Raw genomic sequence first — 57671 nt, 5'->3', positions numbered from 1 at the left:
CTAGCGTCCCGCATCAGTGCGTATGAAAAAACTGCGCCCCCCAGGCTAGAACCAGGGGGGCGCAGCTTCCATTCCGGGCCTGCTGAGGCGCTCGGGGTCAGCTCTCGGGGCGGTCTTCCTTGGTCACGTCGACCGGCGTCTCCGTCGGTCCCGCGGTGACCGCGGGGGTGGCGCCGTTCGCACCGTTCGTCAGCGACAGCTCCCGGGGGGAGAGCACCGGCGGGCGGGTCGAGGGCGTGCGCCGCGCGGAACCGGTCCACGCCGGGCGGGCCGGACGCTTCACGATGCCGGCGAAGACCTCGGCGATCTGCTCCTTGTTGAGCGTCTCCTTCTCGAGGAGCTGGAGGACCAGGTTGTCGAGAACGTCGCGGTTCTCGACGAGGATCTCCCAGGCCTCGTTGTGCGCGGTCTCGATGAGCTTCTTGACCTCTTCGTCGACCAGCGCGGCGACCTCTTCGGAGTAGTCACGCGGGTGACCCATCTCGCGTCCGAGGAACGGCTCGGTGTTGTCGCCACCGAACTTGATCGCGCCGAGCCGCTCGGTCATGCCGTACTGCGTGACCATGGCGCGTGCCGTCGCGGTGGCCTTCTCGATGTCGTTCGCCGCGCCCGTCGTCGGGTCGTGGAAGACGAGCTCCTCGGCCGCGCGCCCGCCCAGCATGTACGCCAGCTGGTCGAGCATTTCGTTGCGCGTGGTGGAGTACTTGTCCTCGTCCGGCAGGACCATCGTGTAACCGAGGGCCCGGCCGCGCGACAGGATCGTGATCTTGTGCACCGGGTCCGAGTTCGGAGACGCCGCCGCGACCAGGGCGTGTCCGCCCTCGTGGTACGCGGTGATCTTCTTCTCCTTGTCGGACATGATCCGCGTCCGCTTCTGCGGACCGGCCACGACACGGTCGATCGCCTCGTCGAGCGAGTGGTTGTCGATCAGCTTCTTGTCGCCGCGCGCCGTGAGGAGCGCCGCTTCGTTCAGCACGTTCGACAGGTCGGCGCCGGTGAAGCCCGGCGTACGCCGCGCGACCGCGCCCAGGTCGACGTCCGGGGCGACCGGCTTGCCCTTCTGGTGAACCTTGAGGATCTCCAGACGGCCCAGCATGTCCGGGCGGTCGACCGCGATCTGACGGTCGAAACGGCCGGGGCGAAGCAGCGCCGGGTCGAGGATGTCGGGGCGGTTCGTGGCGGCGATCAGGATGACGCCGCCCTTCACGTCGAAGCCGTCCATCTCGACGAGGAGCTGGTTCAGCGTCTGCTCGCGCTCGTCGTGACCGCCGCCCATACCGGCACCGCGGTGCCGGCCGACGGCGTCGATCTCGTCGACGAAGACGATCGCCGGGGCGTTCGCCTTGGCCTGCTCGAAGAGGTCGCGCACACGCGAGGCACCGACACCGACGAACATCTCGACGAAGTCGGAACCGGAGATCGAGTAGAAGGGGACGCCGGCCTCACCCGCGACAGCACGCGCGAGGAGCGTCTTACCCGTTCCGGGCGGGCCGTACAGGAGTACGCCCTTGGGGATCTTGGCCCCGACGGCCTGGAACTTCGCCGGCTCCTGGAGGAATTCCTTGATCTCGTGGAGTTCCTCGACGGCCTCGTCCGAACCGGCCACGTCCGAGAACGTCGTCTTCGGGGTGTCCTTGGTGATGAGCTTGGCCTTGGACTTCCCGAACTGCATGACCCGGGAGCCGCCGCCCTGCATCTGATTCATCAGGAACAGGAAGACAACGATGATGAGTACGAAGGGGAGCAGGGTCAGCAGGAGGCCGACGAACGGGTTCTGCTTCGACGGCGAGACGGTGTAACCGTCCGGGATCTGCTTGTCCTGGTACTTGTCCTGCAAGGTCTTGGCGAGGGCGACGCCTTGGTCGCCGATGTAACTCGCCTGGATCTTGCTGCTGTCCTTGACCTTCTGGCCATCCTTGAGCTCGACCTTGATGATCTGCTCGTCACCGGTGGTGATCTTGGCGGACTCGACCTTGTTGTCGTTGATCGCCTGAACGACCTGGCCGGTGTCCACCGTCTTGTAGCCGCCGGACGAACCGACGACCTGCATCAACACGACCACGGCAAGGACGGCCAGCACGATCCACATGACTGGCCCACGGAAGTATCGCTTCACGTCCATCCATACGGAGCGATGACGCCCCGTCCCTCCTGCCATAGTGAGTTTGATAAAGACTGTTCTTCGGACGGTACCCCAGCATTGTCACCCGAAGCCGCACGGGACGGCTGACAAACCCGTCTTCGCATGCTTCAACGCGGGGAAACGGGTGAGGGTTCCCGGCCGCCTCCGTGGAGTTGGCCGGGAGGCCGGTGATCAGCCGCCGTAGACGTGCGGGGCGAGGGTGCCGACGAACGGCAGATTGCGGTACTTCTCCGCGTAGTCCAGGCCGTACCCGATGACGAACTCGTTCGGGATGTCGAAGCCGACCCACTCCACGTCGATCGCGACCTTGGCCGCCTCGGGCTTGCGCAGCAGCGTGCACACCTTCAGCGACGCGGGCTCGCGCGAGCCGAGGTTGGAGAGCAGCCAGGACAGCGTCAGACCGGAGTCGATGATGTCCTCGACGATCAGGACGTGCTTGCCCTTGATGTCGGTGTCCAGGTCCTTGAGGATCCGCACGACACCGGAGGACTGGGTGCCCGCGCCGTACGACGACACGGCCATCCAGTCCATGGTGAGCGGGGTGGACAGCGCACGCGCCAGGTCCGCCATGACCATCACCGCGCCCTTGAGCACACCGACGATCAGCAGGTCCTTGCCCGCGTACTCCGCGTCGATCTTCGCGGCCAGCTCGGCCAGCTTCGCGTCGATCTCTTCCTTGGTGATGAGCACCGACTGAAGGTCGGTGCCCATGTCTTTCGCGTCCACCCGCATCACTTTCGGTCGTCCGTCACACCGGCTGTGCGAGGCCCGCGGGCCCCTCGGTCAACAGCCTTGCCGGATCACCAGTCTGCCACCCTGGCGCTGGGCGACGACTTTGCCCGGGAGATTGATGGCTCCCTGGCCGCGCCAGCCCGTGATCAGCCGGTCCACCTCTTCGATGTGCCGGGCGAACAGGGCACCGGCGGGGGCGCCCGCCTCGATGGCGGCACGGCGCACGATGCGGCGGCGGACGGCGGGCGGCAGGGCGTAGAGCTTGGCGCATTCCAGGAGGCCCGCGGCGTCCCGTACGGACGCTTCGGCCTGTGCGGCCCAGTGGTCCAGGGCGTCGGCGTCGTCCCGGGACAGCTGGGCCGTACGGGCGAGTGCTTCCACGACGCCCTTGCCGAGCGCCTTCTCCAGGGCGGGCAGGCCCTCGTGCCGCAGCCGGGAGCGGGTGTACGCGGGGTCGGTGTTGTGCGGGTCGTCCCAGACGGGCAGCGACTGGACCATGCAGGCCTTGCGGGCGGTCTGCCGGTCGATGTGCAGGAAGGGGCGGCGGTAGCGGCGGTCGGCCCCCGGGCCGCCGGACACGGCCGCCATCCCGGACAGGGAGCGGATGCCGGAGCCGCGGGCGAGACCGAGCAGGACGGTCTCCGCCTGGTCGTCGCGGGTGTGGCCGAGCAGGATCGCGGCGGCGCCGTGGCGCTCGGCGGCGGCGTCGAGCGCGCCGTATCTCGCGTCGCGGGCCGCGGCTTCGGGGCCGCCGTCCCTGCCGACGTCGACGGCGACGGACTCGATGGGGTCGAGGCCGAGGGCGGTGAGCCGCGAGACGACCTCGGCGGCGCGCAGGTCGGATCCGTCCTGGAGCCCGTGGTCGACGGTGACGCCGCCGGCGCGGATGCCGAGCTTCGGGGCCTCGAAGGCGAGAGCGGAGGCGAGCGCCATGGAGTCGGCGCCGCCGGAGCACGCGACCAGCACGAGTGGCGCCGGGGCCTGCTCGCGTGGAGGGTGGGGGTGGGCGGGGCGTGCGGGGACGTGCTCGGGGGTGCGCTGTGCCTCGGGGCGCCGCTGATCGGCGCGCTGGGTGTCGGTGCGCTGTACGTCGGTCAGTACGTCGTGGAGTACGCGGCGGACCGCCAGGCGTATCGCCGCGACCGCAGGATGGGGACCCATGTCCGGTTCCCTTCATGAAGTTCGGGGGTGAGCCTCGGACCTGTCACTCAGGACCGCTCTCGGGAGATCGGGCCTGAGGCAGATCCCACGAGGTTAGTCACTCAGAGTGTGTCGATGGTGACAGAGCCGAGCCGTTCCCCGAGCATTGCACGCCTACCCATGGCTCACGGTCCCTCGGACGGGTGATTGCGGGGGCGTTCTCCTGCCATCGGCCGCAACTCGCTCCCCTGCCGGCCTCACTCTCCCTTACGGTGCACCCGCGCGACCCAGTCCGCCGGTTTGGCGATCTCCGACTTGGTGGGCAGCGTGTTCGGCGAAGTCCACACCCGGTTGAAGCCGTCCATTCCGACCTCGCCGACGACCGCGCGCACGAAACGCTCGCCGTCGCGGTATTGGCGCAATTTCGCGTCGAGGCCGAGGAGCTTGCGCAGCGCCTGGTCGAGGCGGCTCGCGCCGCGGGCCCTGCGCTGCTGGAACTTCTCTCGGATTTCGTTGACGGACGGCACCACGTCCGGGCCCACGCCGTCCATCACGAAGTCCGCGTGGCCCTCCAGGAGCGACATGACCGCCGTGAGCCGGCCGAGGATCTCGCGCTGGGCCGGGGTCTGGACGAGCTCCACGATGGAGCGGCCGCCGTCGTCCTCCTCGCCCTCGGGGCGGCCGCCCGCGAGGGACTGGGCCGCTTCCCTGATCCGTTCGAGGACGGTCATCGGGTCGACCTCGGTCTCCGAGAGGAATGACTGGATCTCACCTTCGAGGTGGTCCCGCAGCCAGGGCACCGCCGAGAACTGGGTGCGGTGCGTCTCCTCGTGCAGGCACACCCAGAGCCTGAAGTCGTGGGGGTCCACGTCGAGTTCGCGCTCGACGTGCACGATGTTCGGCGCCACCAGGAGGAGCCTGCCGCCGCCGTGCTCGCCCGCCGGGAGGTCGCGGGTGGCGGGGGCGAAGGTCTCGTACTGCCCGAGGACGCGGGAGGCGAGGAAGGAGAGCAGCATGCCCAGCTCCACGCCGGTCACCTTGCCGCCGACCGCGCCGAGCACGGCTCCGCCGGTGCCGCTGCGCCGGTCCTGCATCTTGTCCAGGAGGGGCTTGAGGATCTCCCGGAACCCGGCGACGTTCGCCCGGATCCATCCGGCCCGGTCGACGACGAGCACCGGGGTGTCGTGGGTGTCCTCCGTGCCCATCCCCGTGAAGGAACGGACATGTTCCTCCGAGGACTTCGCATGCTTCCGGAGCTCGGCGACGATGGCCCGTGCCTCGTCCCTGCTCACTTCTGGACCCGGCCGAACGAGCCGGGTCGCGGTCGCCACCGCGAGATTCCAGTCGACCATCTCCGCACCACCGATGCTCGTCATGCGTCAACGGTACGTGCTCGGCCCCTCCCACGGAGAGGGTTGAACCCCGACTTTGCCCCACTCCGGCCCGTAGGGGCCCCCAAAAACCACCCGCCCCACCGGCCGGGGGTACGAGGGCTGAGCAGCTCCCGCCCTCAGCGGCAGCCGCACTTGGCCACGGTTGAGGCCATCTGGTCCAGGGCCGCCTGTGCCGCCTTGGGGTCCGTCGTGCCCGTGGTCATGAAGGCGAAGACCAGGAGGCGGCCCTCGGCGTCGACGACCGTGCCCGCGAGGGTGTTCACGCCGGTCAGGGTGCCGGTCTTGGCGCGGACGACGCCCGTGCCGGGGGAATCCTTGGGGTAGCGGTCGACCAAGGTGCCCGTGAAGCCCGCCACCGGGAGCCCCGTCACCACGGAGCGCAGCTCGGGGTGGGCGGGGTCGGCGGCGCGGGCCAGGAGCGCCGCGAGCAGCTCGGCGGAGCTGCGGTCGGCCCGGTCCAGGCCGCTGCCGTCGGCGAACTCGGTCCCGGCCAGCGGCAGCTTCGCCTTCTTGAGCTGGGCGTCGATCGCCTTCCCCGCACCGTCGAAGCTCACCGGCTCCTTCGCCGCGAGCGCCGTCTGGCGGGCCAGCGCCTCGGCGATGTCGTTGTCGCTGTGGGTCAGCATCCGCTCGACGAGCGCCGAGAGCGGCGGGGACTCGACCTTGGCGAGGGGCTCGGCCCGGTCGCTCGCCTTGGAGGGACCGGGGTCCTCCTTGTCCTTGGTGCCGGTCTTGATGCCCTCCTTCTCCAGGAGCTCCGCGAACTTCTTCGCCGCGTCACCCGCCGGATCGCCCGACCGCGGCGCGGGCCCGCTGGAGGAGTCGTCCAGACGGCCCTCGTCGGCCATCAGGGCGCTGACCAGGGTGAGGTTCTCGTTCGGCCCGATGGGGTGCTGCTGCTCCCCCGTGTAGAGCGAGGTGTCGTACGTCAGGGTCACCTTGTCGGCCCCTCGGTCCTTCAGGGCGCGCGCGGTGTCCTCGGCCAGTTCGCGCAGGCTCGCGGAGCTGTCCGCGTAGGGGCCGTCCTTGCGGGCGGTGAGCGTGGGGTCGCCGCCGCCGACCAGGACGACCTCCTTGGAGTCCGGTTCGACGACCGCCTTGGTGGTGATGCGGTGGTCCGCCCCCGCCGCGGTCAGCGCCGCCACCGCCGTGGCGATCTTGGTGGTGGACGCGGGCGTGAGGCCGTCGTCGCCGCCCTTGCCGTAGACCTGCCGCCCGGTGACCGCGTCGATGACGACCGCCGAGCGCTCGGGCCCCAGCGCCTTCGCCTTCAGGAGAGGGTCGAGGACCCCGGCGAGCGCCTTGCCGTCCACGGCGGGCGCGGAGCCGCCGTGCGCGGAAGCGGCCGGCACGCCGAGCCCCCGGAGCACGGAAGGAGCACTCGGAGCCGCCGAGGGGGCCCGTCCGGACGTACGCCCGCCGTGATCTGTGCCACCCCCGGCGTCCTGGGAGGCCGCCCAGTCCCGCTCGGCCGTACGCTGACCCGAGGAGTCCCAGGGGCCGGCCGCGGCCACCGCACCGGCCGCGACCGCGATTCCGACGGTGGCGGCACCCGCCGTGACCTGCCAGGTCTTGAGCTTCGCCGGAGTTCTGAGAGCGGCGGGGAGCGTGGGAGCCGAAGGCTTGGGAAGCCGCCGCAGCAGTTTCCCGACGTGCCGCCGGGTCTGCTGCCAAGGCTTGAGCTCAGGCACGACGACCAGCCCCTTTCGCGATCACACATCTGCGTGAGGGACACTTAACCACCCGAAGTATGTGCTGATCATGGAGGAGCCACCCGTGGAGTTCGACGTCACCATCGAGATTCCGAAGGGTTCGCGGAACAAGTACGAGGTGGACCACGAGACCGGCCGGATCCGCTTGGACCGTCGCCTCTTCACGTCGACCAGCTACCCCGCGGACTACGGCTTCGTCGAGAACACCCTCGGCGAGGACGGTGACCCGCTGGACGCCCTCGTCATCCTGGACGAGCCGACCTTCCCGGGCTGCCTCATCAAGTGCCGCGCGATCGGCATGTTCCGGATGACCGACGAGGCGGGCGGCGACGACAAGCTGCTCTGCGTCCCGGCGTCGGACCCGCGCGTCGAGCACCTGCGCGACATCCACCACGTCTCCGAGTTCGACCGCCTGGAGATCCAGCACTTCTTCGAGGTCTACAAGGACCTGGAGCCCGGCAAGTCCGTCGAGGGCGCCGACTGGGTCGGCCGCGCGGACGCCGAGGCCGAGATCGAGAAGTCCTACAAGCGCGCAGAGGCCCAGGGTCACTGATTGCAGTTGCACCGCCTCCGAACGGGCCCCGTGATCTTCACCGAGACCACGCGGCCCGTTCGCGTATCTGTGCGCATACTGTTCGTACTGGAGGTGCACAAGGTTCGTATGTGGGAGCGAGGCAGTGAAAGTGGCTGACCAGGAGGCCGAAGACCGCAAGCCACAGTCGGACGAGGCTCGGAGTGCGTTCACTCAGCCCGTCGGCGTGATGCAGCAGCCACCGGCACCCGAGGACGAGTCGCAGACGACTTCGGAATTCGCGATCCCGACCGGTCTGGCCGGTCTGGCGACTCCCGCGTCCACGACGCAGGAGACGGAGAAGTCGGCGTTCACCACGCCGCACACCTACAGCTCGCGCAACGCCCCGCCGGCCTTCACGCCGCCGCAGGGCATACCTCTGGTGAAGCTCACCAAGGAGACGCCCTGGCAGGACCAGATGCGCACGATGCTGCGCATGCCGGTCGCCGAGCGGCCCACCCCGGAGCCCACGCAGAGGCACGAGGACGAGGCCGGCCCCGCCGTGCCGCGCGTGCTGGACCTGACGCTGCGTATCGGCGAGCTGCTGCTCGCGGGCGGCGAGGGCGCCGAGGACGTGGAGGCGGCGATGTTCGCCGTCTGCCGCAGCTACGGCCTCGACCGCTGCGAGCCGACCGTCACGTTCACGCTGCTGTCGATCTCCTACCAGCCCTCGCTGGTGGACGACCCCGTCACGGCCTCCCGTACGGTGCGCCGCCGGGGCACCGACTACACCCGTCTCGCGGCGGTCTTCCAGCTGGTGGACGACATCAGCGACACGGACACCGACGTCTCCCTGGAGGAGGCCTACCGCCGTCTGGCGGCCATCCGGCGTAACCGTCACCCCTACCCCGGCTGGGCGCTCACGGCGGCGAGCGGGCTCCTCGCGGGCTCGGCCTCCGTGCTCGTCGGCGGTGGCGCCCTGGTCTTCCTGGTCGCGGCGGTCGGCGCGATGCTCGGCGACCGGCTCGCCTGGCTGTGCGCGGGGCGCGGGCTGCCGGAGTTCTACCAGTTCGTGGGCGCCGCGATGCCGCCCGCCGCGATGGGCGTGACGCTGAGCCTCGTGCACTCGCAGGAGGTCAACGCCTCCGCGGTGATCACCGGTGGGCTCTTCGCGCTGATCCCGGGGCGGGCCCTGGTGGCCGGTGTCCAGGACGGCCTGACCGGCTACTACATCACGGCGGCCGCACGCCTCCTTGAGGTCTGCTATCTCGTCGTGGGCATCGTCTGCGGTGTGCTGCTCGTGCTGTCGCTCGGCGTGATGCTCGACGCGACGAGCCTGCAACCGGAGACGGCGTTCGTGGCGACCGACTCGCGCCCGGTGATCCAGATCCTGGCGTCGATGGCGCTGAGCCTCGCCTTCGCGATACTGCTCCAGCAGGAACGTCACACCGTGCTCATCGTGACCCTGAACGGCGGTATCGCCTGGGTCATGTACGGGGCGCTCGCCCAGACCTCGATCGCCCTGTCGCCGGTGGCGGCGACGGCCGTCGCGGCCGGCCTCGTGGGCCTGTTCGGCCAGCTCTTCTCGCGCTACCGCTTCGCGTCCTCGCTGCCGTACGTGACGGCGGCCATCGGTCCGCTGCTGCCCGGTAGCGCGACGTACTTCGGACTGCTGGCCCTGGCCCAGAACGACATGAACACGGGCATCAACTCGCTCACCAAGGCGGCGGCGACCGCCCTGGCCATCGCGATCGGCGTGAACCTGGGCAGCGAGGTCTCGCGGCTGATCCTCAAGATCCCGGGCGCCACCACGGCGGCGAACCGCCGCGCGGCCAAGCGGACGCGCGGCTTCTAGCGGCTTCCGGGGATTCGCCCGGGGGTGTACGGAGATGCCCCCGGGCCCGGCGGCAGGCTCAGCGCTTGGCGTGCCGGCCGCGGGACGCCGGGGCCGCCCCCGGGCCCGCGCCCTCGGCCGCGGCGGCCTTCTTGTTCTTGCTGCGGGCCCGCAGGAACTCGATCACGATCGGCACCACCGAGATCAGGACGATCAGGATGAGGATCGCCTCGATGTTCTTGTGCACGAACTCGACCTTGCCGAGCCACGCGCCGAGCATCGTCACGCCGGCACCCCAGAGGATGCCGCCGATGATGTTGAACGTGATGAACGAGCGGTACCGCATGCCGCTGACGCCCGCGATGATCGGCGTGAACGTCCGCACGATGGGCACGAAGCGGGCCAGGACCAGGGACTTCGGGCCGTACTTCTCGAAGAACTCGTGCGCCTTGACCACGTTCTCCTGCTTGAACAGCTTGGAGTCCGGGCGGTTGAAGAGCGCGGGGCCGACCTTCTTGCCGAAGAGGTAGCCCGCCTGGTCGCCGAGGATCGCGGCGACGCAGATGAGGATGACGCAGAGCCAGAGCGGGAAGTCCAGCTGCTTCGTCGTGATCAGCAGACCCGTCGTGAACAGCAGCGAGTCACCCGGCAGGAAGAAGCCGATGAGGAGGCCGGACTCGGCGAAGACGATGGCGAGCAGTCCCCAGACCCCGAACGTGTTGAGGAGGTAGTCGGGGTCCAGCCACTGGGGGCCGAGCGCGAGAGTATTCACGGGGTGAGGGCTCCTGGGTCGGTGCGCCAGATCGTACGAGCGACGGAGTTGCAGGCGCGTGTGCAGCCCAAAACTATCAACGCCGGACGCCGGCCCTTGGTTCCAGGCGGGAATACGGACCCTCACCACCGCGTTCGGGCGCGCGGGACGCCTGCGCGCGACCCGACGCGACGTCTGGGCGCTCAGCCGTTCCGTGCCCCGTTCGCCGTGATCGCGTCCCGCATGTAGAGGGCGAGTCCGGGCCTGATGGCTTCGTAGGTCGCCGTGAACCGCTCGTCCGCCACGTACATCTCGCCGAGGCAGGTGTGCAGTTCGTGCGAGCAGGCGTAGTGGAAGCGCGTGATGAAGAGGCGGTGCTCCTCCGCGACGTCCATCGCCTCCGGGGAGTCCGCCGGCAGGCCCCGGGCGAGCAGGTCGCTCATGCGCCCGTGGACCGCGTCGAGCTCGTCGTTGATCCGCCGCCAGTCCTCCTTGGTGTACGAGGCGGCCTTCCGCTGCGCCTCCTTGTAGGCGTCGGTGCCGCCCCAGCGGCGCTCGACCTCCTGCGCGTACTGGTCGGGGTCGTGGTCCCCGAAGACCTCGAACTTCTCCTCGGGCGTGAGGTTGATGCCCATCTTCTTCGCCTCCATGGCTGTCTGTACGGCGTCCGCCATCTCCTGGAGCCTGGCGATCCTGGCGGTCAGCAGTTCGTGCTGCCGCCGCAGATGCGCCTGCGGGTCGGTGTCCGGGTCGTCCAGGAGGGCCGCCACCTCGTCCAGGGGGAAGCCCAGCTCCCGGTAGAACAGGATCTGCTGCAACCGGTCCAGGTCCGCGTCGCCGTAGCGCCGGTGACCGGCGTGGCTGCGCTCGCCGGGCACCAGCAGCCCGATCTCGTCGTAGTGGTGCAGCGTGCGCACCGTCACCCCGGCGAAACCGGCGACCTGCCCCACGGAATGGCCCGCGTCACGCGGACGACTCGGGTGGCCCATGGCTTTCGCCTCTCTCTCGGTACGTGTTCCAGCCTGGATCCTCACGCCGCGTGAGGTGCAAGTGCAGACCCGCGCGGGCGCCCATATCCTCGCCAGCAGGGACAGAAGACCTCAGTCCAGAGGAGACCGCCCATGCCGCTCCACCGCAGCGAGGACCCGAACGGCGCATCCGAGGGGCGCACCCTCGCCGTGAACCCCTTCCTCTTCGGAGAGGCCAACCCGGTCAGCGGCATGACCGAGGCCCCGCCCAAGCACCGCCTCCCGGACGGGCCCCTGCCGCCGGCGACGGCGTACCAGCTGGTGCACGACGAGCTGATGCTGGACGGCAACTCCCGCCTCAACCTCGCGACCTTCGTCACGACGTGGATGGAGCCGCAGGCCGGCGTCCTCATGGCGGAGTGCCGCGACAAGAACATGATCGACAAGGACGAGTACCCGCACACCGCCGAGCTGGAGCGGCGCTGTGTGGCCATGCTCGCCGACCTGTGGCACGCGCCGGACCCGGCAGGTGCCGTCGGCTGCTCGACGACCGGTTCGAGCGAGGCGTGCATGCTCGCGGGGATGGCGTTCAAGCGCCGCTGGGCCAAGGACAAGCGCAACCGCGACCGCTATCCCTCGCCCGCCGCGCGCCCGAACCTCGTGATGGGCGTCAACGTCCAGGTCTGCTGGGAGAAGTTCTGCACCTTCTGGGAGGTCGAGGCGCGCCAGGTCCCGATGGAGGGCGACCGCTACCACCTGGACCCGGTGGCCGCCGCCGAGCTCTGCGACGAGAACACCATCGGCGTCGTGGCCGTCCTCGGCTCCACCTTCGACGGGTCGTACGAGCCGGTGGCCGAGCTCTGCGCGGCCCTTGACGACCTCCAGGAGCGCACCGGCCTGGACATCCCGGTGCACGTGGACGGGGCGTCCGGCGCGATGGTGGCGCCCTTCCTCGACGAGGATCTGGAGTGGGACTTCCGGTTGCCGAGGGTGGCCTCGATCAACACCTCGGGGCACAAGTACGGCCTGGTCTATCCGGGCGTCGGCTGGGCGCTGTGGCGGGACGCGGACGCGCTGCCGGAGGAGCTGGTCTTCCGGGTGAACTACCTGGGCGGCGACATGCCGACGTTCGCGCTGAACTTCTCCCGGCCGGGTGCGCAGGTCGCCGCGCAGTACTACACGTTCCTGCGCCTGGGCCGCGAGGGCTACCGCGCCGTCCAGCAGGCGGCAAGGACCGTGGCCACGGGGCTCGCGGAACGCGTCGAGGCGCTCGGCGACTTCCGGCTGATCACGCGCGGGGACCAGCTGCCGGTGTTCGCCTTCACCACGCGGGACGAGGTGACGGCGTACGACGTCTTCGACGTGTCCCGGCGGCTGCGCGAGCGCGGCTGGCTGGTGCCCGCGTACACCTTCCCGGCCCACCGCGAGGATCTGGCGGTCCTCCGCGTGGTCTGCCGCAACGGCTTCACGGCCGACCTCGCGGAGCTCTTCCTGACGGATCTGAGCGGTCTGGTGCCCGAACTGCGCCGGCAGCCGCATCCGTTGACCCGCGACAAGGACGCGGCCACCGGGTTCCACCACTAGGTCCGGGGCCGCACACCGCTACTTGCTGAGCGCCCCGAACCTCCGTACGGCCAGCGGCATGAAGACGCCCACCAGGAGCACGGGCCAGGCCACGGCCAGCAGACCCGCGTGCTCGGCCGCCCAGGACGTGCCCACCACCCCGGGGTCGTTGCCGAACAGATCGCGGACCGCCGTGGCCGTCGCCGACATCGGGTTCCACTCGACCGTCGCGCCGAGCCAGCCCGGCATGTTCTGCGGGACCGTGAAGGCGTTGGAGAGGAAGCCGACCGGCCAGACGAGGACCTGCACGGCCACGACCAGCTCCGGCCTGCCCGCGACCATCGCCAGGTGGATGCCGATCCACAGCATCGCGAACCGCAGCAGGAGCAGCAGGCCCACCGCGCCGAGCGCCGCCCCGAACGAGCCGTGCCAGCGCCAGCCGATCGCGAGCCCGACGCCGATCATGACGAGCAGCGAGGCGAACGACTGGAGCATGTCCGCGACCGAACGGCCCACCAGGACCGCGCCGTTGGTCATCGGCATGGACCGGAAGCGGTCGATCACGCCCTTGTTGAGGTCCTGGGTGACCGCGACCATCGTGGCGTCCAGACCGAAGGCCATGGTCAGCGCGAACATGCCGGGCACCAGGAACTCGGCGTAGTCGCCCGCGATGCCCTTCCCGCCGCCGATCAGGTAGTTGAACATCAGCAGCAGCATGACCGGGAAGACCAGTCCCACGAGCACCTGCACGGGCTGGCGCGCCCAGTGCGCGAGCTCGCGCCGGGTCATGGTCCAGGAGTCGATCGCCGCCCATCGCAGGGGCGTACCGCTCGCCACCGGCACACGGCCGGCCGTCGTCGTCGCGCTCACACGGTCTCCTTCGTACGTCCCCGGCCGTCGGCCGTACCGTCATCGGCCCCCGCCGAGCGCTCCCGCTCGCCCGCGGGGCCCGTCAGGCGCAGGAACGCCTCGTCCAGGGTGGGCCTGCGCACCGCGATGTCCTCGGCCTCCACACCGGCCTCCCGCAGGGCCTGTACGACGCCGGTGAGCGCCTCCATGCGGTCGGCCACCGGCGCGCTGGCGAGGCGGCGGTCGGCGTCCAGCGTGGCTTCCCCGGGCAGCAGCCGGGCCGCGCGCTCCAGTTGGGCCGCGTCGCGCACCACCACGTCGATGCGGTCGCCGCCGGTCTTCGACTTCAGTTCGTCCGCCGTGCCGTCCGCGATGACCCGGCCCCGGTCGATCACCGAGATGCGATGGGCGAGCTGGTCCGCCTCTTCGAGGTACTGCGTGGTGAGCAGCACCGTGGTCCCGCCGTCCACCAGCGAGCGCACCGCTTCCCAGACCTCGGTGCGCCCCCGGGGGTCGAGCCCGGTCGTCGGCTCGTCCAGAAAGAGCACGTCGGGCTCCGTGACGAGGGAGGCCGCGAGGTCCAGGCGGCGCCGCATGCCGCCGCTGTACTGCTTGACCGCCTTGCGGCCGGTGTCCCCGAGCCCGAACCGCTCCAGGAGTTCACCGGCCCGCACGCGCGCGTGCCGTGCGCCCAGGTGGTGGAGCCGCCCGAACATGTCCAGGTTCTGGAGGCCGCTCAACTCCTCGTCCAGCGCGGCGTGCTGACCGAGCAGGCCGATGCGCCTGCGCACCTCGTCGGGCTGCTCGTGCACGTCGTACCCGGCGACCTCCGCCCGCCCCTCGTCCGCCCGCAGCAGCGTGGCGAGCATCCGCACCGCCGTGGTCTTGCCGGCCCCGTTCGGACCGAGCACGCCGTGCACCGTGCCGCGCCCGACCCTCAGGTCCAGGCCGTCGAGCGCCCACTTCTCCCCGTACCGCTTCCGTGCTCCCTCGACGACGATCGCGTCCGCCATCCGTCTCCTCCCCAGCACCCGATTCCCGTAGTCAAACTTGACTACAAGCTCAACGCGAAGGAAGGTATCCCCGAATCCAGGATTAGTCAAACTTGATCAGTGATCGTCCTCCGCGTGCCGCTCCCCGGTCGCGTACGGGTTCTCCTCGCCCTCGCCGAGGACGGCGACGAACGGCTCACCCTCACCCGCGAAGGTGTACGCCCCGTCCTCGATCCGCTTGATCAGCCCGCGCGTCCACTCGACTCCCCCGTCGGCCGTGTGGACCCAGAGGTTCATGATCTCGCCGATGTGCCCGAGCTGCTCCGGCCCCTCCTCGGGGGTGTAGTACTCCGTGACGGACCTGCGCCACTCCTCGATGCCCCGCACCCGCTGCCGCAGCAGGTCCACCGCCTCGCCGCGCGGCAGGTCGACGATGAAGCCGAGGGCCGCCGAGAGCATGTCCGGCCGCTGGTCGTACGAGACCAGGTTGGACCGGAGCAGGGTCAGGAACTCCTCGGTGCCCGCCTCCGTGATCTCGTACTCCGTGCGGGGCGGGCCGCCCGCCGTCGACGGGGCGATCTCGTGCGCGACCAGCAGGCCTTGCTTGGCCATCTGCTTCAGCGCGTGGTAGATCGAGCCGGGCTTGGCGTTGGACCACTCATGGGCGCCCCAGTACTCCAGGTCGTTGCGGACCTGATAGCCGTGGGCCCGTCCGTGCTGCCGGACGGCGCCGAGGACAAGGAGTCGGATCGCCGACATCAAAGCCACCTCCTTCTAATCAACTTTGATTAGAGTAGCGGTCATGGCCGAGACAATGATCCCCTTGTTCCCCTGCCACGAGCTCGACGAGACCCTCGACTTCTACAAAGCCATCGGCTTCGAGGTGACCTTCTACCAGAAGGCCCCCAACGCGTACGCCGTGATCCGGCACGGCGACGACATGGAGCTTCAGTTCTACCGGCTCAAGGGCTACGACCCGCTCACCTCCCACAGCACCTGCTACGTGGTGACCGACCGCGTGGACGCCCTCAACGAAGCCTTCCGCGCCGGCCTCAAGCAGACCCTGGGCCGGATACCGACCCGCGGCCTGCCCCGCATCGGGACCGTGAAGGACATGACCTACGGGGTACGGCAGTTCCTGATGACGGACCCGGCGGGCAACTGCGTCCGCGTGGGCCAGCCCATCGCCACCTCCTTCGAGCACGCGCCCGTCCCGAGGGAGCGGTACGCGCGCGCCCTGCACCAGGCCACCCTCCTCGGCGAGTCCAAGCAGGACCACGCGGCCGCCCTGCGCATCATCGACCGCGCCCTCGCCGCCGACGGCACCCCCACCCCCGCCCAGTTGGAGGAGCTGCACGCGCTGCGGGCGGAGATGGCGGAGCAGCTGGGCGTCGAGTAGGGCGCGCGGGCAGGAGCTGGGCCTTTGGGGGGATCAGTACTGCGACGGTCCTTGCCGCGACCGCCGCCGTCCTAGCCCTCCCAGGTCTCGCCCCTCTCCAGGGCCACCAGCTCGAACGCCGTCTTGCCGTCGAGCGTCTCGCGGATGATGTCGGCGTGGCCCGAGTGCCGGGACATCTCGGTGATCAGGCGGAGCAGCACCCAGCGCATCGAGACGTCCTCCTTCGGGAACCACGGCTGATCGGGGAGCGCGAAGGTCTCGTCGAGGGTCGGCAGGGAGCGGATGAACTCCTCGGTGCGGTCGGCGACCTGGCGCCAGTACGCGAGCGCGGACGCGACCGTCTCGCCGTCGACCAGGCGGAAGCACTCGTCCCAGTTCGCCTCGGTCCGCTCGACCGCCGGGGCGACACCCCGCGCCCGCGCGATCCAGCTCTCCTCGACCTCGGCGACGTGCTTGAGCAGTCCGGAGAGCGAGAGCTCGCTGGCGCTCGGGCGGGTGGCGGCCTGCTCGTCGGTCAGGCCGATCAGGGCCCGCCGGATGCCGCCGCGCTCGGCGTCGAGGAAGGCGAGCAGCGCGCCGCGCTCGTCGCCGGGGGCCTCTGCGTTGACGTGGGTGACCATGGGGTCCGCCTCTCGCGCCTGTGGAGCCTGCCGGGCTTTCCGACACCACGAACGTTACGGACCCTTGCGGTCAGGTTCTGTCCGCAAGGGTCGGGGAGAAGGCGAGCCGCCGGGCTCAGAAGGAATTGCGAGCGGCCGGGCACAGAACGGAACTGCGAGCGGCCGGGCACAGAAGGGAACTGCGAGCGGCCGTTGCTCAGAAGGGGAACTGCGAGCGGCCGTGCTGCACCGAGATCCACTTCTGGGTCGTGAACGCCTCGACCGTCGAGTCGCCGTTGAGGCGCCCGGTCCCCGACTGCTTCTCGCCGCCGAAGGGCACGATCGGCTCGTCGTGCACGGTGCCGTCGTTCACGTGGAACATGCCGCTGTTGATCTGCCGCGCGAACCGCACGCCACGCTCGACGTCGGCCGTGTGGACGGCGCCGCTGAGCCCGTACGGGGTGTCGTTGGTGATCCGTACGGCCTCTTCCTCGCCGTCGAAAGGCACGAGCAGCGCGACCGGGCCGAAGATCTCCTGCCGCAGGGCGGGCGAGTCGGCGGGCAGGTCCGTCAGGACGGTGGGCGCCACCAGGTTGCCGTCGGTGCTGCCGTGCAGGAGCGCCTTCGCGCCTCCGGCCAGGGCCTGGTCGACGATCTTCGTGACCGCGTCCGCCTGCGAGGAGCTGATCAGCGGGCCGATGTGGGTCGCCGGGTCCGCCGGGTCGCCGACCTTGAGGGAAGCGACCTTCGCGACGAACTTGTCGGTGAACTCCGCCTCCAGGGAGCGGTCCACCAGGATGCGGTTGGCGGCCATGCAGACCTGGCCCTGGTGCACGAAGCGGCTGAAGACCGCCGCGTCCACGGCGTAGTCGACGTCCGCGTCGTCCAGGACGACCAGCGCGCTGTTGCCGCCGAGCTCCAGGATCGAGCGCTTGAAGTGCGCGGAGCAGACGGTGGCGACATGGCGGCCGGTGCGGTCGGAGCCGGTGAAGGAGATGACGCTCGGCACCGGGTGCTCGATGAACGCGTCACCGATCTCGGCGATGTCGGTGACGACGACGTTCAGCACGCCGGCCGGCAGACCCGCGTCCTCCAGCACCTTCGCGAGGAGGGTGCCGCCGGTGATCGGGGCGTTCTGGTGAGGCTTGAGCACCACCGCGTTGCCGAGGGCGAGCGCCGGGGCGACCGTCTTGGTGGAGAGCAGCAGCGGGAAGTTGAAGGGACTGATGGCCCCGACCACGCCCACCGGCTCGCGGTAGAGGCGGTTCTCCTTGCCCGCGCCGGGCGACGGCAGGATGCGGCCCTCGGGCAGCAGCGCGAAGTGCACCGCCGCGCGCAGGAACTCCTTGGTGAGGTGGAGCTCGAAGCCGGCCTTGGTCCGGGTGCCGCCCAGCTCGGCGACGATCGCCGCGGATATCTCTTCCTCGCGGTCCTCGACGATGCGCAAGGCACGCTCGAAGACCTCGCGCCGGGCGTAGGGGCTGGTCGCGCCCCACTCCTTCTGCGCGCGCTCGGCAGCCCGGTAGGCCTGGTCGACCTCGTCGGCCGTCGCCACGGTGATCGAGGCAAGCTTCTCGCCGTCGTACGGGTTGAAGTCGATGATGTCCCAGGATCCGGAACCCGTCTTCCACTCACCGTCGATGTACTGGTGAGCCAGGTCAGTGAAGAAGGACATGAGACCCCTTGCCGCAGACGGTGCAGACATCTGATTTCACGTCATCCTACTGACCGGTCACGTCAGTTGGAGCAGACCTCGCAGAAGATCGCGGCTATCGGCCGGATTCGGGCTGTCGCTCTGCAACTCGCTCACCACGCGCTCGTACTGGCCGACCTCTTCTGGTTTGTCGAGGTACAGGGCTCCGGTCAGCTGCTCGACGTACACGACGTCCGAGAGGTCCGACTCCGGGAAGCGCAGCATGGTGAACGCTCCGCTCTCGCCCGAGTGCCCACCGAAGCTGAACGGCATGACCTGGAGGGTGACATTCGGCCGTTCGGAGATGTCGATGAGATGCTGGAGCTGACCCCTCATCACTTCCCGGTCTCCGTACGGGCGCCGCAGAGCCGCCTCGTCGAGCACGCAGTGGAAGCGGGGGGCCCGCTCGGAGACGAGCAGCTTCTGGCGTTCGAGGCGCAGGGCGACGCGGCGCTCGATGTCGGCCTTGCTCGCACCCTTCATGCCGCGCGCGACGACCGCGTGGGCGTACGCCTCGGTCTGCAACAGGCCGTTGACGAACTGCACTTCGTAGACGCGGATGAGCGAGGCGGCGCCTTCGAGGCCGACGTACGTCTGGAACCAGCCGGGCAGGACGTCCGAGTAACTGTGCCACCAGCCCGCGAGGTTGGCCTCCTTGGCGAGTGAGAGCAGCGCGACACGCTCGACCTCGTCGGTGACGCCGTACAGCGTCAACAGGTCCTCTACGTCCCTGGACTTGAAGCTCACCCGTCCCAACTCCATGCGGCTGATCTTCGATTCGGAGGCGCGGATCGAGTAGCCGGCCGCTTCACGGGTGATGCCGCGCGATTCCCTCAGGCGCCTGAGTTGCGAGCCAAGGAGCATGCGCCGTACGACCGAGCCGCTCGACTCCCCTGCGGTCACTTCGCTCAATCCTCCCCATCACTTGGAAGCCAGCAGTCTGCCATTAAACGCTTCAGGCCGTACTCGTTCGGTTACAGAAACGGAAAGCCTTCGGAAGTCCTCCACAAGAAGTCGTAGGAAGAAATGGGCAAGAAGTGGCACGGGAGCGACCAAGTCCGGCGCGTGCACGTGCATCTGCCCTTGCATCTGCTGTACGCATTCGGAACCATGGTCCGCGCGCCACTCCTGTAGGACGTCGCATCGAGCTGGACCGATGCGTCGCGGCGCCGCTGTACCGACCGCACGACCGCTCCATCGCTATGTACCGCGAAACCGGGGAGTGCCTCGCATGGGGACGAATGGATCGACCATGCTCGAGCCGTTACGGCAGGGGCTTCCCCCACTCGACCCCTCAGCCGTCTCCAGCGCCGCGTCCTGCTCGCTGCCGGCCCGCTACGAAGCGGTGGGCAGCGCACGGCAGTTCACCCGTAAGACGCTGTGCCAGTGGGAACTGGAAGAGCGCTTCGACGACATCGCGCTCGTCGTCTCGGAACTGGTCACCAACGCCCTCAGGCACGCCCTGCCGTCGGACACCCCGCGCGACCACGGCCCTCCGGTGCGGCTGCACCTGATGCGCTGGACCTCGCGCCTGGTGTGCGCGGTCCGCGACCCCAGCGACGACAGCCCGGTCGCGCGCGAGGCCGACGACGACTTCTCGGCCGAGTCGGGCCGCGGCCTGTTCCTGGTGGACTCGTTCAGCGACAGCTGGGGCTGGCACCCGCTCGCGGGCGCACTGCGCGGCAAGGTCGTGTGGGCGCTGTTCCAGCTGGCTTAGCCGCTCCGACCGGCATCGGTCGCGTATGGGTCGTGCGGGTGGCTTGGCTGTTCCGACTGGCTCGGCTGTTCCGACTGGCATAGGTCACGTGCGGGTGGCTGGGCGCGGCCCGCGATTCAGTAGCGTGAACGTCATTCACCGGCACGCACGTCGGCCCGCGACGCGCGGCGGCGTTCCGGCGACCGGGGCTACCCACCTATGAGGTGGTCGAACTCCCCGTCCTTCATCCCGAGCAGCATGGCCTCGATCTCGGCGCGCGTGTAGACGAGCGCCGGACCGTCGGGGAATCGCGAGTTCCGCACGGCGACGTCACCGCCCGGAAGCTTGGCGAACTCCACGCAGGCGCCCTGTGAGTTGCTGTGCCTGCTCTTCTCCCAGACCACCCCATGAAGCTCCGTGGCGGCCATGCCGTTAAACACGTGATGCACAGTCGCTCCCCGGTGATGCAGTGCCTGGTGTGGCTCTAGATCGCTCTAGATGCAGTGGTCAACTGTCCCGGATCATAGCTGTGTTCACATGCCGATGCATGGGCAGATGCACGTGCACGCGGGGTGCTCTCTTGGTTACAGCTGTGTCAGCACCTGCCCACGTCCCCGCATGCCATGCGAACCCCGTCCAGGTCGAAGCTCCGCGTGCTGGTTCGCCGCACCGGTACGGGTACGGGTTCGTGTACCGGTCCGTGTACCTCGTGTACTAGGTACAGACGCACGAGGCGCCCTTCCTGTTCCACCGTTCACGTACCGACCTGAAAGCGGGGTCGTTCAGCGTGCCGAACGGCAGGGGGGAGGACATTCAGACCTCCAGGAGGGTGTCGAAGGCAGGGGGCAGGTTCTTCCAGGCGTCGCGCCCGGCGGCGTACTCCTCGTCGGTGAGCAGGCAGGACTCCAGGACCTCGGCGAGCCCCTCGCGGTCCAGGCCCGGCGAGACGAAGACCAGGTGCTGGCAGCAGTCCCCGTGCTCGGGGTGCCAGTCGAGCGCGGCGGCGGCCCGCCGCACCGGCGGCACCATCTCCCAGGCGGCGTCCGGCAGCGAGGCCAGCCACGGCCCCGCGCTCTCCACGCACAGCGCGCCGCCGGCCGCGTCCCAGCCGAGCAGCGTGTCAGGGTGGTCGGCCAGCCAGAACCGGCCGCGGCTGCGGGTCGCCGCACAGGTCAGGTCCTCCAGCGCCTGGTACAGCCGCTCCGGGTGGAAGGGCCGGTCCCGGTGCCATACGAGGGTGGCGACCCCGGCCTCGTCGGCGTCGGTCGGCAGCAGCGCGCAGGACGGGTGCTGGGCCGCGGCCGCCGCCTCGACGTCGAATCCGGCGAGCGCGGCACCCGCCAGGTCCCCATGACCGCTGATCGGGACCTGGCGGGCGGTCGGGTGGAGCTGGGCGAGGAGGGCGCGGTCCTCGTCGTCCGCCTCCGGGGAGTCCGCGAGCGCGAGCACGGGGGCGTATTCGAGCTGGCGGGCCCAGGTGTCGGCGACCGTGCGCTGATCCGTGGCGGCCGCGGCGAGCCCGGCCTCCGTCAGGTCGTCGCCGCTGCCGAGGTAGGGCAGGAGGAGCGCGGGGTCGACGGCCGTGATGACGCCGCTCAGCCGCAGGCCCTCGCCCCCGTGGGCCGCGATCACCTCGGCCATCGCCTTGGGCTCGACGGAGTCCCACAGCTCGACGATCGCCAGCCGCGTGAGCCCGGAGTCCGCGAGCCGCCGCAGCTCGGGCACCAGGTCCTCGCGCAGGGCGCAGCACGCACAGTCGTCGACCAGCGGCGCGTCTCCGGTGGAGAGCACGCCGCCGGTGTCGCGCACGGTGCGGACGACGGTGCCGTGCACCGCCGTCGACAGGTCGTGGTGGAGCGCCACGCTTCCCGGCACGGCGGCCAGGAGGCGCTCGACGGTTTCCTTGCGGGCGTCGGAGTGGAGACCGGCGACGATGGCGACGTCCATCGGATTCGGGTCCATCGGGGTCACCGGGCGCCGTAGCGGCGCTCGAAGCGCTCGACTCGGCCCGCCGTGTCCAGGACCTTGGCGGTGCCCGTGTAGAAGGGGTGACTCGCGGAGGAGACCTCGACGTCGACGACGGGGTAGGTGCGCCCGTCCTCCCATTCGACCGTCTTCTCGCTGGTCGCGGTCGAGCGGGTGAGGAAGGCGAAGCCGGCGGACTTGTCGCGGAAGACGACGGGGCCGTACGGCGGGTGGATGTCCTTGCGCATGACGGTCAGCGCTCCTCTCGGAAATCGACGTGACGCCCGACGACCGGGTCGTACTTGCGCAGCGTCATGCGATCGGGGTCGTTACGGCGGTTCTTGCGGGTCACGTACGTGTAGCCGGTGCCGGCGGTGGACCGGAGCTTGATGACGGGGCGGAGTTCGTTGCGAGCCATGCCGCTAGTGTATGAAAATGAATCCCGTTTTCAAAACGGCTTCACGAGGGCCCGCCGGAGGGTCCTCGGCTCCACGGGGCCCGACGGAGGGTCCCTGCTCCACGAGGCCCGCCGGAGGGTCCCGTCACCACGACCGAGAGGTGCGTCACCATGTCCGCCCACTGCCAGCTGACCGGCGCCATGCCGGGCTTCGGCAACCAGATCTCCCACTCGCACCGGCGCACATCGCGCCGGTTCGACGTGAACGTCCAGCGCAAGCGGTACTGGCTGCCGAGCGAGGGCCGTCACGTACGGCTGCGGCTGAGCGCCAAGGGCATCAAGACCGTCGACTCCATCGGCGTCGAGGCCGCGGTCGCCAGGATCCGTGCGCGTGGGGTGAGGGTCTGATGGCCAAGAAGAGCAAGATCGCGAAGAACGAGAAGCGGCGCGAGATCGTCGCGCGGTACGCCGCGCGGCGGGCCGAGCTGAAGGAGATCCTGCGCAGGCCCTCGACGGACGAGCCCGAACGGCGCGCCGCGCAGGCGGAGTTGGCGCGGCAGCCGCGGGACGCGAGTGCGACGCGCGTACGCAACCGGGACAGCGTGGACGGTCGTCCGCGCGGCTACGTGGGGAAGTTCGGCCTTTCCAGGGTGAAGCTGCGTGACCAAGCGCACGCCGGATTCCTCCCCGGGGTGCGCAAGTCGTCCTGGTAGCTTGGCGCGCGATTCACCGGCCTGGTTCTAGGGGGATGTCAGTGCGCACGCACGTCCGGAACGTACGTATCGGTGCCGCGGCGGCGGGTCTTGTCGCCGCCCTGGTCCTGACCGGTTGCAGCAGTGACGGCGGCGACGGTGGGGACGGGGGCAAGGACAAGGGCTCGGCGGGTGCGTCCGCCGGGGCCGACGGCTCGGACGGTTCGGACGCGTCGGACGCGTCGGACGGATCCGGGAAGCCGGACGAGGGTGCGGATTCCGGGGCGGATTCCGGGGCGGAGGAGGGCGGCTCCGAGGGCAGCTGGGTCGCCACCGCCGGCGGGAATCCGCTGGCCCTGGTGATCGCCGGGAAGCAGGCGACGCTGCTCGGCGAGAACGTCCTGTGCAGCGGGACCGCCGGTGCCGACACGATTCGACTCAAGTGCGCCAAGGGCGACTCGGACCGTACCGAAGGCACGGTCGAGTCGGTCGACGGGACGTCGATGACGGTCTCGTGGAAGGGCGCGGGCAAGGACCAGTTCACCCGGACCAAGGGCGGAAAACTGCCGGAGGGCCTGCCTACGGCAGGAATTCCGGAGTCCTGAGGCTCAGGCCGCGACGACAGCGGCGCGGCTAGCGGGTCGTGGGACCCCGAGAGGGGCCCTGCGGCCCGCTTTCTGTTGGGCCTGGGGGGTCCGCTGCCCCTGGTGGGGTGGCGGTATCAGTTTGCGTGCTGGTGGTGTTTTTTGGCGTTCTTGTGGTGGCGGTGGTGGAGGAGGTCTCCGAGCCGTCCACCAGCATGGGGGGCGGTGCGGTGTCCAGGGCGTCCGACAGTTCCTCCAGGGTCTTGAGGAGGAGGCCCGCTCCCCTGCGTACGACCCGGTCGGGGACGCCCTCGCCGTCCCACGCGTCGAGCGCCTCGCGGACGGCGTTCCACTTCGGGACGCGGCGTTCGCGTACGGCTTTCGCGCCGTCCTCGGTCGCCTTGCGGAGGGCTTGGGCGAGGCGCTCGGCCGCGGGGACGGGGGTGGCGTCGCGGTCCGGGAGGTGGGCTTCCATCAGCATGGCCACGCGGCCGAGTTGGGCGAGGGCGTCCTCGGCGTCGGCGGCCGCGGCGCGGGAGAGGCCGCGGTGGCGTACCGGTTCGTGCTTGGCGCGGGCGGCGGCTTCCTGCCAGGCGATGCGTGCGTCACGGGCGGCGAGCAGGGCCTCGCGGACGTCGGGGCAGGACTTGCCGACGGGGTCGGCGTAGCGGCTGACGACGGCGGCGGCGTACCGGCCGTCCGCGGCCAGCCAGTCGGCGAGGCGGTTGCGCAGGCGGGGGGTTTCCCAGGCCGGATACACGGCGTACGCGATCATCGCGAGGACGCCGCCGAGGAGCGTGAGCACGACGCGTTCCGGCACGGTCTGCGTCCACTGCTCGCCGCCCATGCCGAGCAGGAACACGACGTACGCGGCGACGCAGGCCTGGGCGGCGACCTGGCCCGTGCGCATCAGGAGATACATCATCCCGGCGCAGAGGACGGCGAGGGCGGCGGAGAGGCCGGTGCCGGGGTCGGCCAGTTGCACCAGGCCGGTGGCCAGGGCGACGCCGACGAGTGTGCCGCCGAAACGGGCGACCGCGCGGGAGTACGTCTGCGAGAAGTCCGGCCGCATCACCATGACGGAGGCCATGGGGGCCCAGTACCCGTGTCCGAGGGGAAGCCAGGTCCCCAGCAGATACCCGGCGGCGGCCACCGCGGTGACCCGGATGGCGTGCCGGGTGACGGGAGATTCATGCCGCCGCCGCAACTCGCCCCGCATGGCCCGAAGAGCGGCGGGGAGCAGCGCGGGGAAGGTGGGGCGGAGGAGGGGGTTGGGGTTGGGGGTGGGGTTGGGTTTGGGGTTGGGGGAAGGGGCGGGGGCGGGAGTACTTGGCGTGGCGCCCGGAGGGGCTGGGTCTGGGGTTGAGGCTGGGTCTGGAGTTGGGGCTGGGGTTGGGGATGAGGTTGGGGATGGGGAGGCCTGTGGGGGTGGGGCGGGGGCCGTGCGGGGGCCTGGGTCCGTGGGGGTTGCCTCGGTCGCAGGGTGGGGGGTGTTCGCGGGGGGCTTGGCTTCTGGGGTGGGTTTTGTGGTGAGGCTTGCTGCCTTTTCGGGAGGCTTGCCTGCCGTTTCGAGTACGTCGCGCAACAGTGCCGCCAGGCGTTTCGCCGCTCTCTGGGCCGGGCCCGTGAGGATCGTCCCCGTGTCCGGGGTCCGGAGCGTCGCCACCGCCGCGGGCGGGATCTTCACCGGTTCACCCTTCCGGATCGCCCGGGCCGCCGCGTCCAGGATCGTGCCGGCCGCCGCGAGGATCTCCCGTACGCGATCGCGTTCGGCACCTTCCTCCGGTACGCCCACCGCCGGGTCGGCCAGGGAGGCGAGCACCGGGCGGATGCGTTCCGCCACGCCCCGGGCGCCGTGGAGTTCGGCGGGGCGGGTGCGGGCCTGGCGCGGGGTGACGGTCGCCGCGTCACGGGCCGCCATCAGGGGTTCCGGGTCGAAGTCGGCGTGAGGGTCGTGGCGCAGGCGGCGGGCGTAGTCGGCCTCGGCCGCGAGCGCGTCGGCGAGGGCATCCCGGTGGGCGCCCCATCTGCGTACGGGAAAAAGGACCACGAGGGCGGCCTGGACGGCACCGCCCACCACCATCATCGCCGCGTGCCCGGCCGCGGCGGCCAGGGAGCCGGGGAGGGTGACCGTGACCAGCATGATCGCCACGTTGGACGAGGCGATGATGCCGATGGTCGGCCCGGCGGCCCAGCTCAGACCCGAGAGGAAGGTCCAGAGGGAGAGGAGCGCGAGGAAGAGGAGGAGATGCGACCCGGTGAGGTAGCCGAGGAAGGTGGAGACGGCGAGGCTCGTGCCGGAGGCCAGGGCCAGTTCCGGGCGGGGGCGCCAGCTGCGCTGGAAGGTGGCGATGGCCGCCTGGAAAGCGCCGAAGGCCGAGCTGGCGGCCACGGCGGGCCCGAAGAGGGCGAGGCTCACGCCGATGATGACGGCGAGACCGGCCGCGCCGCGCAGCGCGATGAGGGGTTCGAGTCGCTTCCGCTCGACGGTCAGCCCCGAGCGGGTGGTCTCCTTCAGCGCTCGGAGCCAGGTCACTCTGTGATGATACGGGGCAAATGGGGCGAGCTGTCGTGCCTGGCCTGGCCAGTACCGGCTAGCGCTGGCCAGCACCCGTACTGCTCGCTCGGTGCCGGTCGGGGTCGGCAGGTGCCGGCCGGTGTCGGCCTGTGCCGGTCGGTGCCTGCGGGTCTCGGCCGGCGCATCCCCCGCACCAGGGGGCAGGACCCCTACGGGAGCCGGGGGCGGCCGGGGGCAGGGCCCCTACGGGAGCCGGGGGCGGCCGGGGGCCATGTGTGCCTCGTCGGCGGCGGCCGTACCGCGCGTCCAGCCTTCATGGTCCGTGGCACCCCGTACCCGGGTCGTGGTGGTCTGCGGGAACATGCGCTCGGTGTGCGACGTGACGGCCACGTCCCTGGCGGCCAGGACCGGCAGCAGCTCGCCCGCGTCCGGCGACTCCACGGTGACGTCCTGCGCCGCGGCGGCGAGACGCGCGCCGAGGCGGTTCGCGTACGCCAGCAGGAAGGCCTGACGGAACGTCTTCGTACGCTTCCGGCCGCCCGCCCGCGCCCCCGCCTCAGCCTTCGTCATCGCGGCGGTGCCCTGCACGAGGAGGGAGGTGTGGAGGAGCTCGACCACTTCGAGGTCGGGCTCGAAGCCGACGACGGTCGAGAAGCCGTACGCCTCGTTCCACACCGCGCGGCAACGGTTCGCGGTGGCCACCACGTCCAGAAGGATCGCCTTGGCGGTCTCGTACGGGGCGTCCACGCCGATGCGGCAGGCGCCGGGGGTGTCCTTGGCGTGCGTGCGGGACGCGAGCAGGGCCTCGTCGATGGTGTGCCGGGCCATCAGCTCCTGCGCCTTGGCGGTGAGCGCCTCCGCCTCCTCGGGGAACCCGGTGGCCTCGGCCTTGGCCAGGAGCGCACGGATCCGGCCGAGGATGCGGGGCTCCTCGTGGCCGGGGGGCGGGGGCGCGTGCAGCGGGGCGCCGGGGGCAGGGCCGACGGGCTCGATCGCGGGGAGGCGCAGGAGGAGGCGGTAGAGGGCGAGGGTGGTGGTGGCCTGGGAAAAACGGTCGGGCTTGGGACCGGCCCCCCGAGCCGGGCGCCCGGCATTCGAGCCGGCCGGGTCGGAGCGGCGGGGGCTCGGGCCGCCGGCCCGGGCGGAGCGGCGGGGGTTCGGGCCGGCCTTCTCGGAGCGACCGTGGGGTGCATCCGCTCGGCCTGGGTGGGCCTCGGGATGGGGGTGGGGGTAGGGGTGAGGGTGGAGGTCTGTCAGGGGGGCGAGCTCGGCCAGCTGTGCGTTCCAGCGGGGCGGAAGCGTGTCGCCGTACCGCCTGGTCTCCGTGGTGATCAGCTCGGCGGCGAGCTGTGTCTGGTGGGCGCGGTCGGTGCCGTGCGCGATCTCGTCCTGAGCGCGGCCGACCATGCGTATGACGTCCGCCGGCTGCCAGCCCCGCTCCCACGCCCGGCGGACCAGCTCCTCGCCCCTGCGCCACAGTTCCGCGTCGGCGTCGGCGTCGGGGGCGGCGGCGAGGAGGGACGCACCGGTGTCGAGACCCTCGTCGCCGTCCGCGTACAGCGCTGCCGCGAACGCCTTGTCGATCACCTCGGTCACCGGATCCATGGGTCAAGGGTATGGCTGGCCCTACCCCCGAGACGCCCCCCAGTGGTCGTGCCGGGCGGGGCCGGGGGCGGTTGGGTTGAGGCATGACCTCAACTGCCGTACGGCTCACCGCCGTCCGCCGCCAGTACCGTGACGTGACCGCTCTGGACGGCGTCGACCTCGCGATACGTGCCGGTACCTTCACCGCGATCATGGGGCCGTCAGGCTCCGGCAAGTCGACGCTGTTGCAGTGCGCCGCCGGGCTCGACCGGCCGACGTCCGGGACGGTCGAGGTGGGCGGCACGGAGCTGACGGGCCTGAGCGAGCGGCGGCTGACCCTGCTGCGCAGGGACCGCATCGGCTTCGTCTTCCAGTCCTTCAACCTCCTTCCGTCGCTGACCGCCGCCCAGAACGTCGCCCTGCCGCCACGGCTCGCGGGCCGCAGGCCCTCGCGTACGGAGGTACGGGACGCGCTGGGCCGGGTGGGGCTCGCCGACCGCGCCCGGCACCGGCCGGGAGAGCTCTCGGGCGGCCAGCAGCAGAGGGTCGCGCTGGCACGGGCGCTCGTCACGCGCCCGGCGGTGCTGTTCGGGGACGAACCGACGGGCGCGCTGGACACGACGACCAGCCGTGAAGTGCTGCTGCTGTTGCGGGAGTTGGTGGACGGGGAGGGTCAGACGACGGTGATGGTGACGCACGACCCGGTGGCGGCGTCACACGCGGACCGCGTGGTGTTCCTGGTGGACGGCAAGGTGACGGACGAACTCCAGGACCCGAGCGCGGGGAAGGTGGCCCACCACATGGCAGCACTCGAACCACGGGTGCGGGGGTCCGTTGCGCCAGGGGCGGGCCCGGGCGCTGGCGCTGAGGAAGGTGCGGGTGCTGGCGCAGGCGCGGGCGTTGGGGCAGGTGCTGGCGCGGGAGCGGGTGCGGGTGCTGGCGCAGGCGCTCGGGCGGGTGCGGGCGCAGGGGCGGGTGCAGGCGCAGGCGCTCGGGCGGGTGCAGAGGCAGGCGCTCGGGCGGGTGCAGGCGCTGGGGCAGGTGCAGGTGCTGGCGCAGGTGCAGGCGCTGGCACAGCAGCAGGCACAGGCGCGAGTGCTGATGCAGGCGCAGACGCAGACCTTGGCGCAAGCATCGCCGCAGGCACGGGCACAGCCGCAGCCGCAGGCACCGGCACCGGCACCGGCACACCCGCAGCCGGGGGCGCAGGCGCCAGTGCCCGGGGCGGCGTGGGGATCGTGGGTGCGGCATGATCTTTCTTGCCTCTCTCCGCTCCCGTTGGACCGGCCTGCTCGGAGCCTTCGTCGCTGTCGCGCTCGGCGTGGCACTCACCGCCGCCATGGGGCTCGGGCTCGCGTCGACGTTCAGCGCTCCGGAGCGGGACCCCGTGCGGTTCGCCGGGTCACCCGTGGTCGTCATGGGGCAGAACACCCTGACCGTCCCGGTACGGCGAGGCCCGGACACCGCCCACGTATCGAAGCCGCTCGCTCATCCACACCCTGTGGACATCGAACTTCTGCGCGACCTCCGCCGCCTCGGCGAGGTACGGCTGGACGGGGCGAAAAGAGATGCGGTGGGGGTGAATGCCCCGGTTGACGACGTACGGGACGTCGTCGCGCAGCGGGCCCGCGTCCTGACCGGAGGCGAACGCCGGCTCGCCGATCCGGAACCGGCGCGGGACGCGGAGGCCCTGGTGGCCGTGAACTCGTTCCTCGGCACGGCGGGCGGAGTGTCCGCGTTCGTGTCCGTCTTCGTCACCGCATCCACCTTCGCCTTCGTCGTGGCCCTGCGGCGGCGCGAGTTCGGGCTGCTGCGGATGGCCGGAGCGACTCCGGGGCAGGTCAGCAGGACACTGCTCGCCGAGGCCCTCGCCGTGGGCGTCCTGGCCTCCGCGACCGGCTGCGCGCTGGGGGCCTGGGGCGCACCCCTGCTCGCCGAAGCGCTGGTCGACGCGGAGATCGCTCCGGAGTGGTTCGGGATCGGCGGGGCGGTATGGCCGTACCACCTGGCCTTCTGGGTGGGCGTGACGGTGGCCTTCTCGGGGGCGTGGATCGCCTCGCGGCGGGCGGGGCGCGTGGGTCCCGTCGAGGCGCTGCGGGACGCGTCCGTCGACAGCGGGGTCATGCCGTGGAGCCGGCGGATCGTGGGCGGCGCGCTGCTGGCGGCAGGTCTCGGGCTGCTGGGCTGGACGCTGTGGAGCGATCCGTCCTCGCTGATGAAGCGGAAGACGTACACGACCCAGCCGATGATCCTCATCACCGCCCTCGCCGCCCTCACCCCGCTGCTCGTACGCCCGGTCCTGCGCGTCGTCCGCCTCCCGGGAGCGATCGGGCTCCTGGTCCGCGAGAACTCCGCCGCGTCCGTCCGCCGCACCGCGGCCGTGGCCGCACCGGTCCTGGTGACGGTGGCTCTGGCCGGCTCGCTGCTGGGCTCGGCACAGACGACGGGCAAGGCCAGGGCGGAGGAGGCGCGCCAGCGCACGGGGGCCGAGCTGGTGGTGACGGGTGACGGCGGCTTGGGGCCGTCGCCGGAGGAGCAGGTGCGGGGCGGGAGGAAGGTCGAGGGGGTGGCGGAGGTGGCCGCGTCCGCTTCCACCGCCGTGTTCGTACGGGAGGAAGGCACCGCGCTCATCCGGTCGGAGGCACGAGCCGTGAGCGATCCGGCCGCGTTCGCCTCGGTCTCACGGCTACCGGTGGTGGCGGGGGACGTACGCGATCTCGACGACCGGTCGATCGTCGTCAACGAGGAGTGGGAACGGCGACGGGTGGGCGAACGGGTCGACGTCTGGCTCGGGGACGGCAGGCCCGCACGGCTCCGGATCGTCGCGGTCCTCGCGCGGGGTACGGGCGACAACGGCGCCTACGTCACGTCGGCGAACGCGGGAGCCGGGGCGGCGGTGGACCGCGTCGACGTGGGGCTACAGGAGAGGGCGGACCGGGAGACGGTGGCGAGCGCCCTGCGGGAGCGGGTCAAGGGCGAGGCGGAGGGCAGGGGCAGGGACGGGACCGGGGCAGGGGCCGGGGCCGAAGTCCAGGTGCGGACCGCGGAGGAATGGCTGGCGGACACACACCCGCCGACCAAGCGGCAGACGCGGCTGGGGCTGCTGGTACTGCTGGGCATCGCCTTGGTCTACACGTCCATCTCCCTGGCGGGGACGCTGCTGATGGCGACCTCGGTACGGGGCCCTGAGCTGCGCGCGCTGCGGATGGCCGGGGCGACGCGGAGGCAGGTGCGGCTGGTGATCGCCGGGGAGTCGCTGCTGGCGGTGGCGGTGGGCACGGCTCTGGGCCTCGCGGTGACCCTGCTGAACCTCGGCACGCTGAGCGCGGGCCTGTCCCGCTTGTCGGCTCCCGCGGGGGTTGCGGTGCCGTGGGACATGGTGGGGCTGGCCGCGGGGGTCTGCGCGGCTGTGGGGGCCGGGGCCGGGGTCCTGGGGTTGCGCCACCGCTGAGGCCGACGTTCGGTCGGGGACGAGGGGTCGTGGGGAGGCAACTACGGGGCAATCGGGCGGGTGGGCGGGAAAGGCCTGTTCGGTACGAGGAAGTCTGCGGGGCAATCGGGCCCGCGGAGGGGGGCGGCACCGCCCAGCAGGGGAGAGCGAGGAACTGCCCCGCAGCGAAGGCCCGCCCCGCGGCAAGAGGAACCGTTCCGCCGGCCGCCAAGGCCTCAGCTGTCGCCGCCCTCGTCGATGAGCCTCCGTACCTCCCGATCCACCAGCCCCAACCGCGCCTCGGCGACCAACGGCACCGCCCGCCGCTGCCGCCGCGCCTCCTGGACGTCGATGTCGACCGTCACCAGCCCCGCCTCCCACTTCGGCGCCTGCGCGACGACCGTTCCCCGCGGGTCCACCACGCGCGAGCCGCCCCAGAACGTGGCCCCGTTCTCGTTCCCGACCCGGTTCACGAACACCACCCAGCACTGGAGCATGCGGGCCGTGTACGACAGCAGCGTGTCCCAGTACAGGCCCGTGTCCATCGCCTCGGGATCCAGGCCCGCCGCACTGTTCGTCGGCACGATGATGACCTCGGCACCGTCCTGCACGGCCAGCCACGGGAGCACCGGCTGCCAGGCGTCATTGCAGACGAGCGTCGCGGCACGCCCGTGCCCACCCGGCAGGTCGTACGCGCGCAGGTGCTGACCCGGGCTGACGTGCTTGCGCTCCTCCCAGGCCAGATAGTTCGGCAGGTACAACTTCCGGTGGGCATGGAGGAGTTGGCCCTCCGCGTAGTACGCGGACGTGTTGTACGCGCGCAGACTCGTGTGCTCGTGCAGGCCGACGACGACATCGGGCCCGGCGGTGGAGAGGTCCATCAGGCGCCGGTCCGTCGTCTCCAGCGACGTGTCCCGCTTCAGTCCGCCCAGGTGGTACCCGTGCAGGCTCAGCTCGGGGAAGACGACGAGGTCGGCGCCCTGCGCCGCCGCCCGGCCGATCTGGTCCCTGGCCTGCGCGAGGTTCTCGTCCACCTCGCCGAGGACGCAGTCGGTCTGCGCAAGGGCCACTCTCATGGCTCCGAGCCTCGCAGCGCCGCCCGTCCCCCGCACGTCGGGAAGCCCGTACGTGCCCCTCCCCTCCCACATGACCCAAGTGACCCACGCAACCCACGCAAGCCACGCACCCCAAGTGACCTAAGCGCCCCAACCGCCCCAAGTGACCCAAGCGCCGGGTCGCCCGTACGTGACTACGTGACGAGTCGGCCGGCCGCGACAGACCGCCGACCACGGCCAGACCTACGCCAGCCCCACCCCCTTAAGCCTCCTGCTCCCCCACCATCCCCCTCCGCCCCACGAACCGCCCTCCGCCGCATTGTCAGTACCTGCTGACACACTCAGACGCATGACCGAAAGGTGGGCCCTCGCCGCCACCGAGGCCGGTGGCGCCACCCTTGCCCCCCTCGGGGAAGACGGCCTGCCCTCGGGCCCGGTCCGGCACGAAGCGGACCTCGCGAGGGCCGTGCGCGACCGGCCCGACGCGAGCCGCTGGGTCTGGCGGTCCACCGCGGAGATCTATCCCGCCCTGCTCGCGTCGGGCGTCCGGGTGGACCGGTGTTACGACGTCGAGGACGCCGAGCTGCTCCTCCTCGGTCACGAGGGCCGCCTCGGCGAGCCCCGCTCGGCCGCGGCCGCCTGGGCCCGGCTGCACAACGCCCCGGTGCCGGCCGATCCACCCCCCAGAGCCGCCGCACCCGGCGCCCAGGACTCCCTCTTCGAGCCCTCCCCCGTGACGCCTCTGCCCTTCGACGCCCTCCTGGAGGTGTATGCCGCGCAGCAGCGAAGACACGAGGCCGCCGAGCACCCCGGCAGGATGCGGCTGCTCACGGCGGCCGAGTCGGCGGGCATGCTGGTGGCCGCCGAAATGAACGTCGCGGGCCTGCCCTGGCGCGCCGACGTCCACCACGCCCTGCTCACCGACCTCCTCGGCGAGCGGTACGCGGGCGGCGGCAGGAACGCGGGCGCGGCCGAGCCACGCCGCCTCGCCGAGCTGGCCGACGAGGTCTCCGCCGCCTTCGGCCGCCGCGTCCGCCCCGACCTGCCGAACGACGTCATCAAGGCCTTCGCGCAGGCCGGGATCCGGATCAAGTCAACCCGCCGCTGGGCGCTGGAGGAGATCGATCACCCGGCGGTGCGCCCCCTCATCGAGTACAAGAAGCTGTACCGGATCTGGACGGCTCACGGCTGGAGCTGGCTCCAGGACTGGGTGCGCGACGGCCGCTTCCGGCCGGAGTACACCCCGGGCGGCACGGTCAGCGGCCGCTGGACGACGAACGGCGGCGGCGCGCTCCAGATCCCCAAGATCATCCGCCGTGCGGTCGTCGCCGACCCCGGCTGGCGGCTCGTCGTCGCCGACGCCGACCAGATGGAGCCGCGGGTCCTCGCCGCGATCTCGCGCGACCGGGGCCTGATGGAGGTGGCCGGGAGCCATGAGGATCTGTACACGCGCCTCTCGGACCGCGCGTTCTCCGGCGACCGCGACCACGCCAAGATCGCCCTGCTCGGCGCGGTGTACGGACAGACGTCGGGCGACGGCCTGAAGAACCTCGCGGCACTGCGCCGCAGATTCCCTGCGGCGGTCGCGTACGTGGACGACGCGGCGAAGGCGGGCGAGGAGGGCCGTCTCGTACGGACGTGGCTGGGCCGGACGAGCCCGCCGGTGGCCGGAGCGGAGGACTTCGACGAGGCGGGCATCCCGCAGGAGGAGCCCGCGCCCTCGCCCGACCCGTCCTCGTCGTCCTCCTCGTCCGACGGTGAGTTCACTCCGGGGTACGCCTCCAGCAACACCCGGGCCCGCGGCCGTTTCACCCGTAACTTCGTCGTCCAGGGCAGCGCCGCCGACTGGGCCCTGCTGATGCTGGCCGCGCTGCGCCGGTCCATCGCCTCGGCCGGACTCCGCGCGGAGCTGGTCTTCTTCCAGCACGACGAAGTCATCGTGCACTGCCCGCAGGAGGAGGCCGAGGCGGTCACGGAGGCGATCCGCGCGGCCGGAGACCTGGCGGGCCGCATCACGTTCGGCGATACGCCGGTGCGGTTCCCGTTCACCGCGGCCGTGGTGGAGTGCTACGCGGAGGCGAAGTAACCCACCCCCCGGGGGTGCTCCCCGAGTGCGTCAGCTCGCCCGCGACGTCTCCGCCAGCAAGCTTTTCAGCTCGCCGACCACCTCGCTGCTGTCCGTGCCGTCCAGGGACTTGAGCGCCGACTCCCACTGCGCGTACGCCTCTTCGGCGCGTCCCTCCGCGTACAGCAGCAGCCCCCGCTGATGGCGGGCCAGGCCCGCCATGTGGGCGTCGGCCCGCTGCTCCGCGCGCTCCAGGAGGTCGGCGCACTCGCGCTCGGCGTCCTGCGTGCGGGACGTCTCGCGCAGGGCGCGGACCATGCCGAGGCGCACCTTGGACTCGTTGTGCCAGTCCTCGGCGACGCCGTGGATGCGCAGGCTCTCCTCGAAGTGCCGCAGCGCCACGTCCGGTTCGCCGAGCGCGAGATAGGCCTTGCCCATGTCGCAGTGCACCTCCTGGCGCAGGCCGTCGTGCCCGAGGGTCTCGCCGATCGCCAGGCTTCTCTCGTAGTAGGAGATCGCGGCGCGTGCGTCGGTGTGCTCGTAGACGTTGCCCAGGGTGCTCAGCGCGAACGCCTCGCTCAACGGGTCGTCCATGGCCGTGGCCAGATCCAGGCTCTGGCGCAACGCCTCGGCCGACTCCTCGTACCGGCCGAGCGCTTCCAGGAGGAGCCCGCGGTTGATGACGCCCCGGTGGACGCACGACATGCGGTCCAGCCGCCGCCACAGGTCGAGGGCCTCGTCGATCAGGTCGAGCGCCGTACCGCTGCGGCCCGACACGTAGTTGAGCCCCGCGAGATCGGTGAGGGCCTGGGCCTCCGCCGCGGTGTCCTCCCAGTGACGGGCCGCGGTCACGGCGAGGCGGTTCAGGAGGCCCGCCTCCGCCAGCCGGCCACGGCGTTTGAGGTACGAGAAGAAACAGCGGACCAGCACGGGGAGCAGGGCGGAGTCGCGGCCGTGGCGGTCGGCGAGGGCGATGACGTTGGCGAGCTCGGTGTCGCCCCAGGCGAAGGCGTCTTCGGTGGTCATCGGCAGTACGGCCGGGACGGGGCGGTCGTCGTGGGGATGGGCATCGCAGGAACGGGTGTCCTGGCGGCCCTCGGGGGTGGGGAGGGGGAGCAGTTGGTCGGGGAGGTCGCCGAGGCGGTCGTCCCGGTCGAGCCCCCCGGGCATGATCGCGAACAGGGTCTGGAGCGCCGACTCCGCGTACCAGCGCAGCGCCGACTCCACGACGTCCGCCGCTCCCGCCTCGTCCTGGTGAGCGGTCTCGCGCGCGAAGTCGCGTACGAGGTCGTGCGGGGCATAGCGGCCGTACGCCGTCTCGTCGAGGAGCGCGACGTCGACGAGCCGGTCGAGCGCGGCCCCCGCGCGCCATTCCTCGACGCCCAGCAGACGGGCGACGAGCTGGACTCCGTACGCCGGGAGGTCGAGGGCGCCGATCGCGGCGAGAGCGGCGGCCGCGTCCCGGTCGGACTCGCGCTCGGAGGTGCGCAGCGCGTCCAGGGCCACGGCCAGCGAGCGGCGGACGCTCAGGTCGTCGTGCTCCAGGTGGTGCAGGCGTCCGCCGCTGACGGTGAGGAGTTCGGCGAGCGCGTCCGGGGTGAGCGCGCGGCGGGCGGCGAGCCGGGCCGCGATGATGCGCAGGGCCAGCGGGAGGCGGCCGGCGAGTTCGACCAGGGGGTGCCCCGCGTCGAGGCCCGCGCGCCCGGAGACGGCACGCAGCAGGGCGACGCTGTCCCCTTCGGAGAGCGGCTCCAGCGGGAAGCGGCCGGCGCCGTCGAGCGCGGTGAGCGGAGACCGGCTGGTGACGATGACCGCGCAGCCGGGTCCCGCGGGCAGCAGCGGCCGTACCTGCGCGGCGGTCGCCGCGTCGTCCAGGACCAGGAGGGTACGGGTGGGCGCGAGCAGCGAACGGAGCAGCGCGGCTGCGGCGTCCGGGTGTTCGGGACTGTGCGCCGACTCGACCCCGAGATCCCGGAGCAGGGCCGCGAGGGCCTGGGCGGGGGTGAGGGGCGTCATGCCGGGGGTGGCCCCGCGCAGATTGACGTAGAGCTGCCCGTCGGGGAAGTGCTCGCGCAGACGGTGCGCCACGTGCAGGGCAAGGGCACTTTTCCCTACGCCCGCCATGCCGGAGAGGACGGCTACGGGGGGCGTGGTGGGGGTGGGAGCAGGGAGGGGGGCGGGGGTGGGCGTGCGGATGGAGGTGGGGGTGATGGTGGGGCTGGTGGCGCTGGGGGCGCTGGGGGGTGCGGGGGTGGGCTCGGCGGTGGCGGGCGTTGCGTCGGTGAGCGCGGCGGTGCCGAGCGCTGCGGTGCCGAGCGCCGCGGTGCCGAGCGCTGCGGTGCCGAGCGCCGCGGTGCCGAGCGCTGCGGTGCCGAGCGCTGCGGTGCCGAGCGCCGCGGTGGCGAGCGGGTCTACGCCGGAGCTGCTGCTCTGCCCCGCGAGAAGCTGCGCGAGGGACCGCACCACTTCTTCCCGGCCGGTGAAGTGGGGCGGGGAAGGCGGGAGTTGGGCGGGGCGAGTGGCCGCACGGGTGAGGAACGTGGCACCGGCCCCAGCGGGACCGGAGCCTGCGGGAGAGGGCATGGCGGGGCTTGGGGTATGGGCCGGCTGGGAGCCTGGGCCGCTGGACGGCTGCGAGCCCGAGCCGGCGGACGACTGCGAGCCCGAGCCGGCGGACGGCTGGGAGCCCGAGCCGGAAGCCGTCCGAGAATCAGGGCCGGAAGGCGCCTGAGAATCAGGGCCGGAAGGCGCCTGAGAATCAGGGCCGGAAGGCGCCTGAGATACCAGGCGGGAAGACGTCTCGGAGCCCAGGCCGAGAGGCACCGGCGAACCCGAGCCGGTGGACACCGGCGGTTCCAAGGCAAGGTTCGAGGCATCGGCACCTGGGCCCGAGACCGCCGCATCCCCCTCCGCGGAAGAACCGGCCGGCACACTCTCCGAAGCGGAGCCCGACGGGCCACCCCCGGGAGCAGAGACCGCCGGAGTATCCCTGGGAGCAGAGACCACCGGAGCACCCCCGGGAGCGGAGACCACCGGGCCACCCCCGGAAGCAGAGACCACCGGGCCACCCCCGGAAGCAGAGACCATCGGAGCACCCCCGGGAGCGGAGACCACCGGGCCACCCCCGGAAGCAGAGACCACCGGAGCACCCCCAGGGGCGGAGAGCACCGAAACCCCCTCACCAGCGGAGCCCACCGCAGCACCCACCGCAGCACCCCCCGCCCCACCCCCCGCAGGCTCCTGCAAGACCTCGCGATGGGCTTCCCGGATCGAGGCGCCCGGTTCCACGCCCAGTTCTTCGATCAGGCGGTGGCGCAGTTCGCGGTGGACGGCGAGGGCCTCCGCCTGGCGGCCCGTGCGGTGCAGGGCCAGCATCAGCTGCCGGTGGAAGTTCTCCCGCAAGGGATACTCGGCGACCAGTTCCGCCAGTTCCGGCACGAATCCCCCGCCACCGGCCCCGGACGCGAGTTCCGCGTCGTACCGGAATTCGAGGGCGAGGAGCCGCGCCTCCTCCAGGCGCGGTACGAGCGCGTGCCCCGTGGCATCCGCCGGCAGCCCGCCCAGCGGCGTGCCGCGCCACAGGCCGAGCGCGCCGGACGCGGCACGCGCACAGCCGTCCCAGTCACGCTCGGCGTGCGCGGCCCGCGCCTGCGCCACCAGCTGTTCGAAGACCCGTACGTCCAGCTCGCCGTCGGCCACCCGCAGCCGGTACCCCGGAGGCACCGCCCGCAGCCGCTCCGGGTCGTCCAGGAGCCGGCGCAGCCGCGTCACGTGGTTCTGCAGCGAGGCGCGCGCCGACGCGGGCGGTGTGCCGCCCCACAGTGCGTCCTTGAGGGCGTCGACGGAGACCACCCGGCCCGGTTCGAGCAGCAGCGCGGCAAGGAGGGCACGCCCCTTGGCACTCTGCACGGGCTGCGGCTCACCGTCGGCGTCGTACACGGCAGGCGCGCCCAGGAGCCCGAACCGCAACCCGTCGCCCCGCACGTCCACGCCATCTCCCGCCAACCGTTGGCCACATGTTAGCGATCGGTTGGCGGACCCTGATGGGATGAATACATCGGGCCCGGCCCCGCCGGTACTCGCGCGCAACGCGTAACTCGGGGGAGTGTCACCGTTGCGGCCGGGCCCGCTCAGCTTCTGCGAGGTACCTTCAACTTCCCTCCAAGTGCAGGGAGTTGAGGTGCTCGCGGGCCATGGGCCACCGCACACCCTTCTCCGTACCCCCGCGCGCCGCACCGCATCACGGACCTCGGCCACACGCCCGGAGTCCCGGATTCCGGCGCCAGGTACTCACCGATCAAGCACCATTCGCCCATGGATCGACCACGTTTTGCCCACGACTCGTTCACGCGAGCGAACCCGGCGACGCCCCCCTGGCGCAATATCCCCCGGTAGCGCCCCTAATGGCCCGCCGCCCCCTCAACACCCCCGCCCGCCCCGGCACCCACCCCCGAATCCGCGTCCACACCCGCACCCACACCGCCACCCACATCCGCGTCCGCCGGCACCCGTACCGTGAACACCGCCCCCTCCCCCGGCGCGCTCCCCACCGTCACCGTCCCCCCGTGCCCCTCCACCAGCTGACGCACGATGGCGAGGCCGAGCCCGCTGCCGCCCGTCGACCGCGTACGCGACTTGTCCGCGCGCCAGAAGCGGTCGAAGACGCGCGGCAGGTCCTCGGGAGCGATGCCGGTACCGGTGTCGGCGACCTCCACCACCACCGCGTCGGACGTGGCCCGGCAGCTGATCGTGACGCTGCCGCCCTCCGGGGTGTGCCGGATCGCGTTGGAGACGAGGTTGCCGATGGCCTGGCGGAGCCGGAGCGGATCGGCAGTGAAACAGGGGTCGCCGACCGTCGTCGCGCTCAGCCGTACGCCCGCCGCCTCGGCACCCGCCTGGTGCGCCGCCGCGACCTGGTCCACCACGTCGGACGCGTGCACGGGCTCGCGGTGCAGCCGGAGCGTACCGGCGTCGGCGGCGGCGAGATCTTGCAGGTCGTTGACGATGTGCTGGAGAAGGACCGCCTCTTCGAGGAGCGAGGAGACCAGTTCCGGATCGGTGGCGACGACGCCGTCCTCGGCCGCCTCCAGCCAGCCGCGGATGTTCGAGAGCGGCGTACGCAGCTCGTGCGCGACGTCACTCACCATGGCCTGGCGCTGATTCTCCAGGGCCTTGCGGTGGGCGGCCATGTCGTTGAACGCCTCGGCGAGCTGGCGGATCTCCCCCGCCGAGCCGGCCGAACGCGCCGTCACGGGTTCGGCCGCCTCCCCCGTCTTCATCCGCTGGGTCGCGGCGGTCAGCGCGCGCAGTGGCCGGGTCAGGCGGGTCGCGGCGAAGGCGGTGACGGCGACGGTCACCGCGAGGATGCCCGCGGAGAGCCCCGCGAGCCGGGTGGTGTTGGCCCCGGAGAGGCTGAACCCGGAGCTCTCGCCCGCGCGGGCCGCCGCCGTGCGCGAACCGTCGGACGCGGTGACGAAGAGGAGCGCGGGCGCGGAGACGTACGGCCCGAGCTGCTCGCGCCGGGCACTGCCCAGACAGGCGGCGGCCTTGGTGTCGGCCACGCGGGCGCCGTCCATCGGATCGGCGGGGACGGGCGATTCGCTGGGGCCGCGCCGGTCGGCGGCACCCCGCGGCTCAGGGCCGTCCGGCTCGACGGGAGTGGCAGCGGGAGCGGGCCCGAAACCAGACTCAGGGGTCGGGGTAGGGGTCGGGGTGGAGGTCGAAGGCGAAGTCGAGGTCAGGGTCGGGGTGGGGGTGGGTTGGGGCTCGGGGGTCGAGGTGAAGGTGGGGACGGGCGGCCCCACCACCCCCGCGGCGGGGCTCGTCCCGCCACCCGACCGCCGCCACGTGAGGTCGAGCTCGACCTTGACGGGCTGCTCCGACCCGCGCCGCAGGCACGCGTTGGTCAGCTCGTTGAGCTGCTTGAGGGCCTTGCTCTCCGTACGGGTGGGGACGACGAGCCTCGTGTCGTTGCAGGTGAAGTCCAGGAACCGGTTCGGGTCGTTGGCCGCCTCGATGCGCGGACGGCCTCCGGGCCCCTGGACGGACCGGGCGACCACCCCGAAGTCGTGCATGCAGCCCACGATGTCGTCGGCCACCTTCGCCAACGTCTCCCGCTCCCGCCCCGAGAGCCGGAAGGGCCCGACCGCGCGCGGATCGATACGGTCGACGCCGTCCTCACCCCCGCTCCCGCTCCCGCCCCCGACCCCACCCCCGGACTCGCTCCCGCTTCCCGCACCCGCGGTCAACGCCCCGTCGACGGCGAGCGGATCCACGACGGCAGAAGCCTTGGACGGCAACTCGGCGCCGGCCTCCCGCGCGCCGCTCCCGCCTCCCTTGCCGTCCTTGTTCCGCGAGTCCGCGATGACGACACGATCCTGGGTGGTCAGGGCGATACGCCGCCCGGTCTGCCGGGCCAGCTCCCGTACGGTCTTCTCGGCGCCCCGCCACCCGGGCGCGGTCGCCGCGAGGCCGAGCAGCTCGTCGTAGACACGCGCGTCGTCGGCGAGGACCTGCCCCTGCTCCTGCCGGATCGCGCCGGAGGTGGTCTGCGCGGCGAGCCAGGCGGTGGCCGCGATCGAGACCACGGAGACGAGCACGGAGACGGCGAGCAGTCGCGGCAGCAGACTCTTGCGGAACGGTATGTCACGCGCCACGGCGAGCCGCCGCCCCGAGAGCCGCGCCGACGGCCGCACCCGTGAGCTTGTAGCCGACGCCGAAGACCGTCACCAGATGGCGCGGCCTGCGCGGATCGACCTCGATCTTCTTGCGCAGATTCAGTATGTGTACGTCGACGGTGCGCACCGATATGTACCCGGACGACCCGTGGATACGGTCCAGGAGCTGAGGCCGGGTGAACACCCGCTCCGGCTCCGCCGCCAGCGCCGCGAGCAGCTCGAACTCCCCCGGCGTGCAGTCCACGAGGCGCCCGTCGACGGTCACCTCGTGCCGTACGGGATCCACGGAGAGCCCGCCCACCCGCAGCACGCGCGGCGCGGTTTCGCCGCCCTCGACCACGGGGTGGTGCGTGCCCTGGGAGCGCCGCAGCAGCGTACGGACGCGGGCCATCAGTTCGCGGGGGCTGTAAGGCTTGGTCAGATAGTCGTCGGCGCCGAGGTCGAGGCCGAGCAGGAGATCGTCCTCGGTGGAACGGGCGGTCAGCATGAGAATCGGAATCCCGGCCCCAGCTCCGGACCCGGACCCGGCTCCGGCTCCGGCCCCGGACCCTCCCCCGTCTCCGCCCCGCAGGACGCGCGTGACGCCGAGCCCGTCGACCCGCGGCATCATCACGTCCAGTACGAGCAGGTCAGGCGCCCTGCGCCGCACCTCGTCGATCGCGGCGCGCCCGTCGTGGACGACGGCGACCGTGTGGCCCTCACGCTCCAGATAGCGGCGGACCAGCTCGGCCTGTTTCTCGTCATCCTCCGCGACCAGGACAAAAGCGCACATGGCGATGAGCATAAGCGGGCCGCGCGGCCCCTGACCGGGTCCGGACAGCGGCCTGACAGAATCCTCATAACTCCCGGCAGATGCCCTACGCCTCGTGGGGCACGACCACGATCTGGAAGTCGTCCTCGTAGACGACCCGCCCCGGATCCGAGGACCGCACCACCCGGCACTCGATGCCGTGCGCGTCGAGGATCGCCAGATAGCCGGGGACACGCTCGATGAGATGAGTGGCGGTGACCTTGAACCAGGCGACGGCACAGGGGTTCACGTCGTGGTCGTAAATGGCGGGGTCAATGGTCGAGGGGTCGGGATAGGCGTTGTCGTACCAGTCGTTGTTGGTACGCCGGAACCGCTCCTGCTCGGCGGTCAACTTCCCTTCCCGCGCCAACCCGTTGACCAGGCCGAACACCCCGGTGAAATGCCCTCTCCGATGACGCAGGGGGGACTCGAACCGAACATAAGCGGCCTCAACATCAGCATCCATCGCGGCATCCTCGCATTTGCTCGCGGGGGCGCGGGAGGGGGTTTCCCCGCGGCAACCAGCGACCAGCCGCAGTCGGCAGCGCTCGCGAGGGGACGTGCCGGTATGTCTGCCCGGAGCACAGCTCCCGTCACTCCGGAGCCGAAGCACCCAGGCGGCCACCGGACGATAGCGAGGACGGACATACCGGCGCGGCCCCGCCCCAAGAACCGCACCGAGGCCGCACGCAGCCCCCACGCGCCGAACAGAGGGATGAACCGCTCCACCACCGAACGGCAGGAAGAACCACCCCACCCCCCATACGGCCGCCCCACCTAGCGCCCGAGCCCCACCACCCCGAAGGTGGTCGGCATGAACCGCACCCACACCCGCACCCGCCTGACCACAGCCGCGGCCCTCGCCACCACCGCCGCCCTCCTCACCCTCACCACCACCGCCTGCTCCGACAGCGACGTGGACAAGGCCAAGGACAGGGCCGCCTCCGCCACGGCCAAGGCAGGCGAGGCGGTCTCGTCCGCCACGGAAGCCGCCGCGTCCAAGATGGCCGAGGTGAAGGACGGGGTGGACGCGAAGGGCGACGTGAAGGTCGACGGCCCCACCAAGAACGAGGACGACCGGACGACGGCGAAGATCACGGTCACCAACAGCAAGGACAAGAAGGCGGACTACACCATCTCCGTCAACTTCCGGGACAGCGACGGCAACCTCATGGACACGGCCGTCCTCAACATCACCGACGTAGAGCCCGACCAGCAGAAGTCCGGCACGGCCCGCAGCAACCGCTCCCTCTCCGGCACCCCGAAGGCAGAGATCGGCAAGGCACTACGCCACTGATAACGCCCCCCGACACCCGCACCCGCACCCGCCACGCGCCCCGCACGCACCCCGCACCCGCCACGCGCACGCGCCCCGCCCCCCACCTCACGCAGCGATGGACCGCCAAATCCGCTCCGGCAGCACACGCGCGGCCTGATCGAGATCGACGTCGTCGAAGCCGGCGAGCCAGCGGCGCGCGGTAGCGACGACGGGCCCAAGGACCAGCCCCTCGATCAACGGCATCGGAAGCGGCGCGACTTCCCCGGAGTCGACGTGCTGCTGCATCCACAGGGTCAGCGGCGAGAGCCTGGCCTCCTGCGCGTCACGGAGCTGCCGGGCCTGAGCCATGCCCAGCCGGTCGGCGTACGAGGAGTGCAGGAGCCGGGCGGCGTCCGGGTGGTCCTCGATGAACTTCAGATAGGCCCGCGTCAGAGCACGGATACCGGTCCGAGCCGTACGGGACCGCTCCACCGAAGCGGCGAGCTCGGTGAGGAGACGCCCGAGCCAGCGCTGGAGCAGAACACTCATGAGGCCGTCGACGCTGCCGAAGTGGTGGTAGAGGCTGCCGAGACTGACACCGCTGGTCTTGGTGAGCGCGCCGACGGTGACGCCCTGGTCTCCGGACTCGGCATACACCTGGAGCGCGGCGTCCAGGAGTCGATCGGCGGTCTCTTCGCCGCGTTGCTGCTTGGGGCTCATGGTGCACCCAGCCTAGAGCACCCATCTTCTAGAACTGATTTCTAGAAAAGCACTCCACAAAGCCACACCGCCACCCGATACTGACCCCGTGCCTGAACCCACCTCACCCCTCCCCCCGACACCCCGCCCCGCGTCCGGCGGCTCCACCGCCCGCGGCTGCCTGGTGACGCTGGGCGCCATCGGCGCCGTACTGATCGTCATCCTGCTCCTGAACCAGGGAGGGGAAGGGGACGACAGCGACGACACGGCAGCCCCGGGCTCCACGACGACCCAGGGCTCGTACGACCCCTCCACCAGCACCCCGTACACGGGCGCCCCTTCCACAGAGACCCCCGCCACGGCCGCACCCCCCACCGACGCCCCCACCGACACCCTCACCGACGCCCCCGCCGCGACACCCACGAGCGAGGCCCCCACCCCCTTCACGTCGGGGACCTGCCTCAACGGCACGCTGCCGGACTCCACGACCGCGCAGGAGGTCGACGACGTGGAAGAGGTGTCGTGCTCGGCGTCGGACGCCCACTACAAGGTGATCGAGACGATCCCGATGACGTCGGAGATGAGCCGCTGCAACAACAACCCCAAGACCCAGTACGCCTTCTCGTACCGCTACACCCTCAACGGCTCGACGATCAACGAGTACGTCTACTGCCTGGTCGGCCTGGGCTCATACGCCCGCTGAAGACCAGGCCGGGAGCACTGAACCCACACGGACAAAGCAAAAGCCCCAGGTCACGGCGAGTGAGTCCTGGGGCTTCCACAGAGCCGCCTTCGGGATTCGAACCCGAGACCTACGCATTACGAGGGCCTGCAAGATCATCCTGGGTGATGCTGGGCGATGCCGCCGAATCCCGTTTCCGCTGATCAGGGACTTGCATCCGTGATCGTCATGACAGCTGGTCCGCCCCCGTACCACCCAGTCCGCTCACGCAGCGCTCACGCACGAAGAGCGTCCGGCGACCGCAAAGCTGCAGGTTCCCGGTCGTGCCGCAGACAACCCGGACCGCGGCATTCCGATGCCGCCGCACCGGTCAGCAACCCATCGGATCTGATCGAGTCCCTCCAGTCGACGGCGCGACGCGGCACAGCCAAGCACCCGTGGCCGACCCTGCTGACCTACCGTCAACATCCGCCGTAAGGACTACTTTTGTCAGTGGTCGCGTGTACCGTCCAGAACGACTCTGGACCACATCCACACTGCAGCCGCGCCTCCACCGGCATGGCTGGTAGAGGGGCGAGACGCGTTGAGCATCACTCAGGGGCTGTCCCAGTCGGTCGAACTCAAGAAGCCACTGACTGCGCTAATCAACAGGGGCTGCGTACCGGTCGGCGGTATCTACCGTCTGGACTACGACTCAGCTGTGGTGCTGACCGATGACTTCAAGAAGGAGAAGGCCGGGGGAGTTCCGAGGGGCGGCTTCCTTCTTGCCGTCGCGGGAGACAACACAGAGTCCGGTTTCATACTCGAAGATCAAGAGGTCATCCTGCTTCGAGTCCGCGGCACCGCGCCACTGCCCAACGAGTCGGAACTTATTCAAACTCGGCTGGCAGTCGTTCGCGACGCAGGCGCATCGGGGGTCGGATTCGACGATGTCACCGATGTGCTGACACGAAACGAACTTCAGCAGTCAGCCTTCGACTGCGAAGTTTTGGGCACCTTCTACACCGAGACTGAGGGACGCGAAGCCGCGATCGAGTTCGGGGCAGACATCGACAACGTAGTCGTCTCTGCGCGCTACCAAGTGTTCCTTCCATCGATTCAAGTCTTGTCATGGCTTGCGTCCTACCCTGAGCCCACCGACAAAAAGGATGCCCTTGCAATCGGAAAGGTTCGATTCGCCGCTACGCGACGCAAGGCTCTGATCGCCGGCACCGACAAGGCACAGGCTCACATCAATGTCTCCGACTTCGTCGGGCGAAAGACTGCTGTGTTCGGTATGACCAGGACCGGAAAATCTAACACGATCAAGACACTAGTAACAGCGGTCCACCGGTACGGTTCGGAGCATAAGCGATCGATCGGTCAATTGATCTTCGACCCTCAGGGTGAGTACGCGAACGTCAATAAGCAAGACCGCACGGGCCTTCGCCTTCTCGGAGATAATGAGAGCACGGTGCGGATCTACAAGGTAGATCCCAACACCTCAGACAACCGGGAGAAGCCACTGCGTATCAACTTCTATGACCGCGAGGTCCTGGAAGCCGCCTGGAGTCTGGTCAGTGAAGCAACCATTCCCGTCAATACCAATTACGGCAAGAGCTTCCGGTCAGCGGTCCTCTCCGAACCCGACCAAAACGATCGCAGCAAGCATGCCCGCTGGGGGTGGGCAATGGTCGCCTTCTTCGGGCTCCTGTCCAAGTGCGGCTTCGAGGCAGCAAGGTTGCCGCAGGATCTCGTTATCGTCGCCCCAGCCCCAATTCAGGAATTCATTACCGCACACCCTGCGGCTGTTTCGCAGGTGCGACCGGGCTCCTATCGCGTCAACAGCCCTTCGGGAGCGCTACAACTCGCCGAATGGGCGGGCGAGAGGGAAAGCGAATTCCCCAAATGGCATGACACCCAGGATTGCCACTTCAGCGCCATTTGGGGCGTCTATAAGTACACTGGCGTAACTTCCGCCATTCGCACCATTCGCCCATTTCACGCCCCTCAATCGGCGGGCGATGTTGCAGAGCATTTGTGGCACGACATGCAGGAAGGTCGACTTGCGATTGTCGACCTCTCCAGTGGAAACGACCAAGTCGCCAAGGTCATGTCCGAGCGTATCGTCACCCATTTGCTGAACCGGGCGGGAGAGCGGTTCCGCGAAGACCGCGATCCAGTGGATATGCAGATCATCGTCGAAGAGGCGCACAACCTATTTGAGCGCAGCGGGCGAGAGGTGGCCGATGACCCATGGGTGCGCCTGTCAAAGGAAGCAGCGAAGTATCGGATGGGGCTCATTTACGCTACACAGGAAGTCACATCCGTTGACAAGCGAATGCTCTCGAACACGTCAAACTGGCTGATCGCCCATCTCAACTCTGACCACGAAACGCGAGAGCTGTCTCACTACTACGACTTCAAGGTATGGGCTCCGAGCATCATTCGAGCAGAAGACGTCGGATTCGTTCGTATGAAGACCTACTCGGGAAAGTACATCGTTCCGGTGCAGATCTCCAAGTTCGACCACGCCATGGTGAACGCTGCCCGCAATGCAGCTGGCTTGGCAGACATCGACGTCACGATCGAAAGCGAGTAACTCGTGCCCTACGATGGCGAGAAGGCTTCCAGGCTTGGCCACGTGGAGACGGCGAGGAACGAAGCCGTCAAAGCTGCCCTCCAGCGCTGGACCATCACCAGCGCTCGCCCCAATGGCAAGGATGGCATTGCTGAACTGTGTTCACCCCTCGAAGACTTGCCCCTCATCGGTAAGCTCGATGAAGTTGATTTCTCCATCACCGTCGACGGCTCGGACACCGAAATAGACACCACCCGTGACCATCCAACCGTAAAGGTCGGTTATCTCCGGGTTGCGGGTTCCGTGGTTCGGCTGGATGTCTTTCGCAGCCTTTCACGAGTGAAGCACATCGACCCACGCGAGGTTCGTAAGTCTCATTCTGAATATGCCTTCGACGTCGCTCTACCTGGATCTCAATTGACTCGCCCAGGTATGAGCGGCGTGGACACCTGGCGCGTGGAACTCAACGACTTTCTTCACAGTTCCCGTTTCGACTCCAACACCGAGATGACCCTCGCAGATGGACTTCTCGCACTGCACGGCACGCGCGGCAAGCCGGCGTCCGGGATCGGCCTGCGCGTCTGCCCTGGGTGCGGACAAAAGGCGGGTAGCAGCCTCGCGCTTTCGGCTGGAAAACAAGGCGGCTCATGCCCCGCCTGCAACGCACACCTTTACCTCTCGGATGTGCTACGAACCCACGAAGAATACAACGTAGAGGGTTCAAACTTCACTCCGCTCGGGCGCGTCATGAACGTGGCCGAGCGACTAATGTCGGTGTGCTACTTGAATTTCTTCGCCGATACCGCTCCAGAGGTTCTCCGGCACACCCTCTTCATCACTGATGGGCCGCTGGCTTTGTTCGGCCCGCTTGCCCCGCTCAAGCGAAGGTTCGAGGAACACCTCGGCAACTTGAGCGGCTGGTGCACAGATCAGGGACTCATCCCTCCTCTTATCGTCGGAATCGAGAAGTCGGGCGCCTTTGTTGAACATGCGGAATTGATCAAGGATCTAATTCCGCCGGGTCACGTCATGCGGCTTACCAACGCGTACATTAATAGAATCTCCGGACGCCCCGAAGGTAACGAGTACGGCGTGGACGAATTCTATGGACGCCGCTTCATCTACCGCACTCGAACCGGCGACCCTCTAGTCATTACGGTTCTCCCTAGATCGGGCCTATCGCCGTACGACGGCAAACGCCCCGAGATGGAAGGGTGGGAGGCATATCCGACGCTCCGCCTGATATGTGAGGTTCTCGACTCCCTTAGGACTCGCATGTATCGGCATGCCGTCGTGCCCATCGCTCTGGCGCACTCGGCCGCGGCACTGCCTCTCGGCGTGGGACGCTCAGTCTTGACGATGATGGCCCAGCAGAACATCCCTGGCCTGAAGCCCCACCTCCAGGCGGTCCAACCACCCACGTACTTCAAGCGGTAGGTCGATCATGTTCCGGATCACTCACGCGTCCGGCAAGATAGGCAGGTGACCTCTGTGACCTCGTCGGCGACTATTACCGCCGCAAGCGGCCCTGCCCGGATTGCCACCCTCTTCGGCGCCGACGAGGCGATTCATACCCAGACGCGCCCGCTGCCCCAGCAGTTGGAGCCCATCTCCCACGCACTCTCCCAGGGGCGTTATCAGTCCCCCTTGCGCTATCCAGGCGCCAAGTCCTCACTAGCTCCCGTGATTTCGCGAGTGATTACATCAGCGAAAAAGTCTCGGGAGGTTCCCGAGGTAAACCTTCTAGTCGAGCCTTTCGCCGGCGGCGCGTCAGCCTCATTGCGATCCATCGGCGAGGGAATCGTAGACCGCATCCTACTCGCAGACGCCGACCCTCTTGTTACGGCATTTTGGCAAGCGGCCGCCGCCGACACCGAACAGCTCATCGACCGAATGCACGAGGAATGGAAGAGATATGTTCGCAATGGTGGCGCCCCGGCCGTAAGCCGATGGGATTACTGGCGCGCATGGTCTCCGCGTCCGGCGATGACATCGCAGGATCGCCGCCTCAGCATGGCCACGCAATGCCTGTTCCTTAATCGGACCACATTTTCCGGGATCTTGCATGGCAAGGCTGGACCTATTGGGGGTCGCGCTCAGACCAGCAACTACCCAATTGGATGTCGCTGGAATCCCGATGCACTCGCCGAGCGACTCAGGTATGTTGGCCACCTCTACGATATCGGGCGTCTAGTAGACGTATGGTGCAAAGACTGGCGGCAGACCCTGGATGATGTTCCCGAGCATTATCCGCAACTCCTACCGTCTCGCGTGGTTGCCTATCTAGATCCCCCGTATATCGAAAAATCTTCCCTTTTGTACCGAACTTCGTTCGATCCCCGTGGCGGCTACGGCGGTGGTTCGAGCATCGAGACGTCCGCTGATCCACTTCACCTTAGTCTCGCAAGCTACCTGCGAACGAGGGCACAGTTCCGCTGGCTGCTAAGCTACGATAATCACCCCATGCTCATGCAGAGTAAGTGGCTATACGCGCAATCCAGAATGACTCCCTCAGAAGTCGAACGCGAGACTCTCGGCGTGCGGCAGTGGCGGATTACCAAGAGATTGGTCGCCACGCGCTACTCGGCAGCTGGACGTTCCGGAAAGAGATCAGCCGAGGAATTGCTAATCACCACGCTTCCTCCAGCGACCGTGCCACTGGACGAACAGCTTCGCTTGCCCTAGAGCACACTCGAGATCTGAGCTGCCCCTGAAGCCCCTCTGGGGGCAACGATGGTAGGGCACACCCGACCTGACCCCGCTCTATCGGCACCTGTACCCCTTAGCCAGCTGGCGCTGGAGTCACCGGCCGCACGGGCGGTGACCAGGGCAGGTGTCCGGTCAGATCAATCACGCAGCAACGCCCACACTTCGTTGAGTCGCTTCATGTAGGGCTCGCCGACCATCCGGGTAAGTTCCGCCACGGCATGCGCCAGGCGGAGAGCAGGAACTGCCTTGGGCTTGCCAAGTAGCTTCAGTTCGCTCAGCACATCGAAGTAGCTACAGGGCAGCCTTCCGGTCCGAGAGATGAGGCTCTCCTCGGCAAACGCGGCCAGAACATCGTTGGCGACTTCGCCTTTACGTAGCGTGTAGCCCGCCCATCTCCGCTTCACTTGGCTGACGTGGACAACCCGTAGCCCATCATTCAGCCTCACGCCGAGATCGGCCGCCACCCGCACGACGACCGCCTCTTCGCTCACAGCCACCTTGGTCTGCCATGTAGTACGGAATTTATTGTTCCGATTCTGCGTGATCGTCTGGCAGAGCACGTCTATCGCAGAGTTGAACGCCTTCATGAGCGCAATGCCGCATGCCATCCAGTCAGCCGATGTCGCCGGATCACGACCGCCACAGACCGCCTTAGCCCAGCGCTCGGCCTGCTCATCCTGCTTATCAACGCCGGTGTGCTGGTGCGAGGTGCGCAGTTGGTTGATCAGCTGGTCGAAGTCACGAGCTCCACTCTGTGCCCTGTAGCCAATCAGAAACCGGACATCGAGCTTCCAGGTCTCCCACCACAGCTTGTACGCCGTCGAAACCAGTTCCTTGAAGCCGGCTTCATCCTGCACGCTGTCCGGCCAGGACGCGAGGAACGAAAGATCCAGAGTCATACCGATCGAGATCTGACGGTGTCGAGCCAGGGTAGTGCAACGGGCACGGAACTCTTCACATTCAGCGCGCATCAACGGACCGCCTCGGTACGCGGCCGGGCCGACCGGTGATCGGGTCGGCGAGCGCGCCGCGCATGTTGAAGGCGATGTGGAACGAGGGCAGGTTCTCGTTCTTCTTCCGGTAGTCGGAGATCGAAAAGCGCAGAGGAATGAAGGGCACCTCAGTGTGCAGCTCATAGACCCAAGCAGTTCCGCGGCGTCCATCCGGACTTGCGGACAGGACTCGGCCGGTGAAGGTCTGAGCGGTGCCGTCCGGCTGCGAGGCGAGATATTTGGAGATGATGCGCGACGACACGTCTCGCGACTCGCGGTCGAGTCTGACGAACGCCTCCTTCGATGCCTGATATTGCTTGAGGTGGAACAGGGCCAACCCACGCAAGAAGTCGCGCCGATACCGGTCGTAGCCAACGGTTTCTGGGATCGCGTCCACGATGGCCAGGCACTCAGTCCAGGTCTCGTCGCTGAATGCCACTACCTCGCGTTCGCCGTGCAGGAACCGTCGACCAGCCTTCGACTCCCAGAACAGGTCCAGAAGCAGCCGCGAGCAGCGCCAGTCGGAACGGACCTCACTCGGTGCGCGCCGCAGGGTCTCGACGGCTACCTGCGGCCCGTCCGCACCAGCCTTAGCCGCGCGCAATGCGAGGAAGTAGTACGCGGCCGGATCACTGTTCTCGGTAAGCGCCAGCAGGTGTTTAGCCTCCATGACTGGATCATCGAGAAGTCTGGCTAGCTCCACATGCCGGTCGTCATACTTGGCCGTCTGTTTCGGACTGAGCGCACCAGGGTCAAGGGAATCGAGCGAGGACTGGGCGCTGGCCAGCAGGTCAAGCCGATCGTCCGGTGCCAGCGTGCCGGACTGCACAGCGTCTCGGGTGGCCCAGGCGATGACGTCGACCGGGTACACATTCTCTGGATCCACGGCGCGGGCCTGCAGTGCCACCCGGGTCACGTCTCGCATGAGCGCAAGGATCTGGGGGGACGTCGCCTCGTCCGGCGACGCCGACAGTTCGTAGATCTGCGCCCCTTCGGCACTGGCCAATTCCACGAGCAGGTTCAGCCGGGAGTGCGGTGAGGGATCGGAGTCCTCCAGCGTGGCTTCCAGCATCCGCTGCACGTCCCGCACCAGCTGGAGGCGCTCATCGCGTGACAGAGCCTCGCTCCGCTGCGCCCACTTGACATACTCGCGGGTAAGGTTCGCCTCCAGCAATGCCAGTCGGGGGTGCGTGTAGCCCCGGGCCAGTCGCAATTCGCGGAAGGCCTCGGCCAACTCGAGATAGTGCGGGGTGAAGCGGCGGTCGTAGGACTGCGGCCCAATCCGATCCAGCAGGTCCGCAATGAACTGGACCTCGCCGCCGCCCCACCGGTTCAATTCCGGACGCAGGTTGGTGATCAGTTGGGCCGTGACTTCGACTTCGGTGGGTAGGTTCAGGTCCTCCCGGGCAAGCAACTCGGCTTCCAGGGGCGTACGAGTGCCGAGGAACTGGCCACCGCTGTCATCCTCGGTCCAGCGGAAGATGTCGAAGTTCTTCACGAGGTCGACCAGCCGGTCCGCACCCTCCCGGCCCAGGACACGCAGCAAGAGTTCAAGCGGGATGCGCAACCCACGGCGGCCGGCAACCAGGATCATCGAGGTGATCTGTTCGGCCGCGCTGCGCTCCTCAAACGAGAGGTGTATCAGCTCCGCATTCGGCCGCTCGGCGGGCCGCAGCACGCTGATGTCCACGCCCGCATCCTGCAGCGCTCTCGCGACAGCCGTGAGCCGCGCCTCGCTGTTCCTTGCCGTGATACGTGAGAGCCGCTCAAGCCCGACCTCGGCCGCCCGTGCCTCGGTAACCAGACCATGCCGCAAACTCCACTCCGTCTCCGGCAGCAGCAGGTAGAGAAGCGCGAGGAACGAGGAGTCGAGCTTGTCGATCTGGTTACTCGGGACCGATACACCGAACGAGGACAGCCAAGGCACTAGTCGGCCGCCCTCGGCCGCGCTGAGCACCGGCTCGACTGTGATGATGCTTTTCCGCTTGTGCGCGGACATAGGCGGTAGATAGCTACTGCCGACGATGACCACCCTCTGCCCACGCGACCCCAGTTGGCGCTGGAGTAGGTAGTATTCGTCGCTGTCGACCATGCCGTCCCACACCAACAGAGTCGGCAGATTGTGGCTCCGATCGGCCCAGGAGGCGAAGGACTCAATGTCGGCCAGTGTCGGCCGTTCGCCGCGCACCGAACGGTGGAGCACCGCCGCACGACCAGATCGCGCTACCTCGAGCGCTAGGGCGGTCAGGGCAATGGTCTTACCTGTCGCCGTCTGCCCAGCAATGATGATCGGCTCAGGCAGGCCCAGTTCCTCCAGCGCTGACTGCACCCGTTGCAGTAGTCCGGCTTCAAAGTCTCGCTGCAAGTTGTAGCCGCTGGCCACAGCTTTCCATTGCGGCTGTCCTTCGCCCGTGCCGAGGAAGTGCCGGAATCGCTCGTACCGGATCGCGGACGAGGCGGATGCAAACGGCTCGAGCAGGTCGGTGTCGACCGGCCGAGCCGCGCCGATCACTCGATTCCGGGTGTCGACGTCGATCTCGGCGAAGGTGTCACCAACCGGAATGAATCGCCCACTCTGGGCCCCGTGCCCGGCCGCTGACCTCTGCAGCCGTCCCGTCTCCTCAAGCTCAGCCAACAATTCGGCGAATGGCTCACGATGCGCCACTAGTACGCCGCGCTCCTGCGCGGCATGGATGTACGGATCAGCGAGCAGGTCGTCAGTGGCAGAGAAAAGGTGGGCCTGACCCGCCTGGAGCCGGGTCAGGAAGGTGAACAGGTCCTCTGGCCGGAGCCAGTCGCTAATCGTGTACCCGTCGATCACCAGAATGCCCCGCGGCGTAATGATCATGTCGGCTAGGGCGGTCAGCACCTCAGCTGAACGGGCGCGAGCCTCGGCAGTGGCCACGGGACCAACCGGCGGCCGCTCGTCCTCAGGCAGCCCCAAACCGCCGAATAGATACCGCAGATGCAACTCCGTCGCCGACCGAGGATGCCTCCCGACCTGTGCCTGTGCGGTCGGCACCACACGGCGCCAGTCCCGCCGGAAGACATCGAGCAATCCAGAGTCGATACGGGAGGTAAACACGCCATTCCACGGATAGTCCGCAGTGTCCGGCACCCAATCGAGCACTGGCTGCGCGCCTGTCGACTGGTCATATGCGGCGTAAGCCGCAGTGCCGTCTGGGCCAAGCAGCATGGGCTGTGGAATCAGGACGCCAGAATCGTTGAGGGTCTGGCCTAGGAGAAGGAAGGCAGGCCCCTCTACAAGTCGCTGCACAATTGTTGCGATCGCAGACTCCATGAGAAGGAGGTTAGCGGCACACACCGGGCCGCGATGGAGTTCGGCGGCTGCCACCCTGGTTGGCGCTCGGACTCGTCTGCGGTCTACACGATGTGCAGGCAAGCGCGCTGGCCGCAGCAGTGCGGAAGTCAGTGATGTAGGCGATCGCCCTCGGAACCGGCGTTTCCGGATATGGCGGAGTCCTCGTATGAGGGCTCGACGAGCAGAATCTGATCGGCGTCATCGAAGAACAGCGCACGGGCTGCCGTCCAGGAGCCGGCCATCTTCGCTTCCGCTCGTTCTCGTAGAGCGGCGGGTGAGGCACCCAAGATTCACACCGTGCTTGTGTGGACGAAGCCCAGCGTGGTGAGACCTTCGGTGCGGCACAGATGGTCCGAGGCACCGCCAACTTCGGTCTGCAGGAGTTGGTAGGCCGCGCCGTGCGTCTGACCCCATTGCATGGCGGCACGCCACAAGTGCCGACCGAGACCGTGCCCACGAGCCTCAGGGCACACGGCGAAGTACTGGGGCAGCAGCTGGGCGACTCCCGTGGGATCGGGGCGGATCTCCAAGGGGCCGATGGCACCGACAACATGCCCCTCCATCACGGCGGCAAGGACCGGCCCGCATCCTTTGGCCTTCATCTGACCGTCGAGGAAGACGAAGCCGTCAGCCGCCATGGTCTGGGCGAAGGCGGTGAAGGTGCCGCGGATGTGGGCGGGCCAGTCGTCGAGTTGACGGACGGGGCCGACAGCGGCGGGACAGTGCCGCGCCGTGAAGTCCTGGAGCTGGATCCGGACGCCACGAGGATGCGGTGTCTCCGGGCCCATTGGCCGGACGATACGGGCAGAGGCTCCTCCGTGGACGGTACTGAGTTTGGCTGCGAGTTCGGCGGCCTGGTCCAGGATGTCGCCCCGGTGACCGTAGGCGAGGACCTTCACCGCTCCCCGGCCGCGGGTCAACAGAGTGGGGATGAGTGTGTGGTCGGGGTGGTGCACCACGTCATTGAGGAGAACGGCCTCCTGCTTCTCGGCGCTCCAGCGGCGATCCTTGTCGTACGGCAGGAAGTGGCGCTCAGTTGCGGCCGCAGCGAGGGTGGCTTCGAAGAGGTCCACAGTCAGGGCGTGCGGGTGGACAGGGCCGAGGGTGGGCACGACCGGTGCGGTGAGCGCGGGGCGGAGCCAGTCCCAGCGGAAGAGCATGCGGGCACCTTAGCGCTGTACGTGAGGGTGCTCCGGCCCGTCGGTGGACGGGCCGGAGCACATCGGTCGGGCCGCAATTAGTGGGGATTGTCGTCGCCAGCGTCGCAGGAGCACTCGGCGCTCTCGACGACGTCGTCCAAGTCCGCGACGAGCGTCACGGCGGCCGAGGCCACCGGGGGCGCCGCGCGGCGGGCGCTGCGGGGCGGTCCGGTCAGGATCTGTACCGGTACGGGTCCGGGCGTCATGGGCCCACCTTCTCTGTCTCCGTGTCTCCGTGTCTCCGTGCTGGCAGTAGCTGTGCAGCGGCGCCTTCGCCTCCTGGTAGTGCTTGGCCAGGGGGCGGCAGACCCGGCAGGTGCCGGACAGCGCGCAGCCCTCGCACCCTCCGGTGCGAAGCATCAGGCGGTCGGCGATCGTGCCGAGCCGTCGCAGTCCTTCGATGCCTTCGGCCATGAGGTCGATCTGGTCGTCGCGGCCGACCTTGCAGATCGAGACCTTGGCGTGTGGGTCGGCGTGGAAGAAGGTGTGGCCGGCGTTGCATCCGGCGAACGGTTTGCGCTGGCGCAGGTGGTCCGCGGACTGGGCGAGGAGCGGTTCGCCGCCGCCGTAGATCGTCGGGGTCATGTTGGTGTACGCGTGATGCTCTACACCCCACTCCCGTGCGAGCGCGGCCATCTCGTCGGCTTCGCTCGCGTTGTCCTCGGTGACCACGATGTTGATGCGCAGCGGCAGCCCGGCGGCGCGGGCGGCGTCCATGCCGCGCCGGAACGCCTTCCAGGCTCCGCGCCGCTGGGTGAGCGCGTCGAAGGACTCCTCGCTCGCGCCGTACATGCTGACGACGAGGCGATACGGCGGGCATTCCCGGAAGAGTTGGAGCAGGTCGGGGCGGAACAGTAGGGAGCCGTTGGTGGAGATCGTGAGCATCATTCCGGCGAGCCAGGCGTACCGGTAGGCGTTCTGAAAGTGCGGGTCCATGGTCGGTTCGCCGCCCGTGATCTGGAGCCAGATGACGCCGGCCTCGCGCATGAAATTCAGGAGCTTGACCTTGTTCTCCCAGGTGAGGCCGGAGAAGGGGCGTTCGCCGAGGTAGCAGTGCTTGCAGCCGAAATTGCATCCGAGGTTGATCTCCCAGGAGGCCCGGCAGTATCCGTACGCGGACGGCTCGCGAATCAGGACCGTGTCCGTCGTCGGGGCGCCGGCGACGTCGAGGCCCCAGACTTCGGCCGCTAGGTCGACCGTCCACTCGGGCAGGGGCTGCGCGCCTTCGGCGGCGTGGAGTTGCTCGTAGTGGGTGGCTGGGATGCGGGCGCCGGAACGCGCTCCGGGGCGCAGCAGAAGGTGGCCGTCGAGAAACGGGGCGGCGATGAGCTGGTGCATAGCGTGCCCCTCATGGTTCGAGTCGGCAGTGCAGGGAGCAGTCCGGGCATGCGCGGCCCGAGGCCGGGTCGGTACCGCTGCCGCCGCAGGTCGAGCAGATTTCAGCTCGCGTTGCGGACGGCGGGAGTTGGACGCGTCCGAACAGCAGTCGGTCGGGTGCGAGCGCGGCGTCCAGGTAGGCGTCGAGGCGAGCGGCGCCGGCGGACTGTGGCAGCGGATCGAGACCGAGCAGGAGGATCGCCTCGCCGGTGCAGGTGACCAGTTCGGTCCAGGGACGGCAGGTGGGTAGCCGCAGTCGGCGAGAGGCCCCGGGGATGTGCAGCAGCACGTGATCGCCGACGAGTTGCAGGCAAGGCTTCAGTTCCGGGATGACCTCACGTGCTCCGGTCAGGCCGCCGAGGCACGCGGACAGTCCCCGCATTCGGTCCTCGGCCGTCACGGCGGTGCCGCCGTCATTCAGGGCCGGGGTGCGCGTGATCAGAATGTGCGCGATCTCGCGGCCGTCCGGTCCGGCACCCGGCCAGGTCCAAGCGGCTAGCGACACCAGTAGGCGCAGTTCAGGGCCGGGTGGGGTGAGGGTGACGCTCATGATGTCGTCCCACCCGGGGCTTTGAAGCACGACCAGACGATCTTCCCGAACGGGGTGCGGTCCTCCACTCCCCAGCCGTCGGCAAGCGCGGTCACCAGGAGCAGCCCGCGCCCAGCGGGGTCCGTGTCGCAAGGCCGACGGGGGCGGGGTTGTAGGCGGCGGCTGTCGTGTACTTCCAGGCGTACGGCCTCCTCGTCGGCATCGAGTCTGACGAGAAAACCGTGGCCGGGGGCGGTCCCGTGGAGCATGGCGTTGGTGGCGAGTTCGGAGACGCAGAGTCGGACGTCTTCGCCTCGGTCCAGCAAACCCCAGCTGGTCAGGGCCTCGGTGGTGAAAGTCCGCGCCTCGCCGACCGATTCGGGCCGGGACTCGAAGAACCTCTGGATCGTCTTGGTCATCGCGATGGCCCTCATGACTCGGCATCCACGACGCGAGTGGTGCCGGAGTGCGGACGGTGGACGAGACCGCATCGAGAGGCGGTCGAGTGGGCGGGACGCGGGCGCCGGACCAACAGCAGCCGAGCACCGGCCGATTCGATCTGTCGCCCGCGTTCGGCTGCTATGGCCTTCGGGCCCAGGTGCGACATGGCG

At 69.5% G+C, this 57671-nt stretch carries 46 protein-coding genes and 2 pseudogenes (1 of these 48 cut by a window edge); 16 read left to right on the top strand and 32 right to left on the bottom strand.

Annotated elements, in window-relative coordinates:
• Window positions 1-97 precede the first annotated feature (97 nt).
• From ftsH to dacB, 5 genes are all read right to left on the bottom strand, one after another.
• A complete protein-coding gene (gene ftsH, locus QBL25_RS23145) occupies window positions 98-2122 on the bottom strand; it encodes an ATP-dependent zinc metalloprotease FtsH (protein WP_409058923.1) in 2025 nt (674 codons plus the stop codon).
• A 192-nt stretch (window positions 2123-2314) separates the two neighbouring features.
• A complete protein-coding gene (hpt, locus tag QBL25_RS23140; protein ID WP_135330538.1) occupies window positions 2315-2875 on the bottom strand; it encodes a hypoxanthine phosphoribosyltransferase in 561 nt (186 codons plus the stop codon).
• A gap of 51 nt (window positions 2876-2926) precedes the next feature.
• Window positions 2927-4036 (bottom strand): tRNA lysidine(34) synthetase TilS, encoded by a 1110-nt coding sequence (gene tilS / locus QBL25_RS23135; protein WP_409058922.1) that lies wholly within the window; start codon window positions 4034-4036, stop codon window positions 2927-2929.
• Window positions 4037-4272: 236 nt separating this feature from the next.
• Window positions 4273-5391: a zinc-dependent metalloprotease gene (locus QBL25_RS23130; protein WP_409058921.1), complete on the bottom strand. Its 1119-nt coding sequence runs from the start codon at window positions 5389-5391 to the stop codon at window positions 4273-4275.
• A 134-nt stretch (window positions 5392-5525) separates the two neighbouring features.
• Window positions 5526-7100, bottom strand: a complete 1575-nt coding sequence (dacB, locus tag QBL25_RS23125; RefSeq protein ID WP_409058920.1) for a D-alanyl-D-alanine carboxypeptidase/D-alanyl-D-alanine-endopeptidase — start codon at window positions 7098-7100, stop codon at window positions 5526-5528.
• An 85-nt stretch (window positions 7101-7185) separates the two neighbouring features.
• Between dacB and QBL25_RS23120 the strand changes: the two genes are divergently transcribed.
• Window positions 7186-7674, top strand: a complete 489-nt coding sequence (locus tag QBL25_RS23120; RefSeq protein WP_135330561.1) for an inorganic diphosphatase — start codon at window positions 7186-7188, stop codon at window positions 7672-7674.
• 130 nt (window positions 7675-7804) lie between these two features.
• Window positions 7805-9487, top strand: a complete 1683-nt coding sequence (locus QBL25_RS23115) for a threonine/serine exporter ThrE family protein (protein WP_409058919.1) — start codon at window positions 7805-7807, stop codon at window positions 9485-9487.
• Between the two features lie 58 nt (window positions 9488-9545).
• Here QBL25_RS23115 and QBL25_RS23110 read toward each other — a convergent pair whose 3' ends face one another.
• A complete protein-coding gene (locus QBL25_RS23110) occupies window positions 9546-10238 on the bottom strand; it encodes a DedA family protein (RefSeq protein WP_409058918.1) in 693 nt (230 codons plus the stop codon).
• Between the two features lie 182 nt (window positions 10239-10420).
• A complete protein-coding gene (locus QBL25_RS23105; RefSeq protein ID WP_409058917.1) occupies window positions 10421-11206 on the bottom strand; it encodes a MerR family transcriptional regulator in 786 nt (261 codons plus the stop codon).
• 132 nt (window positions 11207-11338) lie between these two features.
• Here QBL25_RS23105 and QBL25_RS23100 point away from each other — a divergent pair, with 132 nt between their 5' ends.
• Window positions 11339-12769 (top strand): glutamate decarboxylase, encoded by a 1431-nt coding sequence (locus QBL25_RS23100; protein WP_409058916.1) that lies wholly within the window; start codon window positions 11339-11341, stop codon window positions 12767-12769.
• A gap of 18 nt (window positions 12770-12787) precedes the next feature.
• On the opposite strand, the gene QBL25_RS23095 is transcribed toward QBL25_RS23100, so the two are convergent.
• From QBL25_RS23095 to QBL25_RS23085, 3 genes are all read right to left on the bottom strand, one after another.
• Window positions 12788-13618, bottom strand: coding sequence for an ABC transporter permease (locus QBL25_RS23095; RefSeq protein ID WP_409058915.1), 831 nt, complete (start codon window positions 13616-13618; stop codon window positions 12788-12790).
• On the bottom strand, window positions 13615-14610 hold the full coding sequence (locus QBL25_RS23090; protein ID WP_409058914.1) for an ATP-binding cassette domain-containing protein: 996 nt from the start codon (window positions 14608-14610) through the stop codon (window positions 13615-13617). The genes QBL25_RS23095 and QBL25_RS23090 overlap by 4 nt, the downstream gene beginning before the upstream one ends.
• A gap of 96 nt (window positions 14611-14706) precedes the next feature.
• A complete protein-coding gene (locus QBL25_RS23085) occupies window positions 14707-15348 on the bottom strand; it encodes a PadR family transcriptional regulator (RefSeq protein ID WP_409058913.1) in 642 nt (213 codons plus the stop codon).
• Between the two features lie 43 nt (window positions 15349-15391).
• On the opposite strand from QBL25_RS23085, the gene QBL25_RS23080 reads away from it, so the two are divergent.
• Window positions 15392-15988: a bleomycin resistance protein gene (locus QBL25_RS23080; protein ID WP_409058912.1), complete on the top strand. Its 597-nt coding sequence runs from the start codon at window positions 15392-15394 to the stop codon at window positions 15986-15988.
• 71 nt (window positions 15989-16059) lie between these two features.
• Here QBL25_RS23080 and QBL25_RS23075 read toward each other — a convergent pair whose 3' ends face one another.
• From QBL25_RS23075 to QBL25_RS23065, 3 genes are all read right to left on the bottom strand, one after another.
• Window positions 16060-16608, bottom strand: coding sequence for a DinB family protein (locus QBL25_RS23075; RefSeq protein WP_409058911.1), 549 nt, complete (start codon window positions 16606-16608; stop codon window positions 16060-16062).
• A 196-nt stretch (window positions 16609-16804) separates the two neighbouring features.
• Entirely contained in the window at window positions 16805-18262 is a 1458-nt protein-coding gene (locus QBL25_RS23070; protein WP_409058910.1) for an aldehyde dehydrogenase family protein, read from the bottom strand.
• Window positions 18263-18319: 57 nt separating this feature from the next.
• Entirely contained in the window at window positions 18320-19183 is an 864-nt protein-coding gene (locus tag QBL25_RS23065; protein ID WP_409058909.1) for a helix-turn-helix domain-containing protein, read from the bottom strand.
• A gap of 328 nt (window positions 19184-19511) precedes the next feature.
• Between QBL25_RS23065 and QBL25_RS23060 the strand changes: the two genes are divergently transcribed.
• Window positions 19512-19997, top strand: coding sequence for an ATP-binding protein (locus QBL25_RS23060; protein ID WP_365826055.1), 486 nt, complete (start codon window positions 19512-19514; stop codon window positions 19995-19997).
• Window positions 19998-20185: 188 nt separating this feature from the next.
• Here the strand turns inward: QBL25_RS23060 and QBL25_RS23055 are convergent, their stop codons facing one another.
• The 4 genes from QBL25_RS23055 to rpmG form a co-directional block, all read right to left on the bottom strand.
• Entirely contained in the window at window positions 20186-20425 is a 240-nt protein-coding gene (locus tag QBL25_RS23055; protein ID WP_409058908.1) for a DUF397 domain-containing protein, read from the bottom strand.
• A 364-nt stretch (window positions 20426-20789) separates the two neighbouring features.
• A complete protein-coding gene (locus QBL25_RS23050; protein WP_409058907.1) occupies window positions 20790-21938 on the bottom strand; it encodes a CobW family GTP-binding protein in 1149 nt (382 codons plus the stop codon).
• 5 nt (window positions 21939-21943) lie between these two features.
• Complete coding sequence (locus QBL25_RS23045) at window positions 21944-22189, bottom strand: type B 50S ribosomal protein L31 (RefSeq protein WP_363273719.1); 246 nt, start codon at window positions 22187-22189, stop codon at window positions 21944-21946.
• A 5-nt stretch (window positions 22190-22194) separates the two neighbouring features.
• Window positions 22195-22359 carry a 50S ribosomal protein L33 gene (rpmG, locus tag QBL25_RS23040; protein WP_003999141.1) on the bottom strand — a complete coding sequence of 55 codons (165 nt, stop codon included), beginning with the start codon at window positions 22357-22359 and terminating at the stop codon, window positions 22195-22197.
• A 150-nt stretch (window positions 22360-22509) separates the two neighbouring features.
• On the opposite strand from rpmG, the gene rpmB reads away from it, so the two are divergent.
• From rpmB to QBL25_RS23025, 3 genes are read left to right on the top strand one after another with little or no spacing between them, the layout of a single operon-like run.
• Window positions 22510-22746 carry a 50S ribosomal protein L28 gene (gene rpmB / locus QBL25_RS23035; protein WP_409058906.1) on the top strand — a complete coding sequence of 79 codons (237 nt, stop codon included), beginning with the start codon at window positions 22510-22512 and terminating at the stop codon, window positions 22744-22746.
• On the top strand, window positions 22746-23051 hold the full coding sequence (gene rpsN / locus QBL25_RS23030; protein ID WP_409058905.1) for a 30S ribosomal protein S14: 306 nt from the start codon (window positions 22746-22748) through the stop codon (window positions 23049-23051). The genes rpmB and rpsN overlap by 1 nt, the downstream gene beginning before the upstream one ends.
• A 41-nt stretch (window positions 23052-23092) precedes the next feature.
• A complete protein-coding gene (locus QBL25_RS23025; RefSeq protein ID WP_409058904.1) occupies window positions 23093-23635 on the top strand; it encodes a hypothetical protein in 543 nt (180 codons plus the stop codon).
• Between the two features lie 28 nt (window positions 23636-23663).
• Here QBL25_RS23025 and QBL25_RS23020 read toward each other — a convergent pair whose 3' ends face one another.
• Together QBL25_RS23020 and QBL25_RS23015 are read right to left on the bottom strand one after the other, a co-directional pair.
• A complete protein-coding gene (locus tag QBL25_RS23020) occupies window positions 23664-26150 on the bottom strand; it encodes an FUSC family protein (RefSeq protein WP_409058903.1) in 2487 nt (828 codons plus the stop codon).
• Window positions 26151-26375: 225 nt separating this feature from the next.
• Window positions 26376-27737, bottom strand: a complete 1362-nt coding sequence (locus QBL25_RS23015) for a DUF2786 domain-containing protein (RefSeq protein WP_409058902.1) — start codon at window positions 27735-27737, stop codon at window positions 26376-26378.
• An 83-nt stretch (window positions 27738-27820) separates the two neighbouring features.
• On the opposite strand from QBL25_RS23015, the pseudogene QBL25_RS23010 reads away from it, so the two are divergent.
• Both QBL25_RS23010 and QBL25_RS23005 read left to right on the top strand, forming a co-directional pair.
• Window positions 27821-28531: pseudogene (locus QBL25_RS23010) on the top strand (ABC transporter ATP-binding protein); the annotation flags it as partial.
• A gap of 434 nt (window positions 28532-28965) precedes the next feature.
• A complete protein-coding gene (locus tag QBL25_RS23005) occupies window positions 28966-31167 on the top strand; it encodes an FtsX-like permease family protein (RefSeq protein WP_409058901.1) in 2202 nt (733 codons plus the stop codon).
• 215 nt (window positions 31168-31382) lie between these two features.
• Here QBL25_RS23005 and QBL25_RS23000 read toward each other — a convergent pair whose 3' ends face one another.
• Window positions 31383-32222, bottom strand: coding sequence for a nitrilase-related carbon-nitrogen hydrolase (locus QBL25_RS23000; RefSeq protein ID WP_409058900.1), 840 nt, complete (start codon window positions 32220-32222; stop codon window positions 31383-31385).
• Window positions 32223-32550: 328 nt separating this feature from the next.
• On the opposite strand from QBL25_RS23000, the gene QBL25_RS22995 reads away from it, so the two are divergent.
• Window positions 32551-34287, top strand: coding sequence for a bifunctional 3'-5' exonuclease/DNA polymerase (locus QBL25_RS22995; RefSeq protein WP_409058899.1), 1737 nt, complete (start codon window positions 32551-32553; stop codon window positions 34285-34287).
• Window positions 34288-34317: 30 nt separating this feature from the next.
• On the opposite strand, the gene QBL25_RS22990 is transcribed toward QBL25_RS22995, so the two are convergent.
• The 4 genes from QBL25_RS22990 to QBL25_RS22975 form a co-directional block, all read right to left on the bottom strand.
• Complete coding sequence (locus tag QBL25_RS22990; protein WP_409062742.1) at window positions 34318-38250, bottom strand: BTAD domain-containing putative transcriptional regulator; 3933 nt, start codon at window positions 38248-38250, stop codon at window positions 34318-34320.
• A gap of 416 nt (window positions 38251-38666) precedes the next feature.
• Window positions 38667-40922, bottom strand: a complete 2256-nt coding sequence (locus QBL25_RS22985; RefSeq protein ID WP_409058898.1) for a sensor histidine kinase — start codon at window positions 40920-40922, stop codon at window positions 38667-38669.
• Entirely contained in the window at window positions 40912-41715 is an 804-nt protein-coding gene (locus QBL25_RS22980; RefSeq protein WP_409058897.1) for a response regulator transcription factor, read from the bottom strand. Before QBL25_RS22980 ends, QBL25_RS22985 begins: the two co-directional genes overlap by 11 nt.
• 85 nt (window positions 41716-41800) lie before the next feature.
• Window positions 41801-42199: a hypothetical protein gene (locus tag QBL25_RS22975; RefSeq protein ID WP_409058896.1), complete on the bottom strand. Its 399-nt coding sequence runs from the start codon at window positions 42197-42199 to the stop codon at window positions 41801-41803.
• Between the two features lie 348 nt (window positions 42200-42547).
• On the opposite strand from QBL25_RS22975, the gene QBL25_RS22970 reads away from it, so the two are divergent.
• Window positions 42548-43030: an FxLYD domain-containing protein gene (locus QBL25_RS22970; protein ID WP_409058895.1), complete on the top strand. Its 483-nt coding sequence runs from the start codon at window positions 42548-42550 to the stop codon at window positions 43028-43030.
• Between the two features lie 87 nt (window positions 43031-43117).
• Here QBL25_RS22970 and QBL25_RS22965 read toward each other — a convergent pair whose 3' ends face one another.
• Window positions 43118-43711, bottom strand: a complete 594-nt coding sequence (locus tag QBL25_RS22965) for a TetR/AcrR family transcriptional regulator (protein WP_409058894.1) — start codon at window positions 43709-43711, stop codon at window positions 43118-43120.
• Window positions 43712-43799: 88 nt separating this feature from the next.
• Here QBL25_RS22965 and QBL25_RS22960 point away from each other — a divergent pair, with 88 nt between their 5' ends.
• The 4 genes from QBL25_RS22960 to QBL25_RS22945 all read left to right on the top strand — a co-directional run bounded on the left by QBL25_RS22960 (window position 43800) and on the right by QBL25_RS22945 (window position 49617).
• Window positions 43800-44393 carry a hypothetical protein gene (locus QBL25_RS22960; protein WP_409058893.1) on the top strand — a complete coding sequence of 198 codons (594 nt, stop codon included), beginning with the start codon at window positions 43800-43802 and terminating at the stop codon, window positions 44391-44393.
• A 562-nt stretch (window positions 44394-44955) separates the two neighbouring features.
• Window positions 44956-46953 carry an ATP-binding protein gene (locus QBL25_RS22955; RefSeq protein WP_409058892.1) on the top strand — a complete coding sequence of 666 codons (1998 nt, stop codon included), beginning with the start codon at window positions 44956-44958 and terminating at the stop codon, window positions 46951-46953.
• A 42-nt stretch (window positions 46954-46995) separates the two neighbouring features.
• Window positions 46996-48369 (top strand): hypothetical protein, encoded by a 1374-nt coding sequence (locus tag QBL25_RS22950; protein ID WP_409058891.1) that lies wholly within the window; start codon window positions 46996-46998, stop codon window positions 48367-48369.
• Between the two features lie 45 nt (window positions 48370-48414).
• Window positions 48415-49617, top strand: a complete 1203-nt coding sequence (locus tag QBL25_RS22945; RefSeq protein ID WP_409058890.1) for a DNA adenine methylase — start codon at window positions 48415-48417, stop codon at window positions 49615-49617.
• A gap of 161 nt (window positions 49618-49778) precedes the next feature.
• On the opposite strand, the gene QBL25_RS22940 is transcribed toward QBL25_RS22945, so the two are convergent.
• From QBL25_RS22940 to QBL25_RS22910, 7 genes and pseudogenes are all read right to left on the bottom strand, one after another.
• Entirely contained in the window at window positions 49779-50540 is a 762-nt protein-coding gene (locus QBL25_RS22940) for a hypothetical protein (RefSeq protein WP_409058889.1), read from the bottom strand.
• A gap of 61 nt (window positions 50541-50601) precedes the next feature.
• Window positions 50602-53934 carry a hypothetical protein gene (locus tag QBL25_RS22935; protein ID WP_409058888.1) on the bottom strand — a complete coding sequence of 1111 codons (3333 nt, stop codon included), beginning with the start codon at window positions 53932-53934 and terminating at the stop codon, window positions 50602-50604.
• A gap of 311 nt (window positions 53935-54245) precedes the next feature.
• The gene (locus QBL25_RS22930; RefSeq protein ID WP_409058887.1) at window positions 54246-55115 is read right to left on the bottom strand and encodes a GNAT family N-acetyltransferase; all 870 of its coding nucleotides are present in this window, start codon (window positions 55113-55115) and stop codon (window positions 54246-54248) included.
• Window positions 55116-55382: 267 nt separating this feature from the next.
• Window positions 55383-56492 (bottom strand): annotated as a pseudogene (locus QBL25_RS22925) (radical SAM protein); the annotation flags it as partial.
• 10 nt (window positions 56493-56502) lie between these two features.
• Window positions 56503-57081, bottom strand: coding sequence for a hypothetical protein (locus tag QBL25_RS22920; protein ID WP_409058886.1), 579 nt, complete (start codon window positions 57079-57081; stop codon window positions 56503-56505).
• Entirely contained in the window at window positions 57078-57479 is a 402-nt protein-coding gene (locus tag QBL25_RS22915) for an ATP-binding protein (protein ID WP_409062741.1), read from the bottom strand. The genes QBL25_RS22920 and QBL25_RS22915 overlap by 4 nt, the downstream gene beginning before the upstream one ends.
• An 11-nt stretch (window positions 57480-57490) precedes the next feature.
• On the bottom strand, window positions 57491-57671 hold the final stretch of the coding sequence (locus QBL25_RS22910; RefSeq protein ID WP_409058885.1) for a hypothetical protein. It continues 245 nt past the right edge of the window; only the last 181 of its 426 coding nucleotides appear in the window; its start codon lies off the right edge, out of view; it ends in the stop codon at window positions 57491-57493.

This window comes from Streptomyces sp. SYP-A7185 (genome assembly GCF_046103685.1).
In the GTDB taxonomy this organism is placed as follows: domain Bacteria; phylum Actinomycetota; class Actinomycetes; order Streptomycetales; family Streptomycetaceae; genus Streptomyces.
This window is presented reverse-complemented; position numbering and strand designations above follow the sequence as displayed.

Coding starts and splice junctions, on each gene's coding strand:
- QBL25_RS23060 (WP_365826055.1), top strand. CDS start 19,512: ATGGGGACGAATGGATCGACCATGCTCGAGCCGTTACGGCAGGGGCTT.
- QBL25_RS22920 (WP_409058886.1), bottom strand. CDS start 57,081: ATGAGCGTCACCCTCACCCCACCCGGCCCTGAACTGCGCCTACTGGTG.
- QBL25_RS23130 (WP_409058921.1), bottom strand. CDS start 5,391: ATGACGAGCATCGGTGGTGCGGAGATGGTCGACTGGAATCTCGCGGTG.
- QBL25_RS23015 (WP_409058902.1), bottom strand. CDS start 27,737: ATGGATCCGGTGACCGAGGTGATCGACAAGGCGTTCGCGGCAGCGCTG.
- rpmB (WP_409058906.1), top strand. CDS start 22,510: ATGTCCGCCCACTGCCAGCTGACCGGCGCCATGCCGGGCTTCGGCAAC.
- QBL25_RS22930 (WP_409058887.1), bottom strand. CDS start 55,115: ATGCTCTTCCGCTGGGACTGGCTCCGCCCCGCGCTCACCGCACCGGTC.
- QBL25_RS23090 (WP_409058914.1), bottom strand. CDS start 14,610: ATGGCGGACGCGATCGTCGTCGAGGGAGCACGGAAGCGGTACGGGGAG.
- QBL25_RS22935 (WP_409058888.1), bottom strand. CDS start 53,934: ATGGAGTCTGCGATCGCAACAATTGTGCAGCGACTTGTAGAGGGGCCT.
- rpmG (WP_003999141.1), bottom strand. CDS start 22,359: ATGGCTCGCAACGAACTCCGCCCCGTCATCAAGCTCCGGTCCACCGCC.
- QBL25_RS22980 (WP_409058897.1), bottom strand. CDS start 41,715: ATGTGCGCTTTTGTCCTGGTCGCGGAGGATGACGAGAAACAGGCCGAG.
- QBL25_RS23050 (WP_409058907.1), bottom strand. CDS start 21,938: ATGGACCCGAATCCGATGGACGTCGCCATCGTCGCCGGTCTCCACTCC.
- QBL25_RS22975 (WP_409058896.1), bottom strand. CDS start 42,199: ATGGATGCTGATGTTGAGGCCGCTTATGTTCGGTTCGAGTCCCCCCTG.
- QBL25_RS23070 (WP_409058910.1), bottom strand. CDS start 18,262: ATGTCCTTCTTCACTGACCTGGCTCACCAGTACATCGACGGTGAGTGG.
- QBL25_RS22915 (WP_409062741.1), bottom strand. CDS start 57,479: ATGACCAAGACGATCCAGAGGTTCTTCGAGTCCCGGCCCGAATCGGTC.
- QBL25_RS23100 (WP_409058916.1), top strand. CDS start 11,339: ATGCCGCTCCACCGCAGCGAGGACCCGAACGGCGCATCCGAGGGGCGC.
- QBL25_RS22940 (WP_409058889.1), bottom strand. CDS start 50,540: ATGACTCTGGATCTTTCGTTCCTCGCGTCCTGGCCGGACAGCGTGCAG.
- tilS (WP_409058922.1), bottom strand. CDS start 4,036: ATGGGTCCCCATCCTGCGGTCGCGGCGATACGCCTGGCGGTCCGCCGC.
- ftsH (WP_409058923.1), bottom strand. CDS start 2,122: ATGGACGTGAAGCGATACTTCCGTGGGCCAGTCATGTGGATCGTGCTG.
- QBL25_RS23045 (WP_363273719.1), bottom strand. CDS start 22,189: ATGCGCAAGGACATCCACCCGCCGTACGGCCCCGTCGTCTTCCGCGAC.
- QBL25_RS23080 (WP_409058912.1), top strand. CDS start 15,392: ATGGCCGAGACAATGATCCCCTTGTTCCCCTGCCACGAGCTCGACGAG.
- QBL25_RS23105 (WP_409058917.1), bottom strand. CDS start 11,206: ATGGGCCACCCGAGTCGTCCGCGTGACGCGGGCCATTCCGTGGGGCAG.
- QBL25_RS23000 (WP_409058900.1), bottom strand. CDS start 32,222: ATGAGAGTGGCCCTTGCGCAGACCGACTGCGTCCTCGGCGAGGTGGAC.
- rpsN (WP_409058905.1), top strand. CDS start 22,746: ATGGCCAAGAAGAGCAAGATCGCGAAGAACGAGAAGCGGCGCGAGATC.
- QBL25_RS22995 (WP_409058899.1), top strand. CDS start 32,551: ATGACCGAAAGGTGGGCCCTCGCCGCCACCGAGGCCGGTGGCGCCACC.
- QBL25_RS23005 (WP_409058901.1), top strand. CDS start 28,966: ATGATCTTTCTTGCCTCTCTCCGCTCCCGTTGGACCGGCCTGCTCGGA.
- hpt (WP_135330538.1), bottom strand. CDS start 2,875: ATGCGGGTGGACGCGAAAGACATGGGCACCGACCTTCAGTCGGTGCTC.
- QBL25_RS22970 (WP_409058895.1), top strand. CDS start 42,548: ATGAACCGCACCCACACCCGCACCCGCCTGACCACAGCCGCGGCCCTC.
- QBL25_RS23085 (WP_409058913.1), bottom strand. CDS start 15,348: ATGTCGGCGATCCGACTCCTTGTCCTCGGCGCCGTCCGGCAGCACGGA.
- QBL25_RS22965 (WP_409058894.1), bottom strand. CDS start 43,711: ATGAGCCCCAAGCAGCAACGCGGCGAAGAGACCGCCGATCGACTCCTG.
- QBL25_RS23075 (WP_409058911.1), bottom strand. CDS start 16,608: ATGGTCACCCACGTCAACGCAGAGGCCCCCGGCGACGAGCGCGGCGCG.